Source organism: Phytopseudomonas seleniipraecipitans, from assembly GCF_900102335.1.
GTDB lineage: Bacteria > Pseudomonadota > Gammaproteobacteria > Pseudomonadales > Pseudomonadaceae > Aquipseudomonas > Aquipseudomonas seleniipraecipitans.
On sequence record NZ_FNBM01000012.1, the window covers coordinates 57,012 to 113,516 of the forward strand.

The window sequence follows — 56,505 nt, forward strand, 5'->3', positions numbered from 1 at the left end:
CCTCGCCGCGACCGAAATCGGTGACGCCATAGGGCGACATGTTCGGCTGGACCAGCACATCGTTGGACGTCAGCGTGGCCAGCTGCGCCTCGGAGTTGCGCCGGGTCATCATGGTGATCGACTGGTTGAGTACGTCGACCACCGTGAGCAGATCCTTGCGCGGCTTCAGTGGGGTACCGATATCGACCACGATGACCTGATCGACGCCCATATCGCGTGCGACGTCCACCGGGATGTTATCGACCATGCCGCCATCGACCAGCAGCCGCCCGTCCAGCTCGACGGGGGCGAACACCGCCGGAATCGACATGCTCGCGCGAATCACCTGCGGCAGGTGGCCGCTGCGAAAGACCACTTTCTGGTCGTTGGCGATATCGGTGGCCACGGCGCGGAAGGGAATCGGCAGGCGGTCGAAATCACGCACATCACTGCTGCGTACCAGCAGGCGTTCGAGCAGCAGCGCCAGGTTCTGCCCCTGAATGACGCCCAGCGGTAAACCGAGGCTGCCGTCATCACGAAAGCTCAGGCGCTGCTTGATGAGGAAATCACGATCATCCTGCTTGCGGCGAAACGGCACATCGGAGCGTGGCGGGTCGTCGGACAGTACCAGCCGCCAGTCCATGGTCAGCGCCACGTTTTCCAGTTCGGCGATGCTGTAGCCCGAGGCATACAAACCACCAATCACCGCGCCCATGCTGGTGCCAGCAATCGCATCGATCTGTACGCCCTGCTCTTCCAGCGCCTTGAGCACGCCAATGTGCGCCAAGCCACGGGCGGCGCCGCCAGACAGTACAAGGCCGATCTTGGGCTGAGCGCTTTGGGCGACAGCGAACAGAGGAAAAAACAGCAACAGCAGAACGAACAGACGGCGCATGGCACATCCCTGGCGATGGGGGGAGTAGGACATTGGCGCCATTATAGGAGCCAGATCGCCAGGATGTGCGCAGCGTGGTGCCTTGTTCAGGTTACTCAATGCAGGCGATGAGTCTCGCCGGAGAACGGGTCGTGAAAGCTGGAGATTTCCGATTGCAGGCGACGGTTTTCGCCATACGCCTCGATGGCACGGCGGTAGCGCATACGCTGCTCGTCGAGCAGTTTGCGCCGAGCTTTCACCACACTCTGTTCGTGTTGCGCTTCATCCACATGGCGAGCCATGGCAGGTCTCCAGGCTGAATAACGGGAGACCAGATTCAGCCAATGCCATGACAGTTTGAGGGCAATGCAATGACGCTGCGGTGAACTCAGACGCCTTCGTCGTGGGTCCTGATCGACTTGGCCGACAACCGCAGGCTGCGCAAGCTGCGCTTTACGCTCTTGAGGTGATTGACCAGGCTCGGCCCACGCGCCATGGCGACGCCCATGGCCAGCACGTCGATCACTACCAGGTGGGCGATGCGCGAGGCCAGCGGCGTGTAGATCTCGGTGTCTTCCTGCACGTCGATGGCCAGGTTCACCGTAGCCAGATCAGCCAACGGGGTCTGCCCCGGGCACAAGGCAATCAGCGACGCACCAGCCTCACGCACCACATTGGCAGTGGTGAGCAGATCTTTGGATCGCCCTGATTGCGAAATACATACCGCGACGTCCGATGGCTTGAGGGTGATCGCCGACATCGCCTGCATGTGCGGGTCGGAATAGGCAGCAGCGTTGAGCAACAGGCGGAAGAATTTGTGCTGGGCATCGGCCGCCACCGCGCCGGATGCGCCGAAACCATAGAACTCGATACGCTGCGCTTGAGAGCACAGCCCGATGGCCTTTTCCAACGCCACCGAATCGAGCTTCTCACGCACCTCGATCAAGGTGTGCAGCGTGGTATCGAAGATCTTCATGCTGAAGTCGGCGACCGAATCGTCTTCATGGATCGCGAACTGACCAAAACTGGCGCCAGCTGCAAGGCTCTGCGCCAGCTTGAGCTTGAGATCCTGAAAGCCACTGCAACCAATGGCGCGGCAGAAGCGCACGATGGTTGGCTCGCTGATACCCACCGAATGTGCCAGCTCAGCCATGGAACTGTGCATTACCGCCGCCGGATCGAGTAACACATGATCGGCCACCTTGAGTTCCGACTTGCGCAGGAGGTGGCGTGACTGGGCAATGTGCTGCAACAAATTCACTGGCAGGGACTCGACTGGTAGAAGGTGAATATGCCGGCTGGACTTTGACACTGTCACGACTCGGTTATAGTCCGAGTGCACCGGGCTGTAGTGTTCTTGTAGTTATACTACAAGCCTGCTGCCCCCGCACGGACAAACCGAGTCGGAGTTCCCATGCTGAGCAATTCCTGTGACATGCTGGTTTTCGGCGGCACTGGCGACCTCGCCTTGCGCAAACTGCTGCCAGCGCTCTATTACTTGCATCGCGACAGCCGCTTGCCGCGTGATACGCGCATCATTGCTCTCGCCCGCAGCAACCACACCCATGAGGCATACAAGGCGCTTGCCGAGCGGCACTGCCGCGCGCAAGTGGCGCGTGCGGACTTCAGCGAAGACACGTGGCGCAGCTTCGCCGAGCGTCTCGATTACCTCTCCATGGACGCTTCGCAAAGCGCCGACTTCGGCCGCCTAGGCAAACACCTGGGCAATGATCAGGAGCGGATACGGGTCTACTACCTGGCCACCGCACCCGACTTGTTCGAAGACATCGCCTCGCACCTCAAGCTTGCCGGGCTGGTGAACGCTCGGGCGCGCATCGTGCTGGAAAAACCCATCGGCCACTCACTGGAGTCGGCCCAGGCGATCAACGCCGGCATCGGCGCGGTATTCGACGAACCCCAGGTGTTTCGCATCGACCATTATCTGGGCAAGGAAACCGTACAGAACCTGATGGCGCTGCGTTTCGCCAATACCCTGTTCGAACCCGTGTGGCGTGCCGGGCATATCGACCATGTGCAGATCAGCGTTTGCGAAACATTGGGTGTGGAAAACCGCGGCGCCTATTACGACCATGCTGGGGCCATGCGCGACATGATCCAGAACCACTTGCTGCAGTTGCTCTGCCTGGTGGCCATGGAGCCGCCGGTGCGCTTCGACGCCGAGTCGGTGCGTAACGAAAAAGTGAAGGTTCTGGAGGCGCTCAAGCCGATCACCGGTTTCGACGTCCGCGACAAGACGGTGCGCGGCCAATACGCCGCCGGCAAGATTGGCGGCCAGGAAGTACCGGCCTATTACTTCGAGAAGAACGTCGATAACGACAGCGACACCGAAACCCTGGTTGCGGTGCAGGCCGAGATCAACAATTGGCGCTGGGCGGGTGTGCCCTTCTACCTGCGCACCGGCAAGCGCCTGGCCCGCAAAACATCGGAAATCCTCATCCAGTTCAAGCCGGTGCCCCATCAGCTGTTCGGTAATGGAGAAGCCAATCAGCTGCTCATCCGCCTGCAGCCCGAAGAGCGTATCAGCCTACAACTGATGGCCAAGAACCCCGGCAAGGGCATGCACCTTCAGCCGGTGGAGCTGGATCTCAACCTCGCCGATGCTTTCAATAAACAGCGTCACTGGGACGCCTACGAGCGGCTGCTGCTGGACGTCATCGAAGGCGACTCGACCTTGTTCATGCGCCGTGACGAGGTGGAAGCCGCGTGGCAGTGGATCGATCCGATCATTAAAGGCTGGCAGCAGCATTACCAACGGCCCCGCCCGTACGCAGCCGGCAGCAACGGCCCGGAGCAACTCCAGCATCTGCTGGAACGGCATGGCCGCAAGTGGATCGAGTAACTGCAATAAGCCAAGCCGAGCGACAAGCGCGTCTCGGCAGGGTTACGTTACCGAGTTCAAGCTAGAAATTGCCGTGGGGACGCCATGATCTTTGCCGTCTGCCAACTGAGCGATAACGCGCTTCAATTACCTCTTGTCGGGCCAGGCCAAGGCGCGACAAGCACAGCCGCAGGAATCTCGGGCGCTAGTCGTAAAGTGATATGGCGCGCCCCTTATTCGCTTGCTATTACGTATCTACTGGCCGGGTCTTCAAATGATATCGACGCGGTTGCGGCCGATACCTCCATGAACATCCTGCCGACACATCAGTAGTCCACGCGATACGCGCTGAATAGCCGCCACATAGAGCGATTGCAATCGCTCGAGGATCAGGGAAGTGCCTCACTCTTCAACAGTGTGCTCAGCTTATAAGCAGCGCGGCGCTGTGGCGGTCGAGTTCTCGATCGCCTTCATCATTTTCTTTCTGATTTTTTACGGCCTGGTCGGTTACAGCATCCCCTTCCTGCTCAGCGCTACCTACCAGGAACTGGCCACCGAAGCCCTGCGCGACGCCATCCACTCCCCCGATACGCGCGCGCCCACTCCCGAACAACTCGTGCTCCATCAACAGCGTGTGCTGCAGACAATGCGCAACTCCTGGCTACCACAAGCCTGGACGCGAACCTGCACGGGCTATGACGGTTTTCTGAAAACCGGCGCGGTATGGAGCGTCTGCGTGCGCCATGACAATCCGGAGAGCATCATGCCGCCGTTTTCGATCTTCGGCTGGAAGGTGCCACAGCTGCCCAGCGAGATCCGCGGCGAAGCCAAAATCCGCCTCTACAATCACTCGGGGGCTTGAGCATGACCCCTCTCCGATCAAACCTGCAGCGCCAGCGTGGCGCTTTCAGCATTCTCAGCGCGGCGACACTGGTGATGGCCATCCTGTTTCTCGCCCTGGTGGTGGATAGCGGCCGCCTGTATCTGGAACAGCGCAAACTGCAAAAGCTCGCGGATACCGCAGCACTGGAATCCATCTCCCGACTGGAGTCCGGCAACTGTGCGCTCGATACCGCCAACGCCCACCTGTATGCGGTGGAGAACGCGGCCTCTTACGGTTTTGTCGGCAATGGGCAGCAGTCGCTGACGTCGTCCTGTGTGAGCATCTCGATCATCGACGGCCTGCGAGTGCCAACAGCCGATCCCGCAGGCGGCCGAGCCGTCAGAGTAGTTACCCGCAATGAAGTGCCTGCCAGCATCATCGTACGCAGCGGCGGACTGTTCGGCCTCCCCGGCAACTCCACCGTGGGCTTGCAAGCGGTGGCTGTGGCAGAGAAGGACAGAGAACCAATGGCGGTATTCAGCGTGGGCGCGCAGCTGCTGGACCTCAATCCAGATGGGTTGCTGCCTAGGCTACTGGAGGGAGCGGGAGTGAACGTGACGGCGTTGACCCTGCTCGACCCAGAAGGCTTGGCGAATGCCCAGGTTACGCCGGGAGGCTTGCTACAGGCGCTCGGGGTGGAGGTGGGTATCAACCAGCTCAAGGCGCTGACGCCTAACGGGCTGGCGGAACTGGTGGATACCCAAGTCGGCGCTGTAGGCATTCAACAGTTGATCAATGCCTCGGCGAAGCTGGTGACCCACAACCAGACGCTGGCCGCTGATATCAACGCGTTTGGCGAAGAGCTGGTTGGCACTGAGCTGGAGAACGCTGCGGTCAACCTTATCAGCACCGCTGATCGTCCGGGCCTGCTTCAGCTGGCGTCAGGCCCGAACCAGGCAGTGGGGTCGGCGCTGGATGTAAAGCTCAACTTGGGTGATGTGTTATCCACAGGCCTGATGACGGCTGTTCAGGGTCGCGGGTTGTTGGTTAATGAGCCGAGCCTGCTGGGGTTAGCGAAACTACAACTTGGTATCGTCGAACCTCCCTCTATTGGCATTGGCCCAGTAGGAACTACTGCCCGCAATGCTCAAATTCGCTTAGGAATTGATGTTGATACTTCCATGTTGGTATTAAGCCCATTGCTTGGAACTTCAATAAAGCTACCAATCATTATCGATTTGGCCGATGTTACGGGAGAATTGACGAATATAGATTGCTCTGAATCTAAGCCAACAGCGTCTATTGCAGTAGAATCACGTATTGCCAATATTTGTCTTGGTTCAGCACCCAATGAAACATTGTGGTCAACAAAGACGAATTGCACTACAAGCGACCTAAATGATGCAACCGTGTTTAAGCTGTTCAATATTGATCTGATCAAAGGAAGGGCCGCTATCCCTCTGCTTAGTACCGGTAATCCGGGAGATAAGATTGTCACGCTGGTTGAGCGGGAATCAGTAGAGACCGATGTCAATGATATAGAACTTGGAACATCGGTAGCAGGCCTGATCCCGCAGGTATTGAGTATGATAAAACTCGGAATGCCTAAGAATGCAGATGGAGCACCCACCTTCTCGGCAGAGCAGGCAGGCCAAATTGCAGACAAATATCTTACGACGCTGAACCACAATAAAGTGGCGATACGCGAACGAATGCTGAGCGATGGGCTGGACTGGAAACGTCCGGCTGGGTTGCTGAATTTAGGGGAAACGACTATGCCCCAAGACTGGTATGAAAAAGCGCCGTCCAATTGTTCAGCTAATAAACCGGCCTGTCGAAGTACATTGGTAACGGCACTTCAAAGCAAAGCCCAGAGTGGGGTGTTAGGGTCTATATTGGATTTGGTAGGTGGATTGGTAAATGGGGTGCTTTTTGGTGTATTGGGTGAAAATACCCAGCCCCTGCTACTGAAAAGTATTGATCCACTAATCTCATTACTAAAATCAATTCTAGATGACCTAGGCGAACTACTGAGTTCCCTCCTCAAAACCCTCGGCGTTGAACTCGGCAAAAGCAAAATAAAGGTCCACAGCATCAGTTGCGGTCTTCCGCGGCTAGTGCAGTGAGAATCACCATGCGTTCATTTTTGTACAAGCGACAGCAAGGCGCCGTGGCTATCGAATTTGCCATGCTATTCGGGGTGTTTTTCGTGGTGGTGTACGGAATCATCGCCTACAGCATTCCCATGCTGCTGATGCTGACCTTCAAGCAGGTCACTGCCGATGCCGCCCGCGCCACGTTGCAGGTGGACCCGGGCAATGCCGCCTACACGCAGTTGCTGAGCCGGGAAATTACCAAAGCGGTGGAGCGCAGTTGGTTGCCGGACAGCTGGCGCAGTGGCAACTGTCCGGCACCGGAGCAAGATGCAGCCGGCTTCAGCTGGACCAGCCTGCCCGGCCAGAACGGGCAGCCCTCTTATGGCCATATCGCTCTGGACGCGCGTGATCCCGCTGCACCGCGCTACGTGTTGCATGTTTGCGTTCAGCGGCTCTACAACCGGGAGGGTGCGAGCAACCAACGCGCCATCGTGCCCACGCTGCGACTGCTCGGGATCAGCATTCCCAGCTTGCCGGAGGAGGACGGAAACGTCGTTATCCGTGGAGCGACGACCATCACCCTCTAGCGCAGCAAGCTGAGCGAAGCGCTAATCACGCGCCGATCACGCCCCCGTCGTCACGGCTGATGACCATCACCGATGAGCGCGGGTGCACACCAGGCTGGTGATCCGGGAAGGTCGAACCGCCCTCCTCACCAGGATGCTGAATACCGACAAACATCGTCTTGTAATCCGGCGAGAATGCCAGCCCGGTCACTTCGCAGCCTACCGGTCCGACCATGAACCGGCGGATCTCCCCCGTTTGAGGATCGGCGCACAGCATCTGGTTGTTACCCATACCGGCGTAGTCACCCTTGTTGCTGTACTTGCCATCGGTCTGGATCCACAGGCGACCACCACCGTCGAAGCCGACCCCATCCGGGCTGTTGAACATGTTGTCGGCGTTGATCGCCTGGCTGCCGGCTTGAGGCGTGCCGGCATGCACCACCGGATTGCCGGCGACCACAAACAGATCCCAAGCAAAGTCATGAGCCGCTGCGTCATCATCGTGCTCACGCCAGCGCAAGATTTGCCCGTACAAGTTGTTGGCGCGCGGGTTCGGCCCGCCCACCGGCTGGCCCTCTTCGCCACGCTTGCTGTTGTTGGTCAGGGTGCAATAAACCTGGCCGTCTTTCGGGCTGACAGTAATCCACTCAGGGCGATCCATCCGCGTGGCGCCGACCAGGGTCCCTGCCTGGCGAGCACGGATCACCACCTCGGCCTGGGTAGGGAAACCGCGTTCGGCGGTCAGGCCATTCTTGCCAGCCGTCAGCTCGATCCAGCGGCCGCGGCCTTTCGGGTGATCGGCATCGCCATCACCTTCATCGAAACGCGCCACATAGAGCGTGCCGTGGTCGAGCAGATGGCGATTGGCCTTGGCATTGCCGCGATCAAGACGGTCGCGCGTGACGAACTTGTAGATGAACTCACCGCGTTCGTCATCACCCATGTACACCACCACACGGCCGTCGCGGGTAGTGGTAAGGGCCGCGTTCTCGTGTTTGAAACGGCCTAGCGCGGTGCGCTTGATCGGCTTGGCCTGTGGGTCGAATGGATCGATTTCGACAATCCAGCCGTGGCGATTCAATTCGTTGGGCGTTTTGGCCAGATCGAAACGCGGGTCGAAACGATGCCATTCGTTTTCCGCACTGGCGTGCAGCACGCTGTAGCGCTTCTGGTCAGCGCTGAACTGCAAGCCCGCATCGCTACTGCCGAAGCAGTCGCTGAAGTTTTCTTCACACGTGAGGTAAGTGCCCCAGGGGGTCTGGCCACTGGAACAGTTTTGGAAGGTACCAAGCACCTCAATGCCAGCCGGATCGGCGACCGTCTTGAGAAGCTCGTGCCCGCGTGCCGGGCCGCTGACGTCGATTGGCAGGTTGCCATGCACGCGGCGGTTATAGGGCGAGCCCTGAACGAACGCCCAGCCATCGTTGCCGCGTCGGACTTCGATTACCGTCACGCCCTCGGCGTTCTGGGCCTTGCGCACGTCTTCGGCAGATTTCGGTAAACCACCGTGAGCCAGTAGATAACGGTAATTCACGTATTCGTTGTTGATGGCCATCAACGCGCGATCCGCATCGCCTGGCCAAGGGAAAAAACTCATGCCGTCGGTGTTATCACCAAACTGCTGCAGCTGTTCGGCTGCACTGTTGCTGCCGTCGCCCTTGAACGCCGGGCCGCCTGCATGCAATGGCTGCCCCCAGCTGATCAATTTGCGAAACGAGTAGCCCGGCGGAAGGGTAATCGTATCGGCGTTGGAGGCAGCCAGGTTGTTGAAACCCAGCAGTGGGCTGCCGCTGGCCGCGTGGATCGAGTCAGCCAGAACACTGCGCCCCAGCAAGCTGCCGCCGAGAAACAATGCCGCACCGGTCAGCGCGCCAGCACCGATAAAGCGTCGGCGGGATAAGGTCAGGCGTTCGAGGTCGGTCAATTGGTCGTCATGCATCACGGTGCTCCGGCGTTTTCTGATGCGCAGGACGCTAGGGCAACTACATGACGTTTGGATGACGATACCACTATCCACAGCAGACCTTGAAAATAAGATGGCTGATCGCAGTTGATCACAGTATCGGGGGGTTACCTTGTGGATAAACTGGTAGCGATCTGCTGCAAGCCCTGCAGTACGGCGGGTTTAGGATAGTGATCAAATATTAACCAACCAATACACTTACCCACACGCTATCTGGATAAACAGTTAAATTTTCTGTGGATAACATGACGAAAGCCAAGAAGCTCGGGCACTAGAAGGATCTGCGCATTTTTTGACCTGCTGATCATGAGTTGCGAGGTGCGTTTGCTGAAAATATGTGGATCGGTTATGAAATGCATCTTCACAGCTATTGATTCTCTCTAGCTCGCATCGAAGCCTGTGAATAAGTGGATAACTCTCTCCTGGTTTCAATACCACTGCCTAGGTGACCGCTCATGACCTTGAAAGGCCCCGTCATCACCACGATTCAACCCCTCGACAACCAGGATCAGATGCGTTACCAATATATGTAACGTATATGTTTCATATCAGGAGCGCTTGTGGGTATCGTTAATATAGATGATGAGCTACATGATCAGATCCGCCGCGCAAGCAGCGTGGCGTGCCGCTCGATCAATGCGCAGGCCGGGTTCTGGATACGCATTGGTATGCTTTGCGAAATGAACCCGACCCTCAGTTTCCAGCAAGTCATGGCCGCCGAACTGCAGGCGGCAGGTGTAACGTCGCCACACCTGGCTAATGCCTCATGATCAAGACCGCCCATGAGATCGAGCTAATGGCCGAGTCCGGGCGTCTCCTGGCATCGGTTTTTAGCTATCTCGACACGCTAGAACTGCTCGGCATGTCGACCCTGCAGGTTAACGACCTTGTGGATAACTTCATCGTCCGTGACCTGAACGCGCGCCCGTCGAGCAAGGGTCAGTACGGCTATGCCTATGCCCTCAATTCATCGCGCAATCAGGTGGTGTGCCATGGCGTCCCCAGCGCGGTGGACATTCTGCAAAGCGGCGATCTGGTGAACTTCGATATCACTCTGGAGAAAAACGGCTACATCGCCGACTCCAGCAAGACCTACCTGATTGGTAACGTGTCGGCAGAAGTAGAGAAGCTAGCGCGCGTCACCTACGAAGCGCTGTGGAAAGGTATCGACGTGGTGCGCCCCGGTGCTCGGCTGGGCGAAATCGGCTACGCCATCGAGCAGCACGCCCGCGCCCATGGCTACTCGGTGGTACGTGAGTATTGCGGCCACGGTATTGGCAAGCAGATGCATGAGCCTCCCGAGGTGCTGCATTGGGGCAAGGCCAAGAGCGGCCTCACGCTACGCGAAGGCATGGTGTTCACCATCGAGCCGATGATCAATCAGGGCCTGCCTGGCGTGCGCACGCTGCGCGATGGCTGGACGGTGGTCACCCGCGATGGCCAGCTGTCGGCACAGTTCGAACACACCGTGGCGGTAACCGCCGAGGGTGTTCGGGTATTGACGCTGCGCCCCGAAGAGCAACAGCGGGTCGAGGCCAATCAGGCATAAAAAAGCCCGCCTCGGAAGGCGGGCTTTTCATGGCTCCAAGCGCTCAGCCTGTCACTCGACAGTGACCGACTTGGCCAAGTTACGCGGCTGGTCGACATCCGTGCCGCGCAGCACGGCCACGTGGTACGACAGCAGCTGCAGCGGCAGGGTGTAGAGAATCGGTGCCAGCGCGTCGTGGATGTGCGGCATGTTCACCACGTGAGTGCCCTCGCCGTTGCTCATGCCAGCCTGCTCGTCAGCGAATACCAGCAGCTCGCCGCCACGGGCCCGCACCACCTGAAGGTTGGACTTGAGCTTGTCGAGCAGCTCGTTATTCGGCGCAATGGTGACCACCGGCATGTCAGCGTCCACCAGGGCCAGCGGGCCGTGTTTCAGCTCACCGGCCGGGTAAGCTTCGGCGTGGATGTAGGAGATTTCCTTGAGCTTGAGTGCCCCCTCCATCGCCACCGGGTACTGAGCACCGCGGCCCAGGAACAGGGTGTGGTGCTTCTCGGCGAACAGCTCGGAGACCTTCTCGACGATCTTGTCCATGGCCAGTGCTTCGTCCAAGCGAGCAGGCAGACGACGCAGCTCCTCGACCAGTTCAGCCGCGACGCCATCCTCCAGAGTGCCTTTGACTTGGCCGAGAGCCAGAGTCAGCAGCATCAGGCCAACCAGCTGAGTGGTGAAGGCTTTGGTGGACGCGACACCGATCTCGGGACCGGCGTGGGTCAGCAGGGTCAGGTCGGATTCGCGCACCAGCGAGCTGATGCCGACGTTGCAGATCGCCAGGCTGGCCAGGTAGCCGCCGTCGGCCTTGGCGTTGCGCAGCGCGGCCAGGGTATCGGCAGTCTCGCCCGACTGGGAGATGCTGACGAACAGGGTATCCGGCTGCACCGCTACGCGGCGATAGCGGAACTCGCTGGCCACTTCGACCTGGCAAGGGATACCCGCCAGCCCTTCGAGCCAGTAACGGGCAACCATGCCGGCGTGGTAGCTGGTGCCGCAGGCGACGATCTGCACGTTGCTCACCTTGGCGAACAGCTCGGCTGCTTGAGGGCCGAAGGCCTGCACCAGCACATGATCGCTGCCCAGACGGCCTTCCAGGGTGCGCTGCACGACGGTGGGCTGTTCGTGGATCTCCTTGAGCATGAAATGGCGGAACGCACCCTTGTCGGCTGCGTCGGCGCCTTCGTGGTATTGCACCACTTCACGCTGCACCTCGTTGCCGTTGGCATCCCAGATCTGCACGCTGTCGCGCCCGATCTCGGCGATGTCGCCCTCTTCGAGGTACATGAAGCGGTCGGTGACTTGGCGCAGGGCAAGCTGGTCAGAGGCGAGGAAGTTTTCGCCCAGGCCCAGGCCTACTACCAGTGGGCTGCCACTGCGGGCGGCGAGCAGGCGATCGGGGTTGGCTGCGCTGATCACCGCCAGGCCGTAGGCACCCTGCAACTGCTTGACCACCGCCTTCAGCGCGTCAGCGAGATCACTGTGCGCTTTCAGGGTGTGATCGAGCAGGTGCACGATGACTTCGGTGTCAGTATCGGAGCTGAAGTGATAACCCAGGCCCTGAAGGCGCTCGCGCAATGGGCCATGGTTTTCGATGATGCCGTTGTGCACCACGGCCAACTGGTCACCTGAGAAGTGCGGGTGGGCGTTGTTTTCGGTCGGCACGCCGTGGGTGGCCCAGCGGGTGTGCGCGATGCCCAGGCGGCCCGGCAGCGGTTCGCTGTTCAGCGCGCTTTCAAGCTCGCTGACCTTGCCGACACGGCGGCGACGCTGCAGCGTACCCAGGTCATCGACCAGCGCTACGCCGGCGCTGTCGTAGCCGCGGTACTCAAGGCGCTTGAGGCCCTCGACCAGCACAGCGGTGATATTACGTTCGGCAATGGCGCCTACGATGCCACACATAGCGTTCTCCTCAGGTAGCGTCAGCAACCGCACAGATCAGCTGGATCCCGCGGGCCAAGAGTTGGTCACGCGCCTCGTCAGTGAGGCGCTCGTCAGTAATCAGGGTGTGCACGCTGCTCCAGGGCAGCTCGAGATTGGGAATACGCCGGCCGATCTTGTCGCTCTCGACCATGACGATCACCTCACGGGCCACTTCGGCCATCACCCGCGACAGACCCAGCAATTCATTGAAGGTGGTGGTACCGCGCTGCAGGTCGATGCCATCGGCCCCGATAAACAGCTGGTCGAAATCATAGGAGCGCAACACCTGCTCGGCGACCTGGCCCTGGAAGGAGTCGGAATGCGGGTCCCAGGTGCCGCCAGTCATCAGCAGTACCGGTTCGTGTTCGATGTCGCGCAGGGCATTGGCCACATTCAGCGAGTTGGTCATCACCACCAGCCCCGGTTTGCGGCCCAGCTCGGGAATCATCGCGGCGGTGGTAGTGCCGCTGTCGATGATGATCCGGGCGTGCTCGCGAATTCGCGCGACACCTGCGCGGGCAATCGCTTGCTTATAGCGGGAAATCGGCTGCGCGCTGTCGACGATCAATTCCTGTGGCAGCGGTACTGCGCCACCATAGCGGCGCAGCAACAGACCGTTGGTCTCCAAGGCTGCCAGATCCTTGCGAATGGTCACTTCCGAGGTCCCAAAACGCTTGGCCAACGCATCCACACTCACCTCGCCCTGCTCGGCAAGCAAGGCAAGGATGGTATGGCGACGTTGCGGTGTGTTGCGTTTCGACATGCTTAAGTTTCGATTCGAAAGATAACGACGCGAATCAAAACCTAATGAAGCCCTGGCGTCAAGCTGTAACGACGCGAAAACTTATCCACAGAACGAGCTGTGACGTGCTCAGGACCAATGGATAAATGCGCTACTTCTGTTTTTTGGTCGGGCGCTGCCAGCCTTCGATATTGCGCTGCCGGCCACGGGCGACGGCCAGGTTATGGGCCGGGACATCATGGGTAATGGTCGAGCCAGCTGCCGTATTGGAGCCCGCGCCGATATCCACTGGGGCTATCAGTGAGTTATTGGAGCCGATAAACACATCTTCGCCAATTGAGGTCTGGTGCTTATTGGCACCATCGTAGTTGACGGTAATTGTGCCGGCACCGATGTTGGTGCGCGCGCCGATGACAGTGTCCCCCAGGTAGGTGAGGTGACCCGCCTTCACGCCCTCACCCAGCACGGCGTTCTTCAGCTCCACGAAGTTACCCACATGGGCCTTGGTGCCCAACACGCTGCCAGGGCGCAGGCGAGCGAACGGACCGCAATCAGCAGCTTCACCCATCTCGGCACCATCCAGGTGGCTGTTGGCTTTGACGATGGCTCCCTTACGCAGCGTGCTGTCCTTGATCACGCAGTTCGGGCCGATCTGTACATCATCTTCGATGACCACACGGCCTTCCAGGATCACGTTGATGTCGATCGTCACGTCGCGGCCCACGCTGACCTCACCGCGCACATCGAAACGCGCCGGGTCGATCAGGGTCACGCCCTGCGCCATCAAACGGCGTGCGGCGCGGTATTGATAGTGGCGCTCGAGCTGAGACAGCTGGATGCGATCATTGGCGCCCAGTACTTCCATCTCGTCAGCCGCGCGTTCGGTGGCCACCACCAGGCCGTCGGCGACCGCCATGGCAATCACGTCGGTGAGGTAGTACTCGCCCTGGGCGTTGCTGTTGGACAGCCGCCCCAGCCAGTCGGCCAGGCGGTTACCCGGTACGGCGAGAATGCCGGTATTGCCTTCACGGATCTGCCGCTGGGCGTCGCTGGCGTCCTTGTGCTCGACGATGGCCTGGACCACACCCTGCGCGTCTCGGACGATGCGCCCATAGCCGGTCGGGTCGGCCAGCTCGACGGTGAGCAGCCCAAGCTGATCGTCGTTGACCAAGGCCAGCAGGCGCTGCAGGGTTGCAGCTTCGATCAGCGGGACGTCGCCATAGAGGATCAGCACGGTGTCGGCGCCAAGCTGCGGCAGTGCTTGGGCGACTGCGTGACCGGTGCCCAGTTGCTCGGCCTGAATGACGAAATTCAGGTCGTCGGCCGCCAGTCGCTCGCGTACCTTTTCGGCGCCATGGCCGATCACTACCTGAACGCTCTGTGGCTGCAGCGTGCGGGCGGTGTCGATGACGTGACCGAGCATGGATTTCCCGGCTACCGGGTGCAGTACCTTTGGCAGCGCGGAGCGCATGCGGGTGCCTTGGCCGGCGGCGAGGATGACGATATCGAGAGACATGGCGGGCGGTTCCTTGGCAATCCCGACGCACGAGTCGTACGGGAAATAAAACGGCAGAAAAGCAAAAGGGTAGCCAAGGCTACCCTTTTACCAAGCAACGATGAAGCCCAGTGGTATCAGCTACCGCCGAACTTCTTGCGCATTTGCTGGACGGTGCGCAGCTGAGCTGCAGCCTCGGCCAGACGAGCAGCGGCAGAACCGTAGTCGAACTCGGAACCTTGCTCGCTCAGTGCTTTCTCGGCAGCCTTGACGGCTTCCTGAGCAGAGGCTTCGTCGAGGTCGGCAGCACGTTGCACGGTATCGGCAAGTACCTTGACCATGCTCGGCTGCACTTCGAGGAAGCCACCAGAGATGTAGAACACCTCGGTGTCGCCACCCTGCTTGACCAGACGAATCGGGCCCGGCTTGAGGTCGGTGATCAGCGGCGCGTGGCCTGGGGAAATCCCCAGATCACCCAGGTTGCCGTGGGCGATCACCATTTCGACCAGACCGGAGAAGATCTCGCCTTCTGCGCTGACGATGTCGCAATGGACTGTCATAGCCATATCTAGCCTCACGTAAGCGCCCGTTGCCGGGCGCACGGGTGATTACAGTTTCTTCGCTTTCTCGATGGCTTCTTCGATGCCGCCGACCATGTAGAACGCCTGCTCCGGCAGGTGATCGTAATCACCTTTGAGGATGCCGCTGAAACCAGCGATGGTGTCCTTCAGGGAAACGTACTTGCCTGGCGAACCAGTGAAGACTTCGGCCACGAAGAACGGCTGGGACAGGAAGCGCTGGATCTTACGAGCACGGGATACCAGCTGCTTGTCTTCTTCCGACAGTTCGTCCATGCCGAGGATCGCGATGATGTCCTTCAGCTCTTTGTAGCGCTGCAGCACGTACTGAACGCCGCGAGCGGTGTCGTAGTGCTCCTGGCCAATCACGTTCGGGTCCAGCTGGCGCGATGTCGAGTCGAGTGGATCGACCGCTGGGTAGATACCCAGGGAAGCGATGTCACGGGACAGTACGACAGTGGCGTCCAAGTGGGCGAAGGTGGTCGCCGGGCTTGGGTCGGTCAAGTCATCCGCAGGTACGTAGACGGCCTGGATCGAGGTGATCGAACCGGTCTTGGTCGAAGTAATACGCTCTTGCAGAACGCCCATTTCTTCGGCCAGGGTCGGCTGGTAACCCACGGCGGACGGCATACGGCCGAGCAGTGCGGATACTTCGGTACCGGCCAGGGTGTAGCGGTAGATGTTGTCCACGAAGAACAGAACATCACGGCCTTCGTCACGGAACTTCTCGGCCATGGTCAGGCCGGTCAGTGCTACGCGCAAACGGTTGCCTGGTGGCTCGTTCATCTGACCGTAGACCAGGGCTACCTTGTCGAGAACGTTGGAATCCTTCATCTCGTGGTAGAAGTCGTTACCCTCACGAGTACGCTCACCCACACCGGCGAACACGGAATAACCGCTGTGCTCGATGGCGATGTTACGGATCAGCTCCATCATGTTTACGGTCTTGCCGACACCGGCACCACCGAACAGACCGACTTTACCGCCCTTGGCGAACGGGCAAACCAGGTCGATAACCTTGATGCCAGTTTCCAGCAGCTCGTTGGAGCCTGCCTGTTCGGCGTAGGTCGGCGCAGGACGGTGAATGCCCCAACGCTCTTCTTCGCCAATCGGGCCCGCTTCGTCGATCGGGTTGCCCAGTACGTCCATGATGCGGCCCAGGGTTTTCACCCCGACCGGTACCTGGATGCCTGCGCCAGTGCTTTCAACGTCCAGGCCGCGTTTCAGGCCTTCGGTCGAACCCATCGCAATGGTACGCACCACGCCGTCGCCCAGCTGCTGCTGAACTTCCAGAGTGGTTTCGGCGCCGACTACTTTCAGCGCTTCATAAACACTCGGCACCTTGTCACGCGCGAATTCCACGTCGATGACGGCGCCGATGATTTGAACGATACGTCCGCTACTCATCTTTGGTTCCTCTGAATATTTGAACCGTTAAACCGCGGCAGCGCCGCCGACGATTTCCGAAATTTCCTGGGTGATCGCTGCCTGACGTGCCTTGTTGTAAACCAACTGCAGGTCTTTGATGATGTCGCCAGCGTTGTCGGTGGCGTTCTTCATCGCAATCATCCGCGCGGCCTGTTCGGCTGCGTTGTTCTCGACCACTGCCTGGTACACCTGCGATTCCACGTAGCGAACCATCAGCCCGTCAAGCAGCTGCTTGGCGTCGGGTTCGTACAGGTAATCCCAGTGGTGTTTCAGCTCCTGATCCGAATCGGCCACCAGTGGAATCAACTGCTCCACGGTCGGCTTCTGGGTCATGGTATTGATGAACTTGTTGGAAACCACGGACAAACGGTCGATGCGCCCTTCCAGGTAAGCATCGAGCATCACCTTGACGCTGCCGATCAGATCATTGATCGACGGCTCTTCGCCAAGATGGCTGATCGCAGCGACGACGTTGCCACCAAAGTTGCGGAAGAATGCCGCGCCTTTGCTGCCAACCACGCAGAGATCGATCTCCACGCCGCGCTCGCGGTTTGCCGACATGTCCTTGACCAGGGCCTTGAACAGGTTGGTATTCAAGCCACCGCACAGACCACGGTCCGAACTCACCACCACATAACCGACGCGCTTTACTTCGCGTTCGATCATGAACGGGTGACGGTATTCCGGGTTGGCGTTGGCTAAATGACCAATTACCTGGCGGATACGCTCCGCGTAGGGACGGCTAGCTGACATGCGCTGTTGTGCCTTGCGCATCTTGCTGACCGCCACCTTTTCCATGGCGCTGGTGATCTTCTGCGTGCTTTTGATGCTCGCAATCTTGCTGCGAATCTCTTTTGCGCCTGCCATTTCACACCTATCGGGTTAGCAGGCGGGCGCCGTTGGGCGCCCGCTGCGGCTTACCAGGTTTGGGTGGCTTTGAACTTCTCGATACCGGCTTTCAGCTGGCCATCGATGTCGTCATTGAAGTCACCCTTCTCGTTGATCTTCGCCATCAGAGCGGCGTGATCACGGTTGAAGAAGGCGATCAAAGCCTGCTCGAAGCTGATGATCTTGGCGACTTCGATGTCGGTCAGGAAACCACGCTCAGCGGCATACAGCGACAGCGCCATGTCCGCGATGGACATCGGAGCGTATTGCTTCTGCTTCATCAGCTCGGTAACGCGCTGACCATGCTCAAGCTGCTTGCGGGTGGCTTCGTCCAGGTCAGAAGCGAACTGGGCAAATGCCGCCAGTTCACGGTACTGAGCCAGAGCGGTACGGATACCACCGGAGAGCTTCTTGATGATCTTGGTCTGCGCAGCACCACCCACACGGGATACCGAGATACCGGCGTTGACGGCCGGACGGATACCCGAGTTGAACATGGCCGATTCCAGGAAGATCTGACCGTCGGTGATCGAAATCACGTTGGTCGGAACGAACGCGGAAACGTCGCCAGCCTGGGTTTCGATGATTGGCAGAGCGGTCAAAGAACCGGTTTTGCCAGTCACTGCGCCATTGGTGAACTTCTCGACGTAGTCTTCGGAAACGCGCGAAGCACGCTCCAGCAGACGGCTGTGGAGATAGAACACGTCGCCTGGATAGGCTTCACGGCCTGGCGGACGGCGCAGCAGCAGGGAGATCTGACGGTAAGCAACGGCCTGCTTGGACAGGTCGTCGTACACGATCAGCGCATCTTCACCGCGGTCACGGAAGTATTCGCCCATGGTGCAGCCGGCATAAGGTGCCAGGAACTGCAGTGCAGCGGATTCAGAAGCCGAAGCAGCCACCACGATGGTGTTGGCCAGGGCACCGGACTCTTCCAGCTTGCGTACCACGTTGGCGATGGTCGATTGCTTCTGACCGATGGCTACGTAGACGCAGAAGATGCCGCTGTTCTTCTGGTTGATGATGGCGTCGACGGCCAGAGCAGTCTTACCGATCTGACGGTCACCGATGATCAGCTCACGCTGGCCACGGCCTACCGGGATCATGGCATCGACCGACTTGTAGCCAGTCTGTACCGGCTGGTCGACCGACTTACGCCAGATCACACCCGGTGCAACCTTTTCAACGGCGTCGGTGGCTTGAGCGTTGATCGGGCCTTTGCCATCGATCGGGTTGCCCAGTGCGTCAACAACGCGGCCCAGCAATTCCGGACCAACCGGAACTTCCAGGATGCGGCCAGTGCACTTGGCGCTCATGCCTTCGGCGAGGGTGGTATAGGCACCCAGCACAACAGCACCGACGGAGTCTTGCTCCAGGTTCAGTGCCATACCGTAGACGCTACCCGGAAACTCGATCATTTCGCCGTACATGACGTCGGCGAGACCGTGAATACGCACGATACCGTCAGACACGCTGACGATAGTGCCTTCGTTTCGGGCTTGGGAAGAGACGTCGAGTTTCTCGATACGTCCCTTGATGATTTCACTAATTTCGGAAGGATTGAGTTGCTGCATAGCTCTGCTGCCCCTTCAAACTCAAGATTTCAATGCTTCGGCCAGCTTCGCGATTTTGCCGCGAACTGAGCCATCGATAACCAAGTCGCCGGCGCGGATTACGACACCACCGATCAGGGTGGAGTCCTCCGCAGCATGCAGGCGCACTTCCCGGCCGAGCCGTGCACTGAGAACCTTGGCGAGTTTGTCTTGCTGTTCATCGCTCAATGCGAAGGCACTGGTGACATCTACGTCGATCGACTTCTCCTGTTCGGCCTTGTACAGCTCGAACAGCGAGTAGATTTCCGGCAACAAGGCCAGACGATCGTTCTCTGCGACAACGTGGATGAAATTGCGTACCTGGGCGTCGAACTTGTCACCACACACCTCGACGAAGGTGGTGGCCTTGTCTGTACTCGTCAAACGCGGGGCCTTGAACACGCGCTGCAGGGTGGCGTCCTGAGACACCTCCGCTGCCAGGCCGAGCATGGCTGACCAAGAGGCCAGCTGCTGGTGAGCCTGGGCGTATTCGAAGGCCGCCTTGGCGTAAGGTCGGGCCAACGTGGTCAGTTCTGCCATGATCGCGCCCTCGCTTAAATTTCGGCGGCCAGTTTGGAAACCAGCTCCGCATGCGCGTTTTGGTCGATGGATGCGCCCAGGATCTTCTCGGCACCGCCGACAGCCAGAGCACCCACTTGGGCACGCAGCGCGTCTTTGATGCTGTTGATTTCCTGTTCGATCTCGGCCTGAGCCTGAGCCTTCACACGGTCAGCTTCGACGCGAGCCTGTTCACGGGCCTCGTCAACAATCTGAGTACCGCGTTTCTTGGCTTGCTCAATAATCTCAGCAGCCTGGGTTTTGGCTTCGCGCAGTTGCTGACCCGCTTTCTCTTGGGCCAACTCCAGGTCACGAGCCGCACGACTGGCAGCATCCAGACCTTCAGCAATCTTCTTCTGACGTTCTTGCAAAGCCGCAATGACCGGAGGCCACACGAACTTCATGCAGAACAGCACGAAGATGAAGAAGGCAACGGACTGGCCAATCAGGGTTGCATTAATGTTCACGCCAACACCTCGCTCGTTCGTTGTCCATCACACCAATCAACTCGAAAATTCGAGTGATTAGCCAGCGATTTGACCAACGAAGGGGTTCGCGAAGGTGAAGAACAGTGCGATACCAACACCGATCATGGTCACGGCGTCGAGCAGGCCGGCGACGATGAACATTTTCACTTGCAGCATCGGAACCATTTCCGGCTGACGCGCAGCGCCTTCCAGGAACTTGCCGCCCAGCAGGCCGAAGCCAATGGCGGTACCCAGAGCGCCCAGGCCAATCAGCAGTGCAACAGCGATCGCGGTCAGACCAACTACAGTTTCCATCTTTCCTCCCGACTTTTTACGTCGTATTGGTTAAGGTTTTTCTAAGGGTAAAGCGGTAAAGCAAAACCGGTGTTTCCAGTGCCCTTGCGGGCGTTCCAGCCGAAGCTGGATCCATCAACAGCGCCGCACATCCAGCCAGCAAGGCAGTGGGTGCGCGTCACGCTATCAATGGCTGTCTTCGTGCGCCATCGACAGGTAGACGATGGTCAGCATCATGAAGATGAAGGCCTGCAGCGTGATGATGATCAGGTGGAAGACTGCCCAGGCCCACTGCAGAACGCCTGCCAGTGCTGCCAACAGAATGCCGCCGCCGAACATGACCGCGATGAGGATGAAGATCAGCTCGCCGGCATACAGGTTGCCGAACAGACGCAGTGCCAGGGAAATTGGCTTGGCGATCAGGGTCACGAACTCGAGGAGCAAGTTGACCGGGATCAGCAGAATCTTTACGAAGATGTTCTTGGCGCTGAACGGGTGCAGGGTCAGTTCGCCGAGGAAGCCGCCGATGCCCTTGACCTTGATGCTGTAGAAAATGATCAGCGCGAACACCGACAGGGCCATGCCCAGGGTAGCGTTCGGGTCAGTGGTCGGAACGGCGCGGAAGAACAGGTGCTCGTCACCAGCGATCTTGGCGGCAGCCATCGGAATCCAGTCCACTGGCACCAGGTCCATCAGGTTCATCAGGAAGATCCAGACGAAGATGGTCAGGGCCAGCGGTGCGATCAGTGCGTTGCGACCGTGAAAGGTGTCCTTGACGCTGCCGTCGACGAACTCGACCAGCACTTCGACAAAGTTCTGCAGACCGCCAGGCTGGCCCGAGGTAGCGCGCGAGGCGGCTGCCTTGAACAGCAGGATGAAGATCAGGCCCAGCACCACCGAGATACCCAGGGTATCCAGGTGAAACGCCCAGAAGCCCATTTCTTTGGCTTCTTCAGCGGAGTGGGCGAAACCCCAGCCATTCACCGGGTGCTGACCATAGGTCAGGTTCTGCAAGTGATGCTGGATATAACCCGAAGCGGTTTCTGCAGCTGCCATAAATCCCTCAAACGCTCTAAGGCTTTAAAAGTTATCTCTTCATCAGCAAGGGTGCGAACCAGTTGACCAATTGGGTCAGCAGGAAAGCGCCGAACAAGGCCAGCGCATCCAAAGGCTTCACACCTGCAAACACCAGCGCAAAAAGCACTGCTGTCAGAACCAGTTTCCCGGCCTCGCCGGCGTAGAACGACCGCACGATGGCCTGGGCCGCCCGCGCTCCGGAAAACCGGAATGCCTTGTGGGCGAAGTACACGTTTGGCAGCCAGGCAATCAGGCCGCCGCAAAAGCTGGAGTAACCAGCAACAACGCCCCGCCATTGCCAACACGCAACGGCGAGTACAAGTACCACGATCATCTGAGCCATGAGCACCGGAAAAACCGGAAGGCGATGGAAGGGCAGGCGTTTTGGCGCGCGAAAATCCATCTAATTACCCAGGGTGGCCCTCATGACATCGGCGCAAGAATAATCAATGCCTTGGCATAGTTTATGCCGCCGAAATGCGCGCAGAGTATAGGGGCGCTTCCCACCCCATTCAACTGCTCGAAAGTCTTTTCGGGCTAGCCCTGCGACTGCAATTGTTTCAGCGGATGTGAGCGAGGACACCCTGCAGTTCATCAAGGGAGTTATAGCGGATGACCAGCTGGCCTTTACCCTTCTGACCATGCTTGATCTGCACCGGAGAGCCCAGGCGTTCAGCCAGACGCTGTTCGAGCCGGCTGATGTCCGGATCACTCTTGGTGACCGCAGCCGGCTTCTCCTGAGTGCTCAACCACTGCCGCACCAAGGCCTCGGTCTGACGAACGGTCAGGCCTCGTGCGACAACGTGTCGCGCACCCTCGGTCTGCTGTTCGGCCGGCAAACCCAGCAGTGCGCGGGCATGGCCCATTTCCAGATCGCCGTGAGAAAGCAGGGTTTTCACCTCTTCAGGCAGGGCGATGAGGCGCAGCAGGTTGGTGATGGTCACCCGCGATTTGCCAACGGCTTCGGCGACCTGCTGCTGGGTCAGCTGGAACTCTTGCTGCAGGCGCTGCAACGCCATGGCTTCTTCGATCGGATTGAGGTCTTCGCGCTGGATGTTCTCGATCAGCGCCATGGCGATGGCCGCTTCGTCCGGCAGGTCGCGTACCAATGCAGGAATTCGCTCCAGGCCAGCCTGCTGGGTGGCTCGCCAGCGTCGCTCACCGGCGACGATCTCGAAGCGGCCTTCAGCGATCGGGCGCACCACGATGGGCTGCATCACGCCATGGGTTTTGATCGACTGAGCCAGCTCTTCGAGGGCAGTGACATCCATATCGCGGCGCGGCTGGTATTTGCCGCGCTGGATCAGGTCAAGCGGCAGGTGTTGCAATTCACGGGTGTCGACCTTGACCGCTTCTTCTTCCAGGGCCTCGACGCTGGAACCTCCCAACAGGGCGTCCAGGCCTCGTCCCAGCCCACGTTTTTTGGCGGCCATGCACAGATTCCTTATACGTTTGCGGTGTGGCGGTTCGCACGCTGACGGCGAACCAATTCACCTGCCAGCGCCAGATAGGCGAGCGCGCCTCGAGATTGCTTGTCGTAAACCAGCGCAGGCATGCCGAAGCTCGGCGCTTCAGCCAGACGCACGTTACGCGGGATCACGGTTTGATAGAGCGTCTCAGGGAAATGTTCCTTGAGCTGCGCCGATACATCGTTGGTCAGGCTGATACGCGGGTCATACATGGTGCGCAGCAGCCCTTCGATCTTCAATGACGGATTGAGCAGCTTGCCGATACGCTGAATGCTGTTGACCAAGTCGCTCAGCCCTTCGAGAGCGTAGTACTCGCACTGCATGGGAATGATCACCCCATCGGCGGCGACCAAGGCGTTGATGGTCAGCATCGACAGCGCCGGCGGGCAATCGATGAGGATGTAATCGTAGTTCTCGCGGATCGGCGCCAGGGCGTTACGCAGGCGGTTTTCCTTGGTCTGCATTTCCAGCAGGGCAACTTCTGCAGCCGTCAGATCGCGGTTGGCAGGCAGCAGCTGATAACCGCCGTGTTCGGAGAACTGCATGGCGTCGACCAGGTTGCAGTCACCGACCAGCACATCGTAAATCGAATGCTCCAGCGTCAGCTTATCCACACCGCTGCCGGTAGTGGCGTTGCCCTGCGGGTCGAGGTCGATCAGCAGCACGTGGCGCTTGGTTGCTACCAGGGAGGCTGCCAGATTGATGCAGGTGGTGGTTTTGCCCACACCGCCCTTCTGGTTGGCGATCGCGAATACTTTTGCCATGTTGCCGTGCCCCTTAAACCGAACGTCGCAGTATCAACAGATGGCGCTGGCCTTGGCAACCGGGAACCTTGAGCACGTGCGTGCCAGTGAGACGAAAGTCCGCCGGCAGCGCCTGCAGCTCGTCATCCGGGTGTACGCCCTTCATCGCCAACCACTGGGTTTGGCCATCACCGAGGTGGCGTGTCCAAGTAGCGAAATCTTCCAGCGAGCTGAAGGCCCGGGAACAGATACCGTTGAATGGCTGCGCCGGCGTAAATCCCTCTACCCGGCTGTGGATAACTTCCAGGTTGGCCAACTTCAGCTCAAGCTTCACTTGGGTCAGAAAGCGGGTTTTCTTGCCGTTGGAGTCGAGCAAGGTGAAGCGCCGCTCGGGAAACAGAATGGCCAGGGGAATACCCGGCATGCCGCCACCGCTCCCGACATCCAACCAGTTATCCCCAGCCTCTGCCACGAACGGCACGACACTGAGGCTATCGAGCAGATGCCGTGACACCATCTCGTCGGGATCACGCACCGCGGTCAGGTTGTAAGCCTTGTTCCACTTGATCAGCAACGCCAGGTAGGCGAGCAGCTGTTCGTGTTGCTGCTCGTTCAGGCTGACGCCCAGTTCGCGAGCACCTTGCTGCAGTTCTTCGGCATGACGGGAGGTAACGGCGGACATCAGGCGGGCTGCTCCAGCTGGCGACCGGCGCCACGTTTCTTCAAGTGAATCAGCAACAGGGAAATCGCTGCGGGCGTGACGCCGGGAATACGGGACGCCTGGCCCAGCGTCTGCGGCCTGGCAGCGCCGAGCTTGTGCTGGATTTCCTTGGACAGCCCTGAAATCGTCACGTAGTCGATGTCCACAGGCAGCTCGGTCTGCTCACTGGCGCGCAGGCGAGCGATCTCGTCCTGCTGCCGGTCGATGTAGCCGGCGTACTTGGTCTTGATCTCGACCTGCTCAGCTACCTGCGGGTCCTGCGCACCGTCGCCGGTTACGTCGATGAGGCCGGCATAATCGATCTCCGGACGCGACAGCAAGTTGAGCAGGTTGTATTCATGGGTCAGCGGCGTGCCAAAGCGCGCGACGATGGCCTCGCCCTGAGGCGTGTTGGGGCGAACCCAGGTGGTTTTCAGGCGCTGTTCTTCCAGGGCGATACCTTCACGCTTGGCCTCGAATGCTGCCCAGCGTTGATCGTCCACCAGGCCCAGTTCGCGGCCCTTCTCGGTCAAGCGCAGATCGGCATTGTCCTCACGCAGGATTAGCCGGTACTCGGCGCGCGACGTGAACATGCGGTAGGGCTCCTGGGTGCCCAGGGTGATCAGATCGTCGACCAGTACACCGATGTAGGCTTCGTCGCGGCGCGGGCACCAGGCGTCTTTGCCCTGGGCGCGCAACGCAGCGTTGGCACCCGCCAGCAAGCCTTGGGCACCGGCTTCTTCGTAACCGGTGGTGCCATTGATCTGACCCGCAAAGAACAGACCGCCGATGACCTTGGTCTCCAGGCTGTACTTGAGATCTCGGGGATCGAAGTAGTCGTACTCGATGGCATAACCGGGACGCACGATATGGGCGTTCTCCATCCCGCGGATGCTCTGCACGACCTGCAATTGCACATCGAACGGCAGCGAGGTGGAAATGCCGTTGGGATACAGCTCGTGGGTGGTCAGGCCTTCCGGCTCGATGAACACCTGATGGCTATCCTTGTCGGCAAAGCGGTGGATCTTGTCTTCGATCGATGGGCAGTAACGCGGCCCCACCCCTTCGATGATCCCGGAATACATCGGCGACCGATCAAGATTGGCGGCGATGATTTCGTGGGTGCGAGCGTTGGTATGAGTAATCCAGCAGCTCACCTGGCGCGGGTGCTGTTGCTGGTTACCCATGAACGACATCACCGGAATCGGCGTATCACCTGGCTGCTCGGTCATCAGGGTGAAATCTACAGAGCGCCCATCGATACGCGGTGGCGTGCCGGTTTTGAGGCGACCAACGCGCAGCGGCAATTCACGCATGCGTTTGGCCAGCGCGTTCGATGGCGGATCACCGGCACGGCCGCCGGAATAGTTCTGCATGCCAATGTGGATAAGTCCGCCCAGGAAGGTGCCCGTCGTCAGCACGACGGAGTCCGCGAAAAAGCGCAGCCCCATCTGAGTGACCACGCCTTTGACTTCGTCCTGCTCGACGATCAGGTCGTCTGCAGCCTGCTGGAATATCCACAGGTTGGGCTGGTTTTCCAATATCTCGCGTACTGCTGCCTTGTACAGAATGCGATCAGCCTGGGCGCGTGTAGCACGCACTGCCGGACCTTTGCGGCTGTTGAGCACGCGGAACTGGATACCACCCATGTCGGTAGCGATTGCCATCGCGCCACCGAGGGCGTCGATTTCCTTGACCAAGTGGCTCTTGCCGATGCCGCCAATCGCCGGGTTGCAGCTCATTTGCCCGAGGGTTTCCACGTTGTGGGTCAGCAGCAGGGTTTTCACGCCCATGCGCGCCGCTGCAAGCGCGGCCTCGGTACCGGCATGGCCGCCGCCGATGACGATCACCTGAAAACGGGAAGGGAAATTCACCACGCACCTCGTGCCTGTTGAGAAGGGAGCTTTAGTTGGAAAGCGGGAAAGGGCAGCAAGTATAGGGACTTAGCAGGGTTGAAAGAAGCCTTTTGCACAAAAAATAGCCAGTTGCTCACCTATCCGGGGTCGTGCGGTTGATTTCCGCTTCATCTTGTCCACACCCAGGCAGGCGCTGAACTCGTTTGGGAATAAATAAAATAGAAAAGAATGATTTTTTTAAAAGGCTTGTTTTTATGTTTATAAATGGTGACCCACATTTCTGTGGATAGATTGATACAAGCCAATAAATACGGGGTATGCAGCGATGTATCAAAGCGGGACTATCCTGGGCTGCGGGTGTTAGATAGCGGTGATCACCCTGTGGGTAACAGTGCTAGTTATTCACAGGGCGGTTTATCCCGAGGTTTGTCACCGGGTTATAGGCATAGCTCAACTACGCTTTTCCACAGGGTTTATTGTGCCTGTTGAAATCTTTCTGCAGCATCTGCCTTGGCTTCAATAACCGCTGGGTTTCGTGCGATTGGCATACCAGAATGTTATGAGCGCAGCGCCGGAAGCCATCTGACTGTGGCTTGGGTTGCGGGGAATAAGGGGATTTGGGGGTTAACCCATCATGCAGTGGGCTGGAGAGTGCTGTGAGAACCCTTTGAATGATGGGCCCATCGTGCTGGGGATAAGTCGTTGTCGTCAGACATAAAAAAGGCAGTGACCTTGGGCGAGGTCACTGCCTATCTGCGCTACGGCTCGGCTTATTTACCGATACAGAAGCTCGAGAAGATACGCCCCAGCAGGTCATCCGAGCTAAATGCGCCTGTGATCACTCCCAGCGCCTGCTGTGCGTGGCGCAGGTCCTCGGCAAGCAGCTCACCAGCGCCTGCAAGGGTCAGCTGAGCGTGACCGTGGTCGAGGTGGCGCTGCGCCTGGTGCAACGCATCCAGGTGGCGACGGCGGGCGCTGAAACCGCTTTCGGCAGTCTGCTGAAAGCCCATGCAGGCTTTCAGGTGTTCACGCAGCAGCTCCAAGCCCTCGCTGGATTTTGCAGACAGCACCAGCGTAGCGTGGCCATCATCACTGGTCTGCAGGCCGACGTTTTCGCCGGAGAGATCAGCTTTGTTACGGATCAGCGTGACCCGCGCGGCGTCCGGCCGCTGCTGCAGGAACTCCGGCCACAGCGCAAACGGGTCATTTGCTTCGGGTGCAGTGGAGTCGACCACCAGCAGCACGCGGTCTGCTTCGCCAATTGCCTTCAGCGCCCGTTCCACACCGATGCGTTCGACCTGATCTTCGGTATCGCGCAGCCCGGCAGTGTCGATCACGTGCAGCGGCATTCCGTCGATGTGGATATGTTCGCGCAGCACGTCCCGGGTGGTGCCGGCGACGTCAGTCACGATGGCAGCTTCGCGGCCGGCCAGCGCATTGAGCAGGCTGGACTTGCCCGCATTCGGACGACCTGCAATCACCACGTTCATGCCGTCGCGCAACAAAGCGCCCTGCCCGGCTTCCCGCAACACTGTGGATAACTGCTCACGAACACCTTCAAGCAAGCTCAACACGTGGCCATCGGCGAGAAAGTCGATTTCCTCTTCAGGAAAGTCGATTGCCGCTTCGACGTAGATACGCAGGCTGATCAGCCGTTCGGTCAGCTCATGGACGCGTCGCGAAAACTCACCCTGCAGCGATCGCACGGCATTGCGCGCTGCCTGTGCCGAACTCGCTTCGATCAGGTCGGCGATGGCTTCCGCTTGAGCCAGGTCAAGTTTGTCGTTAAGGAACGCCCGCTCGCTGAATTCGCCCGGGCGAGCCTGACGTGCGCCGAGCTCCAGGCTGCGCTGTAGCAGCATGTCCAGCACCACCGGGCCGCCATGGCCCTGCAGCTCGAGCACATCTTCACCGGTGAAGGAATTGGGCCCGGGGAAGAACAACAGCAGGCCTTCGTCGATTACCTCGCCGGCATCGTCATGCCAGGCCCCGTAGTGCGCGTGTCGAGGCGTCGGCTCGATACCGCTCAGGGTAATGGCGATCATCCGTGCACGCGGCCCGGAGACCCGCACGATGCCCACGCCACCACGACCCTGGGCGGTGGCGACGGCGGCGATGGTTTCTCGGGATGTGGGCATAAATCCTCCAAACGCTGGATAGCAGAACGCCCCACGAGGGGGCGTTCTGTGTATAGCTGGCGAAGCTTAGTAGATCAGGCTGCTGACGCCTTGGCCTGCGCTTCGATCTTGCGGGTAATGTACCACTGCTGGGCAATGGACAGGACGTTGTTGACGACCCAGTACAGCACCAGACCAGCCGGGAACCACAGGAAGAAGAAGGTGAAAATGATCGGCATCATCTTCATCACGCGAGCCTGCATGGGGTCCGGCGGCGTCGGGTTGAGCTGCTGCTGGATGAACATGGTGGCGCCCATGATGATCGGCAGGATGAAGAACGGATCCTTGATAGACAGGTCGGTTATCCACAGGATCCACGGTGCCTGACGCATTTCAACGGATTCCAGCAGGGTCCAGTACAGAGCCAGGAACACCGGCATCTGCACCAGGATCGGCAAGCAGCCACCCAGCGGATTGATCTTCTCTTTCTTGTACAGCTCCATCATCGCCTGGGACATTTTCTGGCGATCATCACCGAACTGTTCTTTCAGTGCCTGCAGACGTGGCGACACGGCACGCATGCGCGCCATGGAACGGTAGCTCGCAGCGGACAGCGGGAAGAACGCCAGCTTGATGATCAACGTCAGCACGATGATCGAGAAGCCCCAGTTGCCGAGCAGGTTGTGGATATGTTCCAGCAACCAGAAGATTGGTTCGGCGAGGAACCACAGAATGCCGTAGTCGACGGTCTTGTCCAGGCCTGGCGACAGCGCGGCAAGATCCTTCTGAATCTTCGGACCGGCGTAAAGCGTGGTGCTGGTCTGCGCTTCGGCACCGGCAGGAATGTTCAGCGCTGGGCCGGTGTAGCCGATGATGTAGTTGCCCTGGCTGTCCTTGCGGGTCTGCACCAGGTTGGTGTCATCCTGAGACGGAACCCACGCGGTCACGAAGTAGTGCTGCAGCCAGGCAATCCAGCCGCCCTCAACGGTTGTCTTGAGGCCCTGCTTGTCGATGTCTTTCATCGACACCTTGGTGTAGGGCTTGTCAGCGGTCCACAGTGCTGCACCGAGGTAGGTGGCAGTACCGGTGGCGGTGCTGGAAGACGGGTCGCCGCTGTTATCACGCTTCAGTTGCGCGAACAGGTTACCGGTCCAGGCGTTAGCACTCTGGTTGTCGATCAGGTAGGTGACGCCGATCTGGTAGCCATTGCCAGTGATGCAACCAGCTTTCTTCTGCTCCACTTCCTTGGCCGAGCAGCTGGTGTCGAGCCCACGGTTGAAGGTGAAACGCTTGATGTAGTTGACGCCGGCTTCGCTGAAGCTCAGGTCGACCACCAGCTGGTTCTGACCATCGGCCAGCTGATAGACACGCTGCTCGCTGTTGTACAGCGGGCGGCCATTGGCGCGGGCATCCGGGCCGTTAGTGCCAGTCAGGCCACTCTGCGCCAGGTACAGGTGCTCGCTGCCGTTGTCGAACAACTGGAAGGGAACATCAGGATGATCCTGGCGACGCGGGTAATGCGGCAGCTTCAGGCTGACCACATCACCACCGCGCGGATCGATGGCCAGATCCAGAACGTCGGTTTTAACCTGGATCAACGCATCGCTGACAGCGACGGCCTCCACCGGGCTTGGATCGCTGCCGTCGGCGTTGGCGGCCGTCGGGACATCGTCGTTGCTGGCAACGGAGGCGGTTTCCGGCAAGCCTGGAGTGGCTTTGCTGGTAGAAGCTGTCTGATTCGGCAGAGCGGCCTGGCCATAGTCCTGGTTCCATTGAAGAACCATCATGTAGGACACGACTGCCAGGGCGACGATCAGGATCGAGCGTTTGATATCCATGATTATTCGGCCATCGAAGAGGATCGGGAGTGTTTCGCGGGTGGCACCGGATCGTAGCCTCCGGGATGCCAAGGGTGACAGCGTCCCAGACGACGGACGGTCAGCCAGCCACCACGCAAGACGCCATGGCTTTCGATGGCTTCAAGCGCGTAGCAGGAACAAGTGGGGTAGAAACGACAATGACTGGCCATCATTGGACTGATGGCGTACTGGTAAAACCGGATTGGAGCTTGCACCAGTTTACGCATGGGGATTGTCGTTCACCCCGGTCTGGGCATCGGCCTGTTGGGCAGGCTTGCTGCGGGCAAGGCGCTTCCACAGCTTGCCGAACTGCTGAGACAGTTCGGCATTCTGCAGGTCACCCAGGCCTTTACGCGCGACCACCACAATGTCCCAGCCGACCAGGTTGTCCTGGTTGAGGCGGAACGACTCGCGGATCTGGCGTTTCAGGCGATTACGCTCAACAGCGAGCTTGACGCTCTTCTTGCCGATCACCAGACCTAGGCGAGAATGATCAAGCTCGTTGTTGCGCGCAAGCAGCAGGACACTCTTGCCCGGCGCTTTGCCACTGGGAGAGTCGAAGACTGCCTTGAATTGCCGGGGAGTGAGCAGGCGCTTCTCCCGGCCGAAGCCTCGACTCACCACAAGACTGGAAAATCAGACTGCGAGACGAGCGCGGCCCTTGGCGCGACGACGCGACAGGACGGCACGGCCGTTCTTGGTAGCCATGCGAGCACGGAAACCGTGAGTACGAGCGCGTTTGATGGTGCTGGGTTGGAAAGTGCGTTTCATGATGCGGTTACCTGGTTGTCGACAACGGACCGGAATGGCCCCCGTTTTAAGAGACCGGCGATTCTAGAGAAAGCTGCAGGCCAGGTCAATTTCCAACCAGGTGTTTTCAATGCTCGCCGGCAGATAGATAGATATAAAGGAAAGATCTTTTTAAAGAGAGCTTGTTTTTAAAGCTATATATACAGAGGCCTCTTTCTGTGGATAAGTCTTTGTGAGTCTTCATCACCGGGCATCTCACCGATTTAAAAGTCTGTCAGAAAACGGTGCTGCAGTTGTTGGGCGGGTGCGTATAAGCTGGGGGTGAAACGTGTATTTATCCACAGCGTGTTTACCCACTGAGTTATCCCTGCACTTTCGCACGGGCCTCATGGCAGCTTATCCACAGGCTTTAAAGTTATGCAACTGACGTACGGTTCAACCGATAAATCGTTGATTTGGCACGTATGAACTGCCTTTCCTATGTGGATAACTAGGCCGGCGGAGGCTACAATAGCGACTGTTTTTGCCTCAGCGCTTTTGATCAGGGGATGTCCGTGTCCGTGGAACTTTGGCAGCAGTGCGTGGAACTTCTCCGCGACGAACTGCCTGCCCAGCAATTCAACACCTGGATCCGTCCATTACAGGTAGAAGCCGAAGGCGATGAGCTGCGTGTCTACGCGCCTAACCGCTTCGTGCTCGACTGGGTCAATGAAAAGTACATGGGCCGTATGCTCGAGCTGCTGGGTGAGCGTGCCGAGGGTTTGGTTCCTGCCATTTCGCTATTGATCGGCAGCCGTCGCAGCTCTGCGCCCCGTGCGGTTCTGACGCCGTCGCCCTCGGTCTCCAATTACAGCAGCCCGTCGGCGCCTGCGCCTGCTGCCCCACAGGTCAGTGCGCCGCCGCCGAAACCGCCTGTGCAAGCCGAGCCATCTCGAGCCAGCTTCGATTCCATGGCAGGTGCTGCGTCCAGCGTGGCCCCTGCGCGCAACGAGCGTACGGTGCAGGTGGAAGGCGGGCTCAAGCACACCAGCTACCTCAACCGTACCTTTACCTTCGATAACTTCGTCGAGGGCAAGTCGAACCAGCTGGCCCGCGCCGCTGCCTGGCAGGTTGCCGACAATCCCAAGCATGGCTACAACCCACTCTTCTTATATGGTGGTGTCGGCCTCGGTAAAACGCACTTGATGCACGCGGTTGGTAACCATCTGCTGGCCAAGAATCCGAATGCCAAGGTGGTCTACCTGCATTCCGAGCGTTTCGTGGCGGATATGGTCAAGGCACTGCAGCTCAACGCCATCAACGAATTCAAGCGTTTCTACCGGTCGGTGGATGCGCTGCTGATCGATGACATTCAGTTCTTCGCCAAGAAGGAGCGCTCGCAGGAAGAGTTTTTCCACACGTTCAATGCCTTGCTCGAGGGCGGTCAGCAGGTGATTCTCACCAGCGACCGTTACCCGAAGGAAATCGAAGGCCTGGAAGAACGCCTGAAATCACGTTTCGGCTGGGGCCTGACCGTTGCGGTTGAGCCGCCAGAGCTGGAAACGCGTGTCGCGATCCTGATGAAGAAGGCCGATCAGGCCAAGGTCGATTTACCGCACGATGCGGCATTCTTCATTGCCCAGCGCATCCGCTCCAACGTACGGGAACTGGAAGGCGCATTGAAGCGGGTGATTGCCCACTCGCACTTCATGGGTCGTGACATCACCATTGAGTTGATTCGCGAGTCGTTGAAGGATTTGCTGGCCCTGCAAGACAAGCTGGTCAGCATTGATAATATTCAGCGCACCACCGCCGAATATTACAAGATCAAGATCACCGATCTGCTGTCGAAACGTCGGTCGCGTTCCATTGCCAGGCCCCGCCAGGTGGCCATGGCGTTGTCCAAGGAACTCACCAACCACAGCCTGCCGGAAATCGGTGTGGCCTTCGGCGGCCGCGATCACACCACGGTACTGCACGCCTGTCGTAAGATTGCTGAACTTAGGGGATCCGATGCGGATATCCGCGAGGATTACAAGAACCTGCTGCGTACACTGACCACTTGATACGCAACTCCATGCACGAGGCAAGGGACTAGACCATGCACTTCACCATTCAACGCGAAGCCCTGTTGAAACCCCTGCAACTGGTCGCCGGCGTCGTGGAACGCCGCCAGACCTTGCCGGTTCTGTCCAACGTTCTGCTGGTCGTCGAAGGCCAGCAACTGTCGCTGACCGGTACCGACCTCGAAGTCGAGCTGGTTGGCCGTGTGGCGCTGGAAGATGCTGCCGAGCCCGGCGAGATTACCGTCCCGGCACGCAAGCTTATGGATATCTGCAAAAGCCTGCCGAGCGATGCCTTGATCGACATCCGTGTCGACGAGCAGAAGCTGCTGGTCAAGGCCGGTCGTAGCCGCTTCACCCTGTCTACGCTGCCAGCCAACGACTTCCCTACCGTCGAGGAAGGCCCGGGTTCGCTGACCTTCAGCCTGGTGCAGAGCAAGCTGCGTCGTCTGATCGAGCGCACCAGCTTCGCCATGGCTCAGCAGGATGTGCGTTATTACCTTAACGGCATGCTGTTGGAAGTGCAGACCGGCATTCTGCGTGCCGTCGCTACCGATGGTCATCGCCTGGCGATGTGCTCCATGGAAGCCAGTATCGAGCAGGTTGAACGCCATCAGGTGATCGTACCGCGCAAAGGTATTCTGGAGCTGGCCCGTTTGCTTACCGAGCAGGATGGCAGCGTCAGCATCGTGCTGGGCCAACACCATATCCGCGCTACTACCGGGGAATTCACCTTCACATCGAAGCTGGTCGACGGCAAGTTCCCCGACTATGAGCGTGTACTGCCGCGTGGCGGTGACAAGCTGGTGGTTGCTGACCGTCAGGGGCTGCGTGAAGCCTTCAGCCGTACCGCGATTTTGTCGAATGAAAAGTACCGCGGTATTCGTCTGCAACTGGCTGCCGGCTTGCTGAAAATCCAGGCCAACAACCCTGAGCAGGAAGAAGCGGAAGAAGAAATCGCCGTGGAGTACAACGGCGGCTCGTTGGAAATCGGCTTCAACGTCAGCTACCTGCTGGACGTATTGGGCGTGATGACCACCGAGCAGGTGCGTTTGATCTTGTCCGATTCCAACAGCAGCGCGCTGGTACAGGAAGCCGACAACGATGATTCTGCTTACGTCGTCATGCCGATGCGCCTGTAACTGTCGCTGCCGCTAACAGGCAACCCAGGCGTTATTGAAATCAGCTTTGGTATGTTCGGACTCTATTATGGTCCGCGACATCCAAAGCTGATTTCGTTTCTGCCACCCTATTTTTAAATCTGTAATACGGCCTGCTTCATGTCCCTGATCCGCATCAATCTGACTGCCGTGCGCAATCTGGAGCCAGCTGAGCTGACGCCCTCCCCGCGCATCAATATCCTTTACGGGGCCAATGGCAGCGGAAAAACCAGCGTGCTTGAAGGTATTCACTTGCTCGGACTGGCGCGCTCGTTTCGTAGCGCCCGGCTGTTGCCGGTTATCCAGTATGAGCAGCAGGTGTGCACGCTGTTCGGTCAGGTCAACCTGGCTGATGGTCGGCAGAGTAATCTGGGTGTTTCACGTGATCGGCAAGGCGACTTTCAAATTCGTATTGATGGACAGAATGCGCGTAGCGCAGCCCAGCTTGCGGAGACGCTGCCCCTGCAATTGATCAATCCGGATAGTTTTCGCCTGCTTGAAGGGGCTCCGAAGATCAGGCGACAGTTTCTCGATTGGGGTGTGTTCCACGTGGAACCTCGGTTTATGCCTGCCTGGCAGCGCCTTCAGAAGGCCCTCAAGCAGCGGAACTCGTGGCTTCGCCGTGGTACACTTGATGCCGTTTCTCAAGCTGCCTGGGATCGCGAGTTGTGCCTGGCCAGCGATGAAATCGACAGTTATCGGCGATCCTATATACAGCAACTGAAACCCGTTTTCGAACGTACCCTTGGCGAGTTGGTTGAGCTGCAGGGGCTGACGTTGAGCTATTACCGAGGGTGGGATAAAGACCGCCCTTTGAATGAAGTGCTCACGTCGTCCCTTTTGCGTGATCAGCAGATCGGGCATACCCAATCCGGTCCGCAGCGGGCAGACCTGAGATTGAGGCTCGGCGCACACAACGCGGCGGACATCTTGTCCCGCGGCCAGCAAAAGTTGGTGGTGTGTGCCTTGCGGATCGCTCAAGGGCATTTGGTTGATCAGGCCAAGCGCGGCCAGTGCATTTATCTGGTGGATGACTTGCCGTCAGAACTGGATGAGCAGCATCGTCGCGCGTTATGCCGATTGTTGGAAGATTTGAACTGCCAGGTTTTCATCACCTGTGTAGACCATGAATTGTTGAGCGGTGGCTGGCAGAAGGATACGCCGCTGTCCATGTTCCACGTGGAACACGGGCGTATCATCCAGACCCACGATCACCGGGAGTGAAGCATGAGCGAAAACCAAACGTACGACTCCAATAACATCAAGGTCCTCAAGGGCCTGGATGCCGTACGCAAGCGGCCTGGTATGTACATCGGCGATACCGATGATGGCAGCGGTCTGCACCATATGGTCTTCGAGGTGGTCGATAACTCCATCGACGAGGCGTTGGCAGGGCATTGCAGCGAAATCACCATCACCATCCACCCGGATGAGTCAATCAGTGTGCGCGACAATGGCCGTGGCATTCCGGTTGATATCCACAAGGAAGAAGGCGTCTCCGCCGCCGAAGTCATCATGACCGTGCTGCACGCCGGCGGTAAATTCGACGACAACAGCTACAAAGTTTCTGGTGGTCTGCACGGCGTGGGCGTTTCGGTAGTGAACGCGCTCTCCAAAGAACTGGTGCTGACCATCCGCCGTAGCGGAAAAATCTGGGAACAGACCTACGTGCATGGTGTGCCACAAGCACCCATCGCGGCTGTGGGTGACAGTGATACCACCGGTACGCAGATCCACTTCAAGCCGTCTGAAGATACCTTCGCCAATATTCACTTCAGCTGGGACATTCTGGCCAAGCGTCTGCGCGAGCTGTCATTCCTGAACTCCGGGGTCGGCATCCTTCTTAAGGACGAGCGCACCGCCAAGGAAGAACTCTTCAAGTACGAAGGCGGCCTGCGTGCATTCGTTGAATACCTGAACGTCAACAAGACCGCTGTGAACCAGGTGTTCCACTTCTCCGTACAGCGTGATGACGGCGTTGGTGTGGAAGTCGCCCTGCAGTGGAACGACAGCTTCAACGAAAACCTGCTGTGCTTCACCAACAACATTCCTCAGCGTGACGGTGGTACTCACCTGGCGGGCTTCCGCTCGGCGCTGACGCGTAACCTGAACAACTACATCGAGCAGGAAGGTCTGGCCAAGAAGCACAAGGTCGCCACTACCGGTGACGATGCCCGCGAAGGCTTGACGGCGATCATCTCGGTCAAGGTTCCAGACCCGAAATTCAGCTCGCAGACCAAGGACAAGCTGGTCTCCTCCGAGGTGAAAACCGCGGTCGAGCAGGAAATGGGCAAGTACTTCTCCGACTTCCTGTTGGAGAACCCCAACGAAGCCAAGGCTGTTGTCGGCAAGATGATCGACGCCGCCCGGGCTCGTGAAGCCGCACGTAAAGCTCGTGAAATGACTCGTCGTAAAGGCGCACTGGATATTGCAGGTCTGCCGGGAAAATTGGCTGACTGTCAGGAGAAGGACCCTGCCCTCTCCGAACTGTACATCGTGGAGGGTGACTCCGCGGGCGGTTCTGCCAAGCAGGGCCGTAACCGCAAGACTCAGGCGATCTTGCCGCTCAAGGGCAAGATCCTCAACGTCGAGAAAGCTCGCTTCGACAAGATGATTTCCTCCCAGGAGGTCGGCACGCTGATCACCGCTCTGGGCTGTGGCATTGGCCGCGAGGAATACAACATCGACAAGCTGCGGTACCACAACATCATCATCATGACCGATGCTGACGTCGACGGTTCGCACATCCGCACCCTGCTGCTGACGTTCTTCTTCCGTCAGCTGCCTGAGCTGGTCGAGCGCGGCTACATTTATATCGCCCAACCGCCGCTGTACAAGGTCAAGCGTGGCAAGCAGGAGCAGTACATCAAGGACGACGAGGCCATGGAAGAGTACATGACCCAGTCGGCTCTCGAAGATGCCAGTCTGCACGTCAACGAGAGCGCGCCGGGCCTGTCAGGCAGCTCGCTGGAGCGCTTGGTCAACGATTACCGCCTAGTGATGAAGACCCTCAAGCGCCTGTCGCGCCTGTATCCGATGGAGCTCACCGAGCATTTCGTCTACCTCTCTGGTGTCACCACCGACCTGATGGCTGACAAATCTGCCATGGAAAATTGGCTGGCTCTGTTCGATGCTCGCCTGAAAACCATGGAGAAGTCCGGCCTGGCTTACAAGACCAGTCTGCGCGAAGACCAGGAGCGTCACTTGTGGCTGCCGGTGGTGGAACTGATTTCCCACGGCAACTCCAGCTACATCACCTTCAACCGTGATTTCTTCACCAGCAACGATTACAAAACGGTCACCACCCTCGGCGATCAGTTGAACAGTCTGCTGGAGGAAGGCGCTTACGTGCAGCGTGGCGAGCGCAAGAAGCCTGTTGCTACCTTCAAGGAAGCGCTGACTTGGTTGATGACTGAAAGCACCAAGCGTCACAGCGTTCAGCGATACAAAGGTCTTGGCGAGATGAACCCGGATCAGCTTTGGGAAACCACCATGGACCCTGAAGTTCGTCGCATGCTCAAGGTCCGTATCGAGGATGCTATCGCTGCGGATCAGATCTTCAACACCCTCATGGGTGATGAAGTCGAGCCGCGCCGTGACTTCATCGAGACCAACGCCCTGGCGGTGTCCAACCTCGACGTCTGATCACCGATCGCAGTGCATGAAAAACCCGGCCTGGTGCCGGGTTTTTTATTGCCCTCTATCGATGTTCCCACGCTCTGCGTGGGAACCCCGCTTTGGGCGCTCTGTGTCCGCTGTAACGAGACGCGGAGCGTCTCTGGATGCATGCCCACGCGGAGCGTGGGAACGATCAAAATTAGACGCACCTCGACGTCTGACCTGTTTCAGGTGAACAAAAAACCCGGCCGAGGCCGGGTTTTTCTGGTGGTTAAATCAGAGGGTTGCCGATTGTCCGGGCACCCCTATCCCCACCAGTAGCGCACCATATGGAAGAACACCGGAGCGGCGAAACAGACCGAGTCCAGGCGGTCGAGCATGCCGCCATGGCCTTCGATCATATGACCCCAATCCTTCACCCCGCGGTCGCGTTTAATTGCCGACATCACCAGGCCGCCGGCAAAGCCGAGCAGGCACACCAGCAAGGCGAACAGGCCGGCCTGCCAGAAGGCGAACGGGGTGATCCAGTACAGTGATGCGCCGATCAAAGTGGCCAATGCCACACCGCCGAAAAAGCCCTCTACAGTCTTGGACGGCGACAGGTTGGGCGCAATCTTGCGTTTGCCGGCCAGCTTGCCGCACACGTACTGCAGCACGTCGGAGATCTGCACGACGATCACCAGCCAGGCGATCAGCAGCAAGTTGCGGCCCTCGTAGCCGGCGATCTCCAGGGTTAGCAATGCCGGCACGGTGGAGATGCAGTACACGGCGATCATCAGCCCCCACTGCACTTTCGAGGTGCGCTCCAGGAAGCGCGTGGTATCGCCGCCGAGGGACGACAGGATCGGCAGTAGCAGGAACAGGTAGACCGGAATGAAGATGGCAAACAGGCCGTACCAACCGATACCGATCAGCAGGTACTGCATAGGCAGTGCGAAGTAGAACGCGGCGACCAGCGCTGGGTAGTCGCTTCGTCGAGTGGGCGTCAACGTCATGAATTCGCGCAGGGCGTAGAACGACACGCAGTAGAACAGCACCACCACGCCGATATTGCCGAACAGGAAGGCGAAGCCGATCACCAGTACCATTGCCCACCAAGCATTGATACGAGCGTTGAGGTTGTCGATGACCGGCTGCGGGCCGGGGCCAGCGCGGCGTTTCAGCAGCCAGCCAATCAGGCTGGCAAGGAGCAGGATGCCGCCGATGCCGGCGAATAACAGCAAGGTATTGCGATCCATCTCAAACCTCCTCGGGAGCCAGGGCCAGCAGGGCCTCACGGGCGCGGTCGAGGAAGGCCTCTTTGCCCTCCTCTTCGCCCATGCCCAGTGGTGCGCCGAAATTCAGGGTGCACAGCAGCGGTAATGGCAGGCCTCGGCCTTTGGGCATGACCCGATTGAGGTTGGCGATCCACACCGGAATCACCTCGACATCCGGACACGCCTTGGCCAGGTGGTAAAGCCCTGCCTTGAACGGCAGCAGCCCTTCCTCCAGATTGCGCGTGCCTTCCGGGAATACGATCAGCGAATCGCCTTCTGCCAATGCATCGAGCATCGCCTGCAGCGGATTGGCATTGGGGTCGCTGCGCTGACGGTCGACCAGCACGCCGTTGAACACGCGCTGGATCAGGAAGCTGCGCAGTGTGCCCTTCATCCAGTAATCGGACCCGGCGACCGGGCGCGTGCGTTTGCGCAGTTCGGCGGGTAGCGATGCCCACAGCAGCACGAAGTCGCCGTGGCTGCTGTGGTTGGCGTAGTAGATGCGTTGCACCGGCTGCGCGGTACTGCCGAGCCACAATGCGCGGGCACCGGTGAGCAGTCGCGCACCGGAGGTGATGAAAAAAGCGACCAGGGACGCAAGCATGGATAGTTCCTTATCCGAATCGAACCTGTGAAAGCCATGGCATCAGCACGATGGCTGCCAGGGCACTGAGAAATTGCAGGCCGAACCAGCACGCCTGGATGCGCAGCAGGCGCACGGCGCCTCGGCTGCGTTCGTCCCAGGAGCGTGGGCTCTCGGCGGTTTTACCGGCGATGGCGAGCAGCCCGCCGTCGAGCTCGGCGGTGCGCCTGGCCAACTGGTCGGGCGCGGCCGCCAGGCTGGCGAACAGCTCGGCATCCAGCGCCACGCGCAGGGCGTAATACTTTTGCAGCAGGCCGCACGTCAGCAAGGCGACGCTCACCGCAGCGCCGGTAGTCAGCGCCATGAAACCAAGCAACGGTCCCAGGCCGATGACCAGGGCCAGCAGCGTCAGCCCGCTGGACAGACGATCCAGCGAGCGACCGCGGCGCAGCAGTCCTGCGACCAGATGCAGCTGCATTTCAGTGGCCATGTAGAACTCCTGATGTGCGTGGGGATTGGCTCAAAACGCCCTCCAGGGCCTGCAGGTGAGCGTTTCCCAGTACAACTTGTGGGCGAGCTTGGCGAACGCGCGAAATCGCCTCTGCGACGCTCGCGCAACGGCCACTGAGCAGTAGCCACGCGGCGATCGCGGTGGCGCTGCGCGAATAGCCCAGCGCACAGCACACCAGCACCGGGCCGTGTTCGCGCAGGTCTTCGATGGCTACCGCTGCCTGCAGGCAATGCGCGCTGCTGGGTGCGATCAGGTCGAGACAGGCCAGTTCGCGGTAGACCTTGCCGTCTACCCGGCAGGGTAGCTCTGCACTGAGGTCGGCAATTGCGGCAAAGCCCTGCCCTTCACCCTTGGCAGGAATACGCCCGAGCCAGACACCCTCGGCCACTTCATCGGGCTGCGGGTGCTTGCTGGTCCAGGCCCGTGAGTTGATCCAGGCAACCAGTAGGTAAGGTGCCAATAGCCAGCTGGCAGCGGCGCTCAAGCGGCCATCGGCACGCTTCTGGAAGCCCTGCGCATCGAACAGCGCGTAATTGAGTGCCACCATCAACAACGACAGGCCTGGCCACAGCAACCACAGGGCGAAGCCACCGACGTTGACGGCCAGCGCGCTGCATAACGCCGCTCCGAGGCCGTAGCGCAAGGCCAGCCGCAAACGTTGCGGATCACGGGCCAGGCGCCAGTTCAGCAGTGGGCTGCGCCCTTCGCTGGGCCACAGCCACAGGCACAGGAATCCGGCGAGCATGCCGGTTGGCACATCGATGAAATGGTGTTGCCAGGTGGTCAGCACCGACAGGCCGATCAGAAAGAACCAGATGTGCACGACTACACGCCACACGCTGCTGGCGTACTGGACGAAGCATGCCCAGAGCACCACCAGCAACGTGATGTGCAGTGATGGTGCCTGGTTGAAGGGCTTGTCGAAGCCCATCAGCACATCGAACATCATTCCGAACAGGCCATCGAGCATCGGACGGTCGAAGGTGAAGCGCAACGGCCAGAGCAGAAAACAGCTGATGCAGATGGCTTGTGCGGTCAGCAGCCGCAAGCCGAGCCTGTCCACCGCAGCACGGGTAGCGGGCAGCAAGAAGGCCAGGCCGTAGAGCAGGTCGATCGACCAGTACGGGATGATCGTCCACGGCCACAAGGGGATCAGGCCTTCCCAGGCGAATACCAGGCTGCCGACGTCATCGCGTTGGCCGGTGAACCAGTTGGCGAAGCCGTAGGTGCCAAAGAACAGCGGGGCTAGCAGCAGCAACCAGAGAACGCCGCGCTTCCATAGCCCGGATTCCCGGGTTACCGCGGCAGGCGTCATCACGACACCCGCTGCGCCAATGACACGCTGAAGATGCCCCATTCATCGATGCGCTGGGAGAGCTTGCGAAAGCCGGCGGCCTCGATTAGCTGATCCATTTCCGCCTGGCTGCGCCGACGCATCACCCAGGCCTCGCCGCCACGGTGGCTGGTCAATGCACGGGCGATCAGCTCGAGCTGCGGGTGCCACGGCTGGCCGGTATAGATCAGGTAACCACCCTCTTCCACCGCCGCTGCCAGGCCTGCCAGCGAGTCGCCGACCATCGCGTTGCTGCCAAACAACTCATAGAGGCCCGACACCACCGCCAGCGTCGGCTTCGGGTCCAGCGCGGCGAGATCATCCTTGTCGAAGGCATCGCCCTTGAGGAAGCGGGCAATACTGCCCAGGCCCTTCTGTTCGATCAACGCCGCGCCGTCGCGCACATTGATGTCGCTGTAGTCGCGCAGCAGGATCGAATCCGGCATCTCGCCGCCCTGCTCCAGCGCTTCGAGAATGTAGCGGCCGTGGCCGGCGGCGATATCGACGATACGCACTGGGCGATTTTGCTCACGCAGGTTGCCCATGGCCAGGCGCAGCAGTTCCTCGGCGTGCACCTTGCGCTGGCGAATGCCCCGCCAGCCAATGGAGTTGAGATAGTTACGATCGATCAGCCGCCCCACAGGTGAGCTGCCGGTTGGCGTGTTGCGGTACACGTAATCCAGGGTGCTGCCGGAGTCGAAACCGGTGTCGAAACCCAGTTTCACGCCTGCAGAAAGACTGCTGCCGAGTCTCATGCTGGCACGCGTGGCGCGCCAGTAGAGATCGCGCGGCGAGTTCTTCGGCAACGGCGCAGCCAGTTCCTCGGCTTCGGCGCAGCTCCAGCCCAATCGATCAGCATCCAGTAGCGCGGGCCGCTCCATTGGTGTTTCGAAGGCTTCCAGCACGAAACGCCGAATACGGCTTAGCGCATGGGCGCGGTCACGCTCGCCCAAGGTGTCGTGGAAGAAGCCGGGCAGGATGTGCTTTTCCTTGTGCAGGCTGCCCAGGCGCTCGAAGAACTGCTCCTGGGGTTTGCGGTGCACCACGAAATCGCTGCCGGAGATCAGCAACTGGGTGGGGATCTGGATCGCTTGCGCGTCGGCAACCACGCGTTCGGCGGCTTCGTAGAGGCCCAGCAGCATGTTCACGGAAATGGCGCGGGTGATCAGCGGGTCGCTGTCGAACGAAGCGATGCGCTGTGGGTCGTGGCTGAGGAACTTGGCCTTCACGTAGCTGTTGACGAAGAAGTTGCCACGCCAGGCGCGCATCAGCTTCAGGCCGGGTCGCGCGAACGGCACGTACAGCTTGACTTTGAAGGCTGGCGAGGCAAGTACCAGGGCGCGGATCTTCGGGGCGTAGTCGTGAGCCCAGGTGGAAATCACCACCGCGCCGACACTCTGTGCCAGCACCACCATGTCTTCACTGGCGATGCTGTGCGCGGCAGTAATGTGATCGATGAAGCTCTGCACGTCGCGCACGCTGGTGCCAAAACTCGGGCTGTCGCCTCGGGCACCCGGTGATTCACCGTGGCCGCGAGCGTCCCAGGCGAAGAAATCGAAGCCCTGTAGGCCCAACTCCTCGACCAGGTGAGCCATCCGGCCCCCGTGCTCATGGCCGCGGTGGAACATCACGATGGCGCGGCGTGGCACTTCGGTCGGCCGGTCGGCGCTAGGCCAATGACGGTAGAACAGGCTCACGCCGTCGTGGGTGACAAAGTTACCGGTGCTGGCTTCGCTCATCGAGGTGTCCTTACTTCGTGTCTGAAGGGGCAACCGCTTCCGCCAGACCTTGGCGTACACGGTTGAACAGCGTGTACAGCAACAACGCGGTAATCACCGCGAGAATCGGGTTGATCCATGTCAGCGGTAGCAAGCCGGTGGCCGCCCCGGCCCCGATCACGCCAAAGCACAAGGCACGATCACTTTTGCCCATCGGGCCGTCGTAACGGCGCGACGCGCCGACCATTGGCCCCATCACCCCGGCGTATTCACTGATCAGTGCGCCGATAACCAGCAGCACCACCAGCACTGGCGAAACGCCTGGCAGTAGCGCGAAGGGCAGGAACAATGCCGCGTCGGCGATCACGTCACAGAGTTCATTGAGGTAGGCGCCCAGCGTGGATTGCTGGCCGAACTCGCGGGCCAGCATGCCGTCCACGGCATTTAGCGCCATGCGCAGCAGCATCCACAGGGGGATTAATGCGAATAGCCAGACATGCGCAGGGAAGATGGCGAGTAGCAGGCCAATCAGCACCGAAACGACGGCGGCGCCCAGAGTGACTTGATTGGCGGTAACGCCGCGGTCGAACAGACGCTGGACCAGCGGGCGCAGCAGGTTTTGAAAGCGTGGTTTTAGCTGGTAGATCGAAAGCATGTCACGAACTCCGTTTCGCCATGTTTCTAGGTTGTTGCGCACGCCAGCTTACCGGTTGGCCACGCACTAAGCGATACGCCAACGTGACCGCATTCATAGGCGTCGCTTAAAAACTTATTCCCAATTTATCTACATTTTCGGTACAGCCTAAAACCCAGCTATATCAGTGGGTTGAGCGCTTTATTTTGATATAAATTTAAAACGCTCAACAGGTTATCCACAGATAGCGGCGGTTCAGGCGAGGTCGTTTGGCGGCTCTGCCGTGGGGCTTTGTGGATCGAGTGCACCGATTTCCATCTGTGCCTGGCTTACCCACGCGAACGCACGGTCGTTGAGCGCGGCGATGGCACGCGGGCCTTCACCTTCAGCGAACATCGCCGGGCCGAAAACCACCTGCACGGTGCCGGGTTTCTTGCCCCAGCCTTCCTTCGGCCAAAACTGCCCGGCGTTGTGCGCGACCGGCAGCACCGGCAGCTTGCTGTTCACTGCCAGGGCGGTGCCGCCGCGGGAGAACTTGCCGATCTGGCCGTCCGGGATGCGGGTGCCCTCGGGGAAAACCAATACCCAGGCGCCCTGCTCCAGGCGCGTGCGGCCCTGGCTGGCGAGTTGCTTGAGAGCCGCCTTGGGATTGCTGCGGTCGATGGCGATCGGCTTGAGCATGGCCATCGCCCAGCCGAAGAACGGCACGTACAGCAGCTCGCGCTTGACCACCTGGCTAAGCGGTTCGAAGTAGGCGCACAGGAAGAAGGTTTCCCAGGTGCTCTGGTGCTTGGCGAGGATCACGCAGGGCTGATCAGGGATATTTTCTTTGCCCTTGATCTCGTAGTTGATGCCCGCGACCACTTTGGCCAGCCACACGGCGCAGCGGCACCAGTTCTGCACCACGAAACGATAGCGGGCCCGGAACGGCAGGAACGGCGCGACGAACATGCTGATGATGCACCAGATGCACGAGCTGGAGGACAGCAACAGATAGAAGAGGAAAGTTCTGAAGAACTGCACTGTCGACATAGGAGCAATTACCGTTGCAGGCCTGGGGCCTGCGCTATCAAGTGAGAAGCTGCGCAGCGACCGCTGCCAGGTCATCGAATACCAGGGTGCCCGCAGGCAACCCTTTGGCCAGGGTGCGTTCACCCTTGCCAGTTTTCACCAGCACCGGCTGACAGTCGACGGTGCGAGCCGTTTCCAGGTCACTGCTGCTGTCGCCAACGAACCAGATTCCGCTCAGCGGTACGCCGTAGTGCTCGGCGATCTGGCGCAGCATGCCGGGTTTCGGCTTGCGGCAATCGCAGCCGTCGTCCGGGCCGTGGGGGCACTGCACGATCAGGCCGACTTCGCCGCCCTGCTCGGCCACCAGCTCACGCAGCCGCGTGTGCATGGCTTCCAGCACCGCCAGCGGGTAGTAGCCGCGGGCGATACCGGATTGGTTGGTGGCTACTGCCACCGTCCAGCCCGCCTTGCTCAGGCGCGCAATGGCCTCGATGGAGCCCGCTATCGGGATCCATTCGTCGAGGCTTTTGATATAGGCGTCGGAGTCATGGTTGATGACCCCGTCGCGGTCGAGAATGATCAGTTTCACGCAGCGTCCTCAGCGCCCTCTCCATGCGGAGAGGGCAAAGGTGATCAACCCAGTACCGAGATGTCGGCGACACCCAGGAACAACCCACGCAGACGCGCCAGCAACGCATAGCGGTTGGCACGTACCTTGGGGTCTTCGGCGTTGACCAGCACCGCTTCGAAGAAGCTGTCCACCGGCTTGCGCAGCGAGGCCAGCTGAGCCAGCGCTTCACGGTACTGACGCGCCTGGGCCATTGGCTGCACGGCGTTGTCGGCCTGCTGGATGGCGGCGTTGAGGGTGAACTCCGCCGGTGTATCGAAGTAATGCGCTTCGATGCTCGTGGCGATCTGCCCGTCGGCCTTGCTCAGCAGGTTGGACACACGTTTGTTGGCGGCAGCCAGGGCCTCGGCTTCCGGCAGCGCGCGGAAGGCCTGCACGGCCTGTACGCGTTGGTCGAAGTCCAGCGGTGACAGCGGGTTCACTGCACGCACGGCCTGGTATACCGACACGTCCACGCCTTCGTCTTCGTAACGCGCGCGCAGGCGGTCAAAGATGAAGTCGAGTACTTGCGGCGCCAAACCAGTGGCCTTGACCTTGCCACCGTACTGGCGCACGGCGAAGTCGACGGTCTTGCCCAGGTCCAGGTCGAGCCCCTTCTCGATGAGAATGCGCAGCACGCCCAGTGCCGCACGACGCAGTGCGTAGGGGTCCTTGCTGCCGGTAGGCAGCATGCCGATACCGAAAATGCCGACCAGGGTATCCAGCTTGTCAGCCAGAGCAACCGCAGCACCGGTCAGGGTGCTCGGCAGCTCGGCGCCGGCACCGCGCGGCATGTACTGCTCGTTCAGCGCCAGGGCAACGTCCTGCGGCTCGCCGTCATGCAGGGCGTAGTAGTAACCGGCGATACCTTGCATCTCCGGGAACTCGCCGACCATTTCACTGGCCAGGTCACACTTGCTGAGCAGGCCGGCGCGGGCGCCACGCTTGGCGTCGCCACCGATGCGCTCGGCGATGAAGCCGGCCAGGGCCGAGATACGCTGAGCCTTGTCGTAGACGGTGCCGAGCTGGGCCTGGAACACCACGTTGGCGAGACGCGCGTTGAAGCTTTCCAGCTTTTGCTTCTTGTCCTGCTTGAAGAAGAACTCGGCGTCGGTGAGACGCGGGCGCACCACCTTCTCGTTGCCGGAGATGATCTGCGCCGGGTCTTTGCTCTCGACGTTGGCCACGGTGATGAAGCGCGGCAGCAGCTTGCCGTTGGCGTCCAGCAGGCAGAAGTACTTCTGGTTGTCCTGCATGGTGGTGATCAGGGCTTCCTGGGGTACTTCCAGGAAGCGCTCCTCGAAGGAACAGACCAGCGGCACCGGCCATTCGACCAGGGCGCTGACTTCCTCGAGCAACGCTGGCGGCACGATGGCCGTGCCCTGCTGCTCGGTAGCCAGTTGCTCGATGCGCTTGGCGATCATCGTGCGACGCTCGCTGGCGTCGGCGATCACGTAGGCAGCGCGCAGCTCCTGGGCGTACATCGCGGGCGCCGAGATGCGCACGTCATGATTGGCATGGAAGCGGTGACCACGCGAGACGCGACCCGCCTTCTGGGCGAGGATTTCGCAATCGATCACCTGATCACCAAACAGCATCACCAGCCACTGGCTCGGGCGCACGAATTCGGTCTTGCGGGCACCCCAGCGCATGCGCTTGGGAATCGGCAGCTCGTTCAGCGAGCTTTCCACGATGCCCGGCAACAGGCCGGCGGCGCTCTGCCCCGGAATATGCTGGCTGAATTTCAGCTTTGGACCGCTCTGGTCGATAGCGCTGAGTTCGACGCCGCACTTCTTGGCGAAACCCAGCGCAGCCTGAGTCGGGTTGCCGTCGGCATCGAAGGCGGCCTGCAGCGGCGGGCCGTCGAGATTGACGGTGCGGTCCGGCTGTTGGGTAGCCAGCTGTTCGACCAATACCGCCAGGCGGCGCGGCGCGGCATACATGCGCGCGCTGGTGTAGCTCAGGCCAGCGGCCTTGAGGCCCTTTTCAACGCCGGCAAGAAAGGCATCGCCGAGGTTCTTCAGGGCTTTGGGTGGCAGCTCTTCGGTGCCCAGTTCAACGAGGAAATCGAGCGCACTCATTCTGCTGCCTCCAGCTTGGCCAGTACTTCATCACGCAGATCGGCGGCGGCGAGCGGGAAGCCCAGGCGGCGCCGGGCCTGCAGATAACTCTGCGCCACGGCGCGGGCCAGGGTGCGCACGCGCAGGATGTACTGCTGACGCGCGGTCACCGAAATGGCGCGGCGGGCGTCGAGCAGGTTGAAGGTGTGCGAAGCCTTGAGGACCATCTCGTAGGTGGGCAGCGGCAGCTCCAACTCGATCAGGCGATTGGCTTCGTTCTCGTAGAAATCGAACAGCTCGAACAGCTTCTCGACGTTGGCGTGCTCGAAGTTGTAGGTCGACTGCTCCACTTCGTTCTGGTGGAACACGTCGCCGTAAGTCACCTTGCCGAACTGGCCGTCGGCCCATACCAGGTCGTACACCGAATCGACGCCCTGGATGTACATGGCCAGGCGCTCGAGGCCGTAGGTGATTTCACCGGTGACCGGGTAGCACTCAATGCCACCGACCTGCTGGAAGTAGGTGAACTGGGTGACTTCCATGCCGTTGAGCCAGATTTCCCAGCCCAGACCCCAGGCGCCGAGGGTCGGCGATTCCCAGTTGTCTTCGACGAAACGGATGTCGTGCACCAGCGGGTCGATACCGATGGCCTTCAGCGAGCCCAGGTACAGCTCCTGAAAGTTCTCCGGGTTCGGCTTGAGCACCACCTGGAACTGGTAATAGTGCTGCAGACGGTTGGGGTTCTCACCGTAGCGGCCATCAGCCGGGCGGCGAGAAGGCTGCACGTAGGCGGCGTTCCAGGTTTCCGGGCCGATGGCGCGCAGGAAGGTGGCGGTGTGGAAAGTACCGGCCCCCACTTCCATATCGTAGGGTTGCAGTACCACACAGCCTTGCTCGGCCCAGTATTGTTGCAGGGCGAGGATCAAGTCCTGGAAGGTGCGCACGGCAGGCGTTGTCTGGCTCACGAAAAATTCACCTGTTGGGGCTGCGACAGAAAGCCGGGGAGTATACCCGAAGCGAGGCTGAGCCCGCATGCTGCGCCGTCTCTACCGGCGAACAGACAAGCCTGGCGGTGGCATTGTGCTTGCGGCTCGCTGCGATATCGGTAGTCGGCCTTGTGAGGCCCCGTAAACGGCATGCCAGGGATGGGCCTCTACCCTTAGCCCATGCGCCGGCACGCTATCGGGTGCATTGCTTCAAGGCGTCTTGCCTTCACCGGGCGGCCAGCGAGTTTGCTGGCCGCCCGGTGAAGGTTGCTGCTGGGCGCCTTTGGAAGGCGTGGGCAAAGCCGGCGGCGAGATCATTAAATTACTGTCAATAATAATCAGTCGCGTTAAAATGCCGCGCTTTCTCACATGCCCGTCTTCTCACCAAAGGCGATGAGATCCGCTGCGCATATGAACTCGTCATGTGCTCTGTGCGCAGCCGCGTCACCAGGGACAGCACGGCATCAGTCGCCGTGCTCAGGACAACAATCAGGATAGATCGATGAAAGAGGGATTTCGCCAGTCCATGGCATGGCTGCATACCTGGACGGGACTGGTTGTCGGTTGGGTGCTGTTTTTCGTCTTCGTAACCGGCACGGCGGGTTACGTGGACGACGAAATCACCCGTTGGATGGAGCCCGAGCGGCCGTTGCAGGTGCCTGTCGAGGGCGTGCCGCGCCCCGAGTTGATAAAGCGCGCCCTGACGCGCCTGGAACAGGTGGCGAGCAACGCCAAAAGTTGGACCATCACCCTGCCCCACACCTCGTTGCGCCCGCGCGGCGAACAGGGGCTGGCGATTGCCTGGGAAGATATCCCCGAGCGTGGCCACGATTTCGGCCGTCGCGGCCGCGAAGAACTGAACGCCGAAACCGGCCTGCCGCGTCAGGAAGTCGAGCCGCGTGCCACCGGTGGCGGGGCGGCGCTGTACGAGATGCACTACGTCCTGCATTACATGCCTTACAACGTCGGCATCACCATCGTCGGCGTGTGCACCATGCTGATGCTGCTGGCGATCCTTACCGGGGTCATCACCCACAAGAAGATCTTCAAGGACTTCTTCACCTTCCGTCCGGGCAAGGGCCAGCGCTCCTGGTTGGATGCGCACAACGTGATCAGCGTGATGGCGCTGCCGTTCTTTCTGATGATCACCTACAGCGGGCTGATTTTTTTCGTCTTCAACTACATGCCGGCCGGTGTTGCCGCGGTGTATGGCACCGGCAACCAGCAGCAGCGTGCATTGTTCGACGATCTGTTTTCCCGCGACAAACGCGAGTACCTGCCGGCCAGTCGGCCCCAGGCGTCGCTCGAGCAAATGGTGCAACACGCCGAAGCGCAGTGGGCCGATCGCGGTGTGTCGAGCCTGACCATCAGCCAGGTCAAGGGTGAGCCGGCGCGTGTCGATGTGCAGCGGATCATTGGCGACTCGGTAAACGTCTATGACCCGGTGATGCTTAGCTTCGCCGCCGCCGATGGCCAGCCAACGGTCTACCCGGACAAGACCCACGGGGCCGGTAAAACCCACCGCATGCTGGTCGGCCTGCACGAGGGATTGTTCGCCGACTGGTGGCTGCGCTGGCTGTACCTGATCGCCGGCCTGCTTGGCTGCGCAATGATCGGCACCGGCCTGGTGCTGTGGACGGTCAAACGGCGTAATCAGCACCTCAAGCGCGACGACCGCGCCGCGCTGTTCGACGCTTACGGCCTGCGCCTGGTGGAAGTGCTCAACGCCGGTACGCTGGTCGGCCTGCCGGTCGCCGTGGCGGCGTACTTCTGGGCCAACCGCCTGTTACCGGTGGACATCGCCGACCGTGCGCAGTGGGAGATGCACTGCCTGTTCCTGACCTGGGGCTGGCTGTTCCTCTATGCCTCGCTGCGGCCACTGAAAAAGGCCTGGCTGGAGATGGTCTGGATGGCGGTAGCGGCGTTCGCGTTGCTTCCGCTGATCAATGCCCTGGCCACCGACCGCCACCTCGGCGTGACCGTTGTCGAGGGCGACTGGGTGCTGGCCGGATTCGACTTGAGCATGTTCGGCCTGGCGGCGCTGTTCGCCTATGGCGCCATGAAGATCCGCCGCCGCTGGCTGAAAGCCGATACGGCGGCTGCGCTGTCGGGCAAGGAGGCGCTGGCATGAAGAACGCTTCGATGGCGCGTTACCGCTGGCTCGTCGCCTCGCGGGTGCTGGCGGCTGCGCTGGGTGGCTATGCCCTGACCTCGGCGCTGACCGTGTTGTTGTCGCTGGTCTGGCCGTTGCCGAAAAGCCAGGCCGTGCTGGCCGCCACGATGCTCAGCTTTACCCTGTATGCCGTGGCGGTGATCTGGGTGTTCAGCGTACGTAGCGTGACCCGTGCCTGGCTGGGCATGGTGATACCCACCGCGGTGGTCGCTCTGTTGTGCTGGGTGCTGCAATCGGGAGGCGCGGCATGAGCTTGAGTCTCTCCATTCTGCTGGCGAGTCTTGGTGGCTTCATTGCCCTGGCGCTGGCGATGGAAAAACACTGCAAGCATCTGCTGCGCCGTGTGCTGTCGCCGCTGTGGATGCGGGTGTTGCGCGCCGCAGGCTGGTTGCTGCTGGCCCTCGCGCTGGGGCTGAGCTTCCAGCACTGGGGCGTAAGCGTGGGCGCGGCGGCCTGGCTCGGCTGGCTGTCGGTGGCCGGTATCGGGCTGGTGTTCTACCTGCCCAGATGGCCCTGGCAGCCCACCCAGGGCAAGGCCGCAACGCGCCGCGAGCGCAAGCTGGCGGGTGTTGAAACCGCCGCGGCGCAACCGCTCGAGCGCTTGCACTGGCTGCGCCGCGGAGCGACCGGGGTATTGCTGCTGGTGCCGGTTGGCGTGATCGGCTTGCTGTTGACCGCCTCGCCAAAACCGCTGCACAGCGATGAGGCCGTGCAGGGCCAGGTCGGCCCTTGGTCGTTCACCCTTGCCGAGGCGCAGCGCAAGGCCCCGCACCAGGTGCTGGGCACGCCATTCAAGGCGTTCGAAGTGCGTTTTTGCGAGGCCTGCGATGACCAGATCCGCGCCGCCTACCTGAAGATTCGCAAGCCGCGTTCGCTGCGCGCTGCAGGCCTGGTGTTCGCTGGCAACCGCTGGGATCGCTGGGTGGAAATCCAGATCCCGGCCAAGGCCAAGCTCAGCGATCAGCTGTGGCTGACCGTGGAAGGCAAGGACGGCAGCGTGCACCACGCCGCGGTGGATATCGACAAGGTCTCGCCCTCGCTTGCCGAATTCATTGCCCGCGAGTCGTGAGAACGTCGGTAACCCATCATGGGCGCAACACGAGAGATCGCCTAGCGGGTTACGCGGCGCGCCGGCATCGTGTCCATTGAGGAAGCCCAGGGTATAGCGCCGCTAACCCACCCTACCCGGCCTACGGGCTGGCTTGTCGTAGGGTGGGTCACGCTCCTCCGACCCACCAAGCCATTCACCGCCGATTGCGCTGGGTCGATTTGCCGTCTGGTTTAGATCGCTCCCGGGTTTCGCTGCGCTCTACCCAGGCTACGAGAGTCGGTGCTGGCTCACTCGTAATCGATCCCCGGTTATAGTCTGCCTTCGCCCATCGCCGAGCCGACTGCCATGCCCCGCTGTTTCTGGTGTAACGACGATCCGCTGTATCAGGCCTATCACGATGAAGAATGGGGCGTGCCGTCACGCGATCCGCAGCACCTGTTTGAGATGCTGCTGCTCGAAGGCGCCCAGGCCGGATTGTCGTGGATCACCGTGCTGAAGAAGCGCGAGCGCTATCGCCAGGTGCTGTTCGGATTCGACGCCGAGCAGCTGGCGGCGATGAGTGATGCGTACATCGAGACGCTGATGCAGGACCCCGGCATCATCCGTAATCGCCTCAAGCTGCAGGCGGCGCGCAAGAATGCCCAGGCCTGGCTGCGCCTCGACGATCCGGTGGCGCTGCTCTGGTCGTTCGTCGGTGGCGTCCCGAAGATCAACCATTTCGACGGCCGCGGCGACGTGCCGGCGGTGACGCCTGAAGCCGAAGCCATGAGCAAGGCGCTGAAGAAGGCTGGCTTCACGTTCGTTGGGCCGACCATTTGCTACGCCTTCATGCAGGCCACCGGCATGGTTATGGATCACACCCGCGACTGTGATCGCTACGCGGCATTGCAACAGGAGCTTCGCCCATGAGCACCATCATCGACACTCTGGACCAGTTGCAGGCGTTGTACGGCGAGGCCCACGAGCGCTCGCTGCGCAAGGAAATTACCTATCTCAGCGAGCCGTACCAGGCACTGGTCGCCGCGTCGCCCTTCGTGGTACTGGCCACTCACGGGCCAGACGGCCTGGACTGCTCGCCCCGTGGCGATGCGCCAGGCTTCGTGCGGGTGCTTGATGAGCGCACCCTGCTGCTGCCGGATCGCCCGGGCAACAACCGTATCGACAGCCTGCGCAACATCATCAACGATCCGCACGTGGCACTGCTGTTCCTGATCCCCGGCGTCGGCGAGAGTTTTCGGGTCAACGGTCGTGCCAGCATTTCACTGGAGCCGCAGCTTCTGGAGTTGTGCACCGCCCAGGGCAAGCTGCCGCGCAGCGTGCTGCGTATCAGCATCGACACCTGCTATTTCCAATGTTCCAAGGCGGCCGTGCGCTCCGGGCTGTGGGATTCCGAGCGGCACGTCGAGCGCGCCAGTCTGCCGTCAGCGGGTGATCTGCTTAAGGCGGTCATGGACCCGTCGTTCGACGTGCAGGCCTACGAGCGTGAACTGCAGGAACGCCTGAAGACCAGGCTCTACTGAGCCCTTCATCGTATCTATGCATGTATGTAACAGCCATGCGGGTTCGAGGCGGTTACACTGTGCGCCCTTTTTGGTTGGGAGCAGCGTGTGGAAAAGCTCAAAGGCGCCTTGGTAGTCGGTTCGTTGCGATTATTCGCTCTGCTGCCCTGGCGTGCCGTGCAGTCGCTCGGCGCGGTGATCGGCTGGCTGATGTGGAAGCTCCCCAGCGGTTCGCGCGACGTGGTGCGCATCAACCTGGCCAAGTGCTTCCCTGAACTGAGCGCCGCCGAGCATGACAAGCTGGTCGGCCGCAGCCTGATGGACATCGGCCGCACGCTGACCGAGAGCGCCTGCGCCTGGGTCTGGCCGGCACACAAGTCGCTGGCGCGGGTGCGTGAAGTCGAGGGCCTGGAAGTGCTCGAAGCCGCCCTCGCTTCCGGCAAGGGCGTGGTCGGTATCACCAGCCACCTGGGCAACTGGGAAGTGCTGAACCACTTCTACTGCTCGCAGTGCAAACCGATCATTTTCTATCGCCCACCCAAGCTCAAGGCCGTGGACGACCTGCTGCGCGAACAGCGCGTACAGCTCGGCAATCGCGTGGCACCGTCGACCAAGGAAGGCATCCTCAGCGTCATCAAGGAGGTGCGCAAGGGCGGCGCCGTGGGCATTCCGGCCGACCCGGAGCCGAGCCTGTCGTCCGGGATGTTCGTGCCCTTCTGCGGCACCGTGGCGCTGACCAGCAAGTTCGTGCCGGGCATGCTCGCCGGGCACAAGGCCGTGGGTGTGTTCCTGCACGCGCTGCGCCTGGAAGACGGTTCCGGCTACAAGGTGATTCTCGAAGCTGCGCCGGAAGGCATGTACAGCGAAGACACGTATACCGCTGTGGCCGCCATGAGCGCCGTGGTGGAAAAATACGTGCGGGCCTACCCGAGCCAGTACATGTGGAGCATGAAGCGCTTCAAGAAACGCCCCGAAGGCGAGGCACGCTGGTACTGAAAGCCGCTGCGCTTCACAACGAAGCGCCGACAGGCTGGGCGCAGGCCGGGAATTGCGGTATTAAACGCGACATATCTTTCCCACGAGGCTGTACAGGACATGTCCGCCAACCAGCGCCAGTATCCGCGCACACCGATGAAGTGCCGCATCAAGATCTGCCACCCGAGCTTCGGTGAGCTGGTTGCCCAGACCCGCGACCTGTCCGATGGCGGCGTCTATGTCCGGCACGACGCTCTGGCCGCACTCGAGCTGGGCGAGCGCTTGACCGGCCAGGTACAGGATATGCCCTTCGAAGCGCCGGTCCTGGAAATGGAGGTGATGCGCGTCGATGCCGAAGGCGTAGGGCTGCGCTTCGTCCGCGACTGATGCCACTGTACTGCAGATTAAAGCGTGCCCACCTTGCGTGGGCACGCTGCTTTTCAGGCTTCTGAACGAGGCCGTGGCGGTTTCTTCATCGCATGTGCGGGTTTTTCCCGCGTTATCTGACTTTGAAGATGAACTGCACTTTTTGCTCGGCATCGCTGCCGGGCCTCTCATTCACTTCGTGAAAAGAGGTTCCATGATCCAATTCCGCGTCCGGTTAGCAATATCTAGCTCGGAGCGACCAAGGCTGGGCTCACTGAGGTGTTACGCGCCTCAGTGCGCCTCGTTCACCGCGCTGAGGAAGCTCTGCGTACGTTCCTGCTGTGGGTTGCCGAATAGTTCGGCCGGGGTGCCCTGTTCGTGGATGCAGCCCTGGTGGAAGAAGCACACGCGGTCGGCGAACTCGCGGGCAAAACCCATCTGGTGGGTGACCATTAGCATGGTCAGCTTGTGCTCGCTGCCCAGACGGCGGATGACGTTGAGCACTTCGCCGCATAGCTCGGGATCGAGGGCCGAGGTCACTTCATCGAACAACATCACTTTGGGGCGCATGGCCAGGGCGCGAGCGATGGCAACGCGCTGCTGTTGGCCGCCGGAAAGCTGTGATGGGTAGTGCTCGAGCTTGGCGCCCAGGCCGACCATGTCGAGCAGCTCTCGGGCCCGCTCGCTGGCTTCGCGCTTGTTCATGCCGAGCACCTGTACCGGCGCTTCGATGACGTTCTGCATGGCATTCATGTGCGGGAACAGGTTGAAGCTCTGGAACACCATGCCGATCTTGCCGCGCACCTTGCGCTGATGGCCGGCGCTGGCACGTACCAGCCTGCCGTCGCGGCCAGGCATGTGAGTCAGCGGCTGATCGTCGACTTCGATCACCCCTTCGTCGATGTCCTCCAGGGTCATCAGGGCCCGCAGCAGCGTGGATTTTCCCGAGCCGCTGGGGCCGATGATGGCGACCTTCTCGCCAGCGGCGACTTCCAGGTTCAGGTGATTGAGCACGGTCAGGTTGCCGTAGCGCTTGGTCACGTCGGTGAAACGTACGATGGGCTGTGACATGGCGGGAATTCCGGCAGCGTTGGGGGAAAGATGCGGGGCGTTCATCGTGGCGCCTCCTCCATTCGGTCTTCGAGGCGGCGCACGCACCAGGCGAGGCCGAGGCTGAGCAACAGAAAGAACAGGCCGACCATGGTGATCGGCTCCAGGTAGCGGAAACTCTCCGAACCGATGTTCTTGGCCTGTTGCATGATTTCCACCACGGTGATGGCTGACAGCACCGGCGTGTCCTTGAGCATCGCCACCAGGTAGTTGCCCAGGGCCGGCAGGATCGGTCGCAGCGCCTGGGGCAGGATGATGTTGCGGTAGGCGCTCAGCGGCGACAGATTGAGTGCGGTGACCGCTTCCCACTGCGCCCGCGGCACGGCGTCCAGGCCGGCGCGGTACACCTCGGCGGTGTAGCAGGCGTAATGCAGGGCGATACCGAGGATACCTGCCTGCAGGGCGGTGAGGTTGAGCCCGTAGTTGGGGAACACGTAGAACAGGAAGTACACCTGGATCAGCAGTGGCGTACTGCGGATGAACTCGATCAGCCCGGTGGCTGGCCAGGATAGCCAGACCTTGCGGCTGCGCCGTGCGATGGCCAGGAACAGACCCAGCACGATGGCGATGGCGAAGCCGCCGAAGGTGATCAGCAGGGT

At 60.2% G+C, this 56,505-nt stretch carries 54 protein-coding genes (2 of these 54 running past the window's edge); 17 read left to right on the plus strand and 37 right to left on the minus strand.

Annotated features, from left to right (window positions below; all coding sequences use genetic code 11):
- The 3 genes from BLS60_RS20405 to hexR all read right to left on the minus strand — a co-directional run.
- Window positions 1-874, minus strand: partial view of a patatin-like phospholipase family protein gene (locus BLS60_RS20405; RefSeq protein WP_092371800.1) — the start only. It extends 1,310 nt beyond the left edge of the window; only the first 874 of its 2,184 coding nucleotides appear in the window; the start codon lies at window positions 872-874; its stop codon lies off the left edge, out of view.
- A gap of 95 nt (window positions 875-969) precedes the next feature.
- Window positions 970-1,155: a PA3496 family putative envelope integrity protein gene (locus tag BLS60_RS20410; RefSeq protein WP_070882387.1), complete on the minus strand. Its 186-nt coding sequence runs from the start codon at window positions 1,153-1,155 to the stop codon at window positions 970-972.
- 86 nt (window positions 1,156-1,241) lie between these two features.
- Window positions 1,242-2,114, minus strand: coding sequence for a transcriptional regulator HexR (gene hexR / locus BLS60_RS20415; protein WP_070882388.1), 873 nt, complete (start codon window positions 2,112-2,114; stop codon window positions 1,242-1,244).
- Window positions 2,115-2,267: 153 nt separating this feature from the next.
- Here hexR and zwf point away from each other — a divergent pair, with 153 nt between their 5' ends.
- From zwf to BLS60_RS20435, 4 genes are all read left to right on the plus strand, one after another.
- Window positions 2,268-3,713, plus strand: coding sequence for a glucose-6-phosphate dehydrogenase (zwf, locus tag BLS60_RS20420; protein WP_167357691.1), 1,446 nt, complete (start codon window positions 2,268-2,270; stop codon window positions 3,711-3,713).
- 376 nt (window positions 3,714-4,089) lie between these two features.
- On the plus strand, window positions 4,090-4,554 hold the full coding sequence (locus tag BLS60_RS20425) for a TadE/TadG family type IV pilus assembly protein (protein ID WP_092371801.1): 465 nt from the start codon (window positions 4,090-4,092) through the stop codon (window positions 4,552-4,554).
- Between the two features lie 2 nt (window positions 4,555-4,556).
- Window positions 4,557-6,641 carry a pilus assembly protein TadG-related protein gene (locus BLS60_RS20430; protein ID WP_092371803.1) on the plus strand — a complete coding sequence of 695 codons (2,085 nt, stop codon included), beginning with the start codon at window positions 4,557-4,559 and terminating at the stop codon, window positions 6,639-6,641.
- 8 nt (window positions 6,642-6,649) lie between these two features.
- Window positions 6,650-7,198 (plus strand): TadE/TadG family type IV pilus assembly protein, encoded by a 549-nt coding sequence (locus tag BLS60_RS20435; RefSeq protein WP_092371804.1) that lies wholly within the window; start codon window positions 6,650-6,652, stop codon window positions 7,196-7,198.
- Window positions 7,199-7,223: 25 nt separating this feature from the next.
- Here BLS60_RS20435 and BLS60_RS20440 read toward each other — a convergent pair whose 3' ends face one another.
- Entirely contained in the window at window positions 7,224-9,116 is a 1,893-nt protein-coding gene (locus tag BLS60_RS20440) for a PhoX family protein (RefSeq protein WP_092371806.1), read from the minus strand.
- 584 nt (window positions 9,117-9,700) lie between these two features.
- Here BLS60_RS20440 and BLS60_RS20445 point away from each other — a divergent pair.
- Both BLS60_RS20445 and map read left to right on the plus strand, forming a co-directional pair.
- A complete protein-coding gene (locus BLS60_RS20445) occupies window positions 9,701-9,910 on the plus strand; it encodes a ParD-like family protein (RefSeq protein ID WP_092371808.1) in 210 nt (69 codons plus the stop codon).
- Window positions 9,907-10,689 carry a type I methionyl aminopeptidase gene (gene map, locus BLS60_RS20450; protein WP_092371810.1) on the plus strand — a complete coding sequence of 261 codons (783 nt, stop codon included), beginning with the start codon at window positions 9,907-9,909 and terminating at the stop codon, window positions 10,687-10,689. The genes BLS60_RS20445 and map overlap by 4 nt, the downstream gene beginning before the upstream one ends.
- A gap of 51 nt (window positions 10,690-10,740) precedes the next feature.
- On the opposite strand, the gene glmS is transcribed toward map, so the two are convergent.
- From glmS to rpmH, 21 genes are all read right to left on the minus strand, one after another.
- Window positions 10,741-12,579, minus strand: coding sequence for a glutamine--fructose-6-phosphate transaminase (isomerizing) (gene glmS / locus BLS60_RS20455; RefSeq protein ID WP_092371811.1), 1,839 nt, complete (start codon window positions 12,577-12,579; stop codon window positions 10,741-10,743).
- Between the two features lie 10 nt (window positions 12,580-12,589).
- Window positions 12,590-13,363, minus strand: coding sequence for a DeoR/GlpR family DNA-binding transcription regulator (locus BLS60_RS20460; protein WP_092371813.1), 774 nt, complete (start codon window positions 13,361-13,363; stop codon window positions 12,590-12,592).
- A gap of 130 nt (window positions 13,364-13,493) precedes the next feature.
- Entirely contained in the window at window positions 13,494-14,858 is a 1,365-nt protein-coding gene (glmU, locus tag BLS60_RS20465; RefSeq protein ID WP_092371815.1) for a bifunctional UDP-N-acetylglucosamine diphosphorylase/glucosamine-1-phosphate N-acetyltransferase GlmU, read from the minus strand.
- A gap of 116 nt (window positions 14,859-14,974) precedes the next feature.
- The gene (locus BLS60_RS20470; protein WP_070882398.1) at window positions 14,975-15,403 is read right to left on the minus strand and encodes a F0F1 ATP synthase subunit epsilon; all 429 of its coding nucleotides are present in this window, start codon (window positions 15,401-15,403) and stop codon (window positions 14,975-14,977) included.
- Window positions 15,404-15,445: 42 nt separating this feature from the next.
- Window positions 15,446-16,822 (minus strand): F0F1 ATP synthase subunit beta, encoded by a 1,377-nt coding sequence (gene atpD / locus BLS60_RS20475; protein WP_070882399.1) that lies wholly within the window; start codon window positions 16,820-16,822, stop codon window positions 15,446-15,448.
- 27 nt (window positions 16,823-16,849) lie between these two features.
- Window positions 16,850-17,710 (minus strand): F0F1 ATP synthase subunit gamma, encoded by an 861-nt coding sequence (gene atpG / locus BLS60_RS20480; RefSeq protein WP_070882400.1) that lies wholly within the window; start codon window positions 17,708-17,710, stop codon window positions 16,850-16,852.
- Window positions 17,711-17,760: 50 nt separating this feature from the next.
- Window positions 17,761-19,305, minus strand: coding sequence for a F0F1 ATP synthase subunit alpha (gene atpA / locus BLS60_RS20485; RefSeq protein WP_070882401.1), 1,545 nt, complete (start codon window positions 19,303-19,305; stop codon window positions 17,761-17,763).
- A 21-nt stretch (window positions 19,306-19,326) separates the two neighbouring features.
- Window positions 19,327-19,863: a F0F1 ATP synthase subunit delta gene (locus tag BLS60_RS20490; RefSeq protein ID WP_070882402.1), complete on the minus strand. Its 537-nt coding sequence runs from the start codon at window positions 19,861-19,863 to the stop codon at window positions 19,327-19,329.
- A 14-nt stretch (window positions 19,864-19,877) separates the two neighbouring features.
- Window positions 19,878-20,348: a F0F1 ATP synthase subunit B gene (locus BLS60_RS20495; RefSeq protein WP_070882403.1), complete on the minus strand. Its 471-nt coding sequence runs from the start codon at window positions 20,346-20,348 to the stop codon at window positions 19,878-19,880.
- A gap of 57 nt (window positions 20,349-20,405) precedes the next feature.
- Entirely contained in the window at window positions 20,406-20,663 is a 258-nt protein-coding gene (atpE, locus tag BLS60_RS20500) for a F0F1 ATP synthase subunit C (RefSeq protein ID WP_003097235.1), read from the minus strand.
- Window positions 20,664-20,828: 165 nt separating this feature from the next.
- A complete protein-coding gene (atpB, locus tag BLS60_RS20505) occupies window positions 20,829-21,698 on the minus strand; it encodes a F0F1 ATP synthase subunit A (protein ID WP_092371816.1) in 870 nt (289 codons plus the stop codon).
- A 31-nt stretch (window positions 21,699-21,729) separates the two neighbouring features.
- Entirely contained in the window at window positions 21,730-22,122 is a 393-nt protein-coding gene (locus tag BLS60_RS20510) for a F0F1 ATP synthase subunit I (RefSeq protein WP_092371818.1), read from the minus strand.
- A 157-nt stretch (window positions 22,123-22,279) separates the two neighbouring features.
- Complete coding sequence (locus BLS60_RS20515; RefSeq protein ID WP_092371820.1) at window positions 22,280-23,152, minus strand: ParB/RepB/Spo0J family partition protein; 873 nt, start codon at window positions 23,150-23,152, stop codon at window positions 22,280-22,282.
- Window positions 23,153-23,163: 11 nt separating this feature from the next.
- Window positions 23,164-23,952: a ParA family protein gene (locus tag BLS60_RS20520; protein ID WP_092371822.1), complete on the minus strand. Its 789-nt coding sequence runs from the start codon at window positions 23,950-23,952 to the stop codon at window positions 23,164-23,166.
- A 13-nt stretch (window positions 23,953-23,965) separates the two neighbouring features.
- The gene (gene rsmG, locus BLS60_RS20525; protein WP_092371823.1) at window positions 23,966-24,613 is read right to left on the minus strand and encodes a 16S rRNA (guanine(527)-N(7))-methyltransferase RsmG; all 648 of its coding nucleotides are present in this window, start codon (window positions 24,611-24,613) and stop codon (window positions 23,966-23,968) included.
- Window positions 24,613-26,505, minus strand: a complete 1,893-nt coding sequence (gene mnmG, locus BLS60_RS20530) for a tRNA uridine-5-carboxymethylaminomethyl(34) synthesis enzyme MnmG (protein ID WP_092371825.1) — start codon at window positions 26,503-26,505, stop codon at window positions 24,613-24,615. The genes rsmG and mnmG overlap by 1 nt, the downstream gene beginning before the upstream one ends.
- A gap of 752 nt (window positions 26,506-27,257) precedes the next feature.
- Window positions 27,258-28,625 carry a tRNA uridine-5-carboxymethylaminomethyl(34) synthesis GTPase MnmE gene (mnmE, locus tag BLS60_RS20535; RefSeq protein WP_092371827.1) on the minus strand — a complete coding sequence of 456 codons (1,368 nt, stop codon included), beginning with the start codon at window positions 28,623-28,625 and terminating at the stop codon, window positions 27,258-27,260.
- A 74-nt stretch (window positions 28,626-28,699) separates the two neighbouring features.
- Entirely contained in the window at window positions 28,700-30,442 is a 1,743-nt protein-coding gene (yidC, locus tag BLS60_RS20540) for a membrane protein insertase YidC (protein WP_092371829.1), read from the minus strand.
- A 2-nt stretch (window positions 30,443-30,444) separates the two neighbouring features.
- Window positions 30,445-30,690 carry a membrane protein insertion efficiency factor YidD gene (gene yidD, locus BLS60_RS20545; RefSeq protein WP_083328700.1) on the minus strand — a complete coding sequence of 82 codons (246 nt, stop codon included), beginning with the start codon at window positions 30,688-30,690 and terminating at the stop codon, window positions 30,445-30,447.
- Entirely contained in the window at window positions 30,683-31,084 is a 402-nt protein-coding gene (gene rnpA / locus BLS60_RS20550; protein ID WP_172138305.1) for a ribonuclease P protein component, read from the minus strand. Before rnpA ends, yidD begins: the two co-directional genes overlap by 8 nt.
- Window positions 31,085-31,099: 15 nt before the next feature.
- A complete protein-coding gene (rpmH, locus tag BLS60_RS20555) occupies window positions 31,100-31,234 on the minus strand; it encodes a 50S ribosomal protein L34 (protein ID WP_003213577.1) in 135 nt (44 codons plus the stop codon).
- A 533-nt stretch (window positions 31,235-31,767) separates the two neighbouring features.
- Here rpmH and dnaA point away from each other — a divergent pair.
- From dnaA to gyrB, 4 genes are all read left to right on the plus strand, one after another.
- Window positions 31,768-33,258, plus strand: coding sequence for a chromosomal replication initiator protein DnaA (gene dnaA / locus BLS60_RS20560; protein WP_070882583.1), 1,491 nt, complete (start codon window positions 31,768-31,770; stop codon window positions 33,256-33,258).
- A 35-nt stretch (window positions 33,259-33,293) separates the two neighbouring features.
- A complete protein-coding gene (gene dnaN / locus BLS60_RS20565; RefSeq protein ID WP_070882412.1) occupies window positions 33,294-34,397 on the plus strand; it encodes a DNA polymerase III subunit beta in 1,104 nt (367 codons plus the stop codon).
- Between the two features lie 138 nt (window positions 34,398-34,535).
- Window positions 34,536-35,639 (plus strand): DNA replication/repair protein RecF, encoded by a 1,104-nt coding sequence (recF, locus tag BLS60_RS20570; protein WP_092371831.1) that lies wholly within the window; start codon window positions 34,536-34,538, stop codon window positions 35,637-35,639.
- Between the two features lie 3 nt (window positions 35,640-35,642).
- On the plus strand, window positions 35,643-38,060 hold the full coding sequence (gyrB, locus tag BLS60_RS20575) for a DNA topoisomerase (ATP-hydrolyzing) subunit B (protein ID WP_092371833.1): 2,418 nt from the start codon (window positions 35,643-35,645) through the stop codon (window positions 38,058-38,060).
- 278 nt (window positions 38,061-38,338) lie between these two features.
- Here gyrB and BLS60_RS20580 read toward each other — a convergent pair whose 3' ends face one another.
- From BLS60_RS20580 to glyQ, 10 genes are all read right to left on the minus strand, one after another.
- Window positions 38,339-39,271 carry a phosphatidate cytidylyltransferase gene (locus BLS60_RS20580; RefSeq protein WP_092371835.1) on the minus strand — a complete coding sequence of 311 codons (933 nt, stop codon included), beginning with the start codon at window positions 39,269-39,271 and terminating at the stop codon, window positions 38,339-38,341.
- 1 nt (window position 39,272) lies between these two features.
- A complete protein-coding gene (locus tag BLS60_RS20585; RefSeq protein ID WP_092371837.1) occupies window positions 39,273-39,893 on the minus strand; it encodes a lysophospholipid acyltransferase family protein in 621 nt (206 codons plus the stop codon).
- A gap of 10 nt (window positions 39,894-39,903) precedes the next feature.
- Window positions 39,904-40,362: a hypothetical protein gene (locus tag BLS60_RS20590; protein WP_092371838.1), complete on the minus strand. Its 459-nt coding sequence runs from the start codon at window positions 40,360-40,362 to the stop codon at window positions 39,904-39,906.
- Window positions 40,352-41,698, minus strand: coding sequence for a phosphatase PAP2/dual specificity phosphatase family protein (locus tag BLS60_RS20595; RefSeq protein ID WP_092371840.1), 1,347 nt, complete (start codon window positions 41,696-41,698; stop codon window positions 40,352-40,354). The genes BLS60_RS20590 and BLS60_RS20595 overlap by 11 nt, the downstream gene beginning before the upstream one ends.
- Complete coding sequence (locus BLS60_RS20600; protein ID WP_092371893.1) at window positions 41,698-43,455, minus strand: bifunctional alpha/beta hydrolase/class I SAM-dependent methyltransferase; 1,758 nt, start codon at window positions 43,453-43,455, stop codon at window positions 41,698-41,700. Before BLS60_RS20600 ends, BLS60_RS20595 begins: the two co-directional genes overlap by 1 nt.
- 10 nt (window positions 43,456-43,465) lie before the next feature.
- A complete protein-coding gene (locus BLS60_RS20605; protein WP_092371895.1) occupies window positions 43,466-44,089 on the minus strand; it encodes a CDP-alcohol phosphatidyltransferase family protein in 624 nt (207 codons plus the stop codon).
- Window positions 44,090-44,323: 234 nt separating this feature from the next.
- Window positions 44,324-45,100: a lysophospholipid acyltransferase family protein gene (locus BLS60_RS20610; RefSeq protein WP_070882426.1), complete on the minus strand. Its 777-nt coding sequence runs from the start codon at window positions 45,098-45,100 to the stop codon at window positions 44,324-44,326.
- 37 nt (window positions 45,101-45,137) lie between these two features.
- Window positions 45,138-45,668, minus strand: a complete 531-nt coding sequence (gmhB, locus tag BLS60_RS20615) for a D-glycero-beta-D-manno-heptose 1,7-bisphosphate 7-phosphatase (protein ID WP_070882427.1) — start codon at window positions 45,666-45,668, stop codon at window positions 45,138-45,140.
- 44 nt (window positions 45,669-45,712) lie between these two features.
- Window positions 45,713-47,767, minus strand: a complete 2,055-nt coding sequence (glyS, locus tag BLS60_RS20620; RefSeq protein WP_092371897.1) for a glycine--tRNA ligase subunit beta — start codon at window positions 47,765-47,767, stop codon at window positions 45,713-45,715.
- Window positions 47,764-48,711 (minus strand): glycine--tRNA ligase subunit alpha, encoded by a 948-nt coding sequence (glyQ, locus tag BLS60_RS20625; protein WP_092371899.1) that lies wholly within the window; start codon window positions 48,709-48,711, stop codon window positions 47,764-47,766. Before glyQ ends, glyS begins: the two co-directional genes overlap by 4 nt.
- Window positions 48,712-49,234: 523 nt before the next feature.
- Between glyQ and BLS60_RS20630 the strand changes: the two genes are divergently transcribed.
- The 7 genes from BLS60_RS20630 to BLS60_RS20660 all read left to right on the plus strand — a co-directional run bounded on the left by BLS60_RS20630 (window position 49,235) and on the right by BLS60_RS20660 (window position 54,817).
- Entirely contained in the window at window positions 49,235-50,863 is a 1,629-nt protein-coding gene (locus BLS60_RS20630; protein WP_092371901.1) for a PepSY-associated TM helix domain-containing protein, read from the plus strand.
- Window positions 50,860-51,156: a DUF3649 domain-containing protein gene (locus BLS60_RS20635; protein WP_092371903.1), complete on the plus strand. Its 297-nt coding sequence runs from the start codon at window positions 50,860-50,862 to the stop codon at window positions 51,154-51,156. Before BLS60_RS20630 ends, BLS60_RS20635 begins: the two co-directional genes overlap by 4 nt.
- Window positions 51,153-51,974, plus strand: coding sequence for a DUF3325 domain-containing protein (locus BLS60_RS20640; protein ID WP_092371905.1), 822 nt, complete (start codon window positions 51,153-51,155; stop codon window positions 51,972-51,974). The genes BLS60_RS20635 and BLS60_RS20640 overlap by 4 nt, the downstream gene beginning before the upstream one ends.
- A 327-nt stretch (window positions 51,975-52,301) precedes the next feature.
- Entirely contained in the window at window positions 52,302-52,865 is a 564-nt protein-coding gene (locus BLS60_RS20645) for a DNA-3-methyladenine glycosylase I (protein WP_092371908.1), read from the plus strand.
- On the plus strand, window positions 52,862-53,476 hold the full coding sequence (locus BLS60_RS20650; RefSeq protein WP_092371909.1) for a pyridoxamine 5'-phosphate oxidase family protein: 615 nt from the start codon (window positions 52,862-52,864) through the stop codon (window positions 53,474-53,476). Before BLS60_RS20645 ends, BLS60_RS20650 begins: the two co-directional genes overlap by 4 nt.
- A gap of 87 nt (window positions 53,477-53,563) precedes the next feature.
- On the plus strand, window positions 53,564-54,451 hold the full coding sequence (locus BLS60_RS20655; protein WP_070882435.1) for a lysophospholipid acyltransferase: 888 nt from the start codon (window positions 53,564-53,566) through the stop codon (window positions 54,449-54,451).
- A 99-nt stretch (window positions 54,452-54,550) separates the two neighbouring features.
- On the plus strand, window positions 54,551-54,817 hold the full coding sequence (locus BLS60_RS20660; protein WP_070882436.1) for a PilZ domain-containing protein: 267 nt from the start codon (window positions 54,551-54,553) through the stop codon (window positions 54,815-54,817).
- A 270-nt stretch (window positions 54,818-55,087) separates the two neighbouring features.
- Here BLS60_RS20660 and ehuA read toward each other — a convergent pair whose 3' ends face one another.
- Together ehuA and ehuD are read right to left on the minus strand one after the other, a co-directional pair.
- Complete coding sequence (gene ehuA, locus BLS60_RS20665) at window positions 55,088-55,867, minus strand: ectoine/hydroxyectoine ABC transporter ATP-binding protein EhuA (RefSeq protein ID WP_092371912.1); 780 nt, start codon at window positions 55,865-55,867, stop codon at window positions 55,088-55,090.
- 41 nt (window positions 55,868-55,908) lie between these two features.
- Window positions 55,909-56,505, minus strand: partial view of an ectoine/hydroxyectoine ABC transporter permease subunit EhuD gene (gene ehuD / locus BLS60_RS20670; RefSeq protein ID WP_092371914.1) — the 3' portion only. 66 nt of this gene lie beyond the right edge of the window; the window shows 597 of its 663 coding nt (coding positions 67-663); its start codon lies off the right edge, out of view — the gene reads right to left on this strand; the stop codon is at window positions 55,909-55,911.

Excerpts from the sequence above, each read along its gene's own strand:
- BLS60_RS20410 (WP_070882387.1), bottom strand. The coding sequence starts at position 1,155 with ATGGCTCGCCATGTGGATGAAGCGCAACACGAACAGAGTGTGGTGAAA.
- zwf (WP_167357691.1), top strand. The coding sequence starts at position 2,268 with ATGCTGAGCAATTCCTGTGACATGCTGGTTTTCGGCGGCACTGGCGAC.
- BLS60_RS20430 (WP_092371803.1), top strand. The coding sequence starts at position 4,557 with ATGACCCCTCTCCGATCAAACCTGCAGCGCCAGCGTGGCGCTTTCAGC.
- BLS60_RS20435 (WP_092371804.1), top strand. The coding sequence starts at position 6,650 with ATGCGTTCATTTTTGTACAAGCGACAGCAAGGCGCCGTGGCTATCGAA.
- BLS60_RS20440 (WP_092371806.1), bottom strand. The coding sequence starts at position 9,116 with ATGCATGACGACCAATTGACCGACCTCGAACGCCTGACCTTATCCCGC.
- map (WP_092371810.1), top strand. The coding sequence starts at position 9,907 with ATGATCAAGACCGCCCATGAGATCGAGCTAATGGCCGAGTCCGGGCGT.
- glmS (WP_092371811.1), bottom strand. The coding sequence starts at position 12,579 with ATGTGTGGCATCGTAGGCGCCATTGCCGAACGTAATATCACCGCTGTG.
- BLS60_RS20460 (WP_092371813.1), bottom strand. The coding sequence starts at position 13,363 with ATGTCGAAACGCAACACACCGCAACGTCGCCATACCATCCTTGCCTTG.
- glmU (WP_092371815.1), bottom strand. The coding sequence starts at position 14,858 with ATGTCTCTCGATATCGTCATCCTCGCCGCCGGCCAAGGCACCCGCATG.
- BLS60_RS20470 (WP_070882398.1), bottom strand. The coding sequence starts at position 15,403 with ATGGCTATGACAGTCCATTGCGACATCGTCAGCGCAGAAGGCGAGATC.
- atpD (WP_070882399.1), bottom strand. The coding sequence starts at position 16,822 with ATGAGTAGCGGACGTATCGTTCAAATCATCGGCGCCGTCATCGACGTG.
- atpG (WP_070882400.1), bottom strand. The coding sequence starts at position 17,710 with ATGGCAGGCGCAAAAGAGATTCGCAGCAAGATTGCGAGCATCAAAAGC.
- atpA (WP_070882401.1), bottom strand. The coding sequence starts at position 19,305 with ATGCAGCAACTCAATCCTTCCGAAATTAGTGAAATCATCAAGGGACGT.
- BLS60_RS20490 (WP_070882402.1), bottom strand. The coding sequence starts at position 19,863 with ATGGCAGAACTGACCACGTTGGCCCGACCTTACGCCAAGGCGGCCTTC.
- atpE (WP_003097235.1), bottom strand. The coding sequence starts at position 20,663 with ATGGAAACTGTAGTTGGTCTGACCGCGATCGCTGTTGCACTGCTGATT.
- atpB (WP_092371816.1), bottom strand. The coding sequence starts at position 21,698 with ATGGCAGCTGCAGAAACCGCTTCGGGTTATATCCAGCATCACTTGCAG.
- BLS60_RS20510 (WP_092371818.1), bottom strand. The coding sequence starts at position 22,122 with ATGGATTTTCGCGCGCCAAAACGCCTGCCCTTCCATCGCCTTCCGGTT.
- BLS60_RS20515 (WP_092371820.1), bottom strand. The coding sequence starts at position 23,152 with ATGGCCGCCAAAAAACGTGGGCTGGGACGAGGCCTGGACGCCCTGTTG.
- BLS60_RS20520 (WP_092371822.1), bottom strand. The coding sequence starts at position 23,952 with ATGGCAAAAGTATTCGCGATCGCCAACCAGAAGGGCGGTGTGGGCAAA.
- rsmG (WP_092371823.1), bottom strand. The coding sequence starts at position 24,613 with ATGTCCGCCGTTACCTCCCGTCATGCCGAAGAACTGCAGCAAGGTGCT.
- mnmE (WP_092371827.1), bottom strand. The coding sequence starts at position 28,625 with ATGCCCACATCCCGAGAAACCATCGCCGCCGTCGCCACCGCCCAGGGT.
- yidC (WP_092371829.1), bottom strand. The coding sequence starts at position 30,442 with ATGGATATCAAACGCTCGATCCTGATCGTCGCCCTGGCAGTCGTGTCC.
- yidD (WP_083328700.1), bottom strand. The coding sequence starts at position 30,690 with ATGCGTAAACTGGTGCAAGCTCCAATCCGGTTTTACCAGTACGCCATC.
- rpmH (WP_003213577.1), bottom strand. The coding sequence starts at position 31,234 with ATGAAACGCACTTTCCAACCCAGCACCATCAAACGCGCTCGTACTCAC.
- dnaN (WP_070882412.1), top strand. The coding sequence starts at position 33,294 with ATGCACTTCACCATTCAACGCGAAGCCCTGTTGAAACCCCTGCAACTG.
- recF (WP_092371831.1), top strand. The coding sequence starts at position 34,536 with ATGTCCCTGATCCGCATCAATCTGACTGCCGTGCGCAATCTGGAGCCA.
- gyrB (WP_092371833.1), top strand. The coding sequence starts at position 35,643 with ATGAGCGAAAACCAAACGTACGACTCCAATAACATCAAGGTCCTCAAG.
- BLS60_RS20580 (WP_092371835.1), bottom strand. The coding sequence starts at position 39,271 with ATGGATCGCAATACCTTGCTGTTATTCGCCGGCATCGGCGGCATCCTG.
- BLS60_RS20585 (WP_092371837.1), bottom strand. The coding sequence starts at position 39,893 with ATGCTTGCGTCCCTGGTCGCTTTTTTCATCACCTCCGGTGCGCGACTG.
- BLS60_RS20590 (WP_092371838.1), bottom strand. The coding sequence starts at position 40,362 with ATGGCCACTGAAATGCAGCTGCATCTGGTCGCAGGACTGCTGCGCCGC.
- BLS60_RS20595 (WP_092371840.1), bottom strand. The coding sequence starts at position 41,698 with ATGACGCCTGCCGCGGTAACCCGGGAATCCGGGCTATGGAAGCGCGGC.
- BLS60_RS20600 (WP_092371893.1), bottom strand. The coding sequence starts at position 43,455 with ATGAGCGAAGCCAGCACCGGTAACTTTGTCACCCACGACGGCGTGAGC.
- BLS60_RS20605 (WP_092371895.1), bottom strand. The coding sequence starts at position 44,089 with ATGCTTTCGATCTACCAGCTAAAACCACGCTTTCAAAACCTGCTGCGC.
- BLS60_RS20610 (WP_070882426.1), bottom strand. The coding sequence starts at position 45,100 with ATGTCGACAGTGCAGTTCTTCAGAACTTTCCTCTTCTATCTGTTGCTG.
- glyS (WP_092371897.1), bottom strand. The coding sequence starts at position 47,767 with ATGAGTGCGCTCGATTTCCTCGTTGAACTGGGCACCGAAGAGCTGCCA.
- BLS60_RS20630 (WP_092371901.1), top strand. The coding sequence starts at position 49,235 with ATGAAAGAGGGATTTCGCCAGTCCATGGCATGGCTGCATACCTGGACG.
- BLS60_RS20635 (WP_092371903.1), top strand. The coding sequence starts at position 50,860 with ATGAAGAACGCTTCGATGGCGCGTTACCGCTGGCTCGTCGCCTCGCGG.
- BLS60_RS20640 (WP_092371905.1), top strand. The coding sequence starts at position 51,153 with ATGAGCTTGAGTCTCTCCATTCTGCTGGCGAGTCTTGGTGGCTTCATT.
- BLS60_RS20645 (WP_092371908.1), top strand. The coding sequence starts at position 52,302 with ATGCCCCGCTGTTTCTGGTGTAACGACGATCCGCTGTATCAGGCCTAT.
- BLS60_RS20650 (WP_092371909.1), top strand. The coding sequence starts at position 52,862 with ATGAGCACCATCATCGACACTCTGGACCAGTTGCAGGCGTTGTACGGC.
- BLS60_RS20660 (WP_070882436.1), top strand. The coding sequence starts at position 54,551 with ATGTCCGCCAACCAGCGCCAGTATCCGCGCACACCGATGAAGTGCCGC.
- ehuA (WP_092371912.1), bottom strand. The coding sequence starts at position 55,867 with ATGTCACAGCCCATCGTACGTTTCACCGACGTGACCAAGCGCTACGGC.